Annotated in this window: 57 protein-coding genes (2 of these 57 running past the window's edge); 18 read left to right on the top strand and 39 right to left on the bottom strand. The window is 39.3% G+C overall.

Annotation, left to right across the window (positions count from 1 at the left end):
- Positions 1-1,544, top strand: partial view of a type IX secretion system anionic LPS delivery protein PorZ gene (gene porZ, locus EPI11_RS12275; RefSeq protein ID WP_128390271.1) — the 3' portion only. Its footprint begins 736 nt before the window's first position; the window shows 1,544 of its 2,280 coding nt (coding positions 737-2,280); the start codon falls outside the window, past its left edge; its stop codon occupies positions 1,542-1,544.
- Between the two features lie 17 nt (positions 1,545-1,561).
- Positions 1,562-2,275, top strand: coding sequence for a DNA repair protein RecO (recO, locus tag EPI11_RS12270; protein ID WP_128390270.1), 714 nt, complete (start codon positions 1,562-1,564; stop codon positions 2,273-2,275).
- A gap of 11 nt (positions 2,276-2,286) precedes the next feature.
- On the opposite strand, the gene EPI11_RS12265 is transcribed toward recO, so the two are convergent.
- The 10 genes from EPI11_RS12265 to EPI11_RS12220 form a co-directional block, all read right to left on the bottom strand.
- Positions 2,287-2,922: a DUF6549 family protein gene (locus EPI11_RS12265; protein WP_128390269.1), complete on the bottom strand. Its 636-nt coding sequence runs from the start codon at positions 2,920-2,922 to the stop codon at positions 2,287-2,289.
- Positions 2,922-3,296, bottom strand: coding sequence for a YcbK family protein (locus EPI11_RS12260; RefSeq protein WP_128390268.1), 375 nt, complete (start codon positions 3,294-3,296; stop codon positions 2,922-2,924). Before EPI11_RS12260 ends, EPI11_RS12265 begins: the two co-directional genes overlap by 1 nt.
- Positions 3,283-3,762: a phage holin family protein gene (locus tag EPI11_RS19265; protein ID WP_128390267.1), complete on the bottom strand. Its 480-nt coding sequence runs from the start codon at positions 3,760-3,762 to the stop codon at positions 3,283-3,285. The genes EPI11_RS12260 and EPI11_RS19265 overlap by 14 nt, the downstream gene beginning before the upstream one ends.
- A gap of 40 nt (positions 3,763-3,802) precedes the next feature.
- Complete coding sequence (locus tag EPI11_RS12250) at positions 3,803-7,078, bottom strand: beta strand repeat-containing protein (RefSeq protein ID WP_128390266.1); 3,276 nt, start codon at positions 7,076-7,078, stop codon at positions 3,803-3,805.
- Position 7,079: 1 nt separating this feature from the next.
- Positions 7,080-7,577, bottom strand: coding sequence for a DUF6712 family protein (locus EPI11_RS12245; protein WP_128390265.1), 498 nt, complete (start codon positions 7,575-7,577; stop codon positions 7,080-7,082).
- The gene (locus EPI11_RS12240) at positions 7,552-8,709 is read right to left on the bottom strand and encodes a hypothetical protein (RefSeq protein WP_128390264.1); all 1,158 of its coding nucleotides are present in this window, start codon (positions 8,707-8,709) and stop codon (positions 7,552-7,554) included. The genes EPI11_RS12245 and EPI11_RS12240 overlap by 26 nt, the downstream gene beginning before the upstream one ends.
- Positions 8,690-9,133, bottom strand: coding sequence for a hypothetical protein (locus tag EPI11_RS12235; protein WP_128390263.1), 444 nt, complete (start codon positions 9,131-9,133; stop codon positions 8,690-8,692). The genes EPI11_RS12240 and EPI11_RS12235 overlap by 20 nt, the downstream gene beginning before the upstream one ends.
- 4 nt (positions 9,134-9,137) lie before the next feature.
- Positions 9,138-9,737, bottom strand: coding sequence for a hypothetical protein (locus EPI11_RS12230; protein ID WP_128390262.1), 600 nt, complete (start codon positions 9,735-9,737; stop codon positions 9,138-9,140).
- Between the two features lie 369 nt (positions 9,738-10,106).
- Positions 10,107-11,165, bottom strand: a complete 1,059-nt coding sequence (locus EPI11_RS12225; protein WP_128390261.1) for a hypothetical protein — start codon at positions 11,163-11,165, stop codon at positions 10,107-10,109.
- Positions 11,165-12,187, bottom strand: coding sequence for a head maturation protease, ClpP-related (locus EPI11_RS12220; RefSeq protein ID WP_128390260.1), 1,023 nt, complete (start codon positions 12,185-12,187; stop codon positions 11,165-11,167). Before EPI11_RS12220 ends, EPI11_RS12225 begins: the two co-directional genes overlap by 1 nt.
- A 199-nt stretch (positions 12,188-12,386) precedes the next feature.
- Between EPI11_RS12220 and EPI11_RS12215 the strand changes: the two genes are divergently transcribed.
- Positions 12,387-13,532, top strand: coding sequence for a hypothetical protein (locus EPI11_RS12215; protein ID WP_128390259.1), 1,146 nt, complete (start codon positions 12,387-12,389; stop codon positions 13,530-13,532).
- A gap of 109 nt (positions 13,533-13,641) precedes the next feature.
- Positions 13,642-14,745: a transglutaminase-like domain-containing protein gene (locus tag EPI11_RS12210; RefSeq protein ID WP_128390258.1), complete on the top strand. Its 1,104-nt coding sequence runs from the start codon at positions 13,642-13,644 to the stop codon at positions 14,743-14,745.
- A 12-nt stretch (positions 14,746-14,757) separates the two neighbouring features.
- Here the strand turns inward: EPI11_RS12210 and EPI11_RS12205 are convergent, their stop codons facing one another.
- Entirely contained in the window at positions 14,758-15,003 is a 246-nt protein-coding gene (locus EPI11_RS12205) for a hypothetical protein (RefSeq protein WP_128390257.1), read from the bottom strand.
- A 68-nt stretch (positions 15,004-15,071) separates the two neighbouring features.
- On the opposite strand from EPI11_RS12205, the gene EPI11_RS12200 reads away from it, so the two are divergent.
- Both EPI11_RS12200 and EPI11_RS12195 read left to right on the top strand, forming a co-directional pair.
- A complete protein-coding gene (locus EPI11_RS12200; protein ID WP_128390256.1) occupies positions 15,072-15,392 on the top strand; it encodes a hypothetical protein in 321 nt (106 codons plus the stop codon).
- Positions 15,393-15,394: 2 nt separating this feature from the next.
- Positions 15,395-15,700 (top strand): hypothetical protein, encoded by a 306-nt coding sequence (locus tag EPI11_RS12195; protein ID WP_128390255.1) that lies wholly within the window; start codon positions 15,395-15,397, stop codon positions 15,698-15,700.
- Between the two features lie 18 nt (positions 15,701-15,718).
- On the opposite strand, the gene EPI11_RS12190 is transcribed toward EPI11_RS12195, so the two are convergent.
- Positions 15,719-15,964 carry a hypothetical protein gene (locus EPI11_RS12190; RefSeq protein WP_128390254.1) on the bottom strand — a complete coding sequence of 82 codons (246 nt, stop codon included), beginning with the start codon at positions 15,962-15,964 and terminating at the stop codon, positions 15,719-15,721.
- 97 nt (positions 15,965-16,061) lie between these two features.
- Between EPI11_RS12190 and EPI11_RS12185 the strand changes: the two genes are divergently transcribed.
- Together EPI11_RS12185 and EPI11_RS12180 are read left to right on the top strand one after the other, a co-directional pair.
- Positions 16,062-16,850 (top strand): hypothetical protein, encoded by a 789-nt coding sequence (locus tag EPI11_RS12185; protein ID WP_128390253.1) that lies wholly within the window; start codon positions 16,062-16,064, stop codon positions 16,848-16,850.
- A 334-nt stretch (positions 16,851-17,184) separates the two neighbouring features.
- Positions 17,185-17,991 (top strand): hypothetical protein, encoded by an 807-nt coding sequence (locus EPI11_RS12180; protein WP_128390252.1) that lies wholly within the window; start codon positions 17,185-17,187, stop codon positions 17,989-17,991.
- A 51-nt stretch (positions 17,992-18,042) separates the two neighbouring features.
- Here the strand turns inward: EPI11_RS12180 and EPI11_RS12175 are convergent, their stop codons facing one another.
- The 6 genes from EPI11_RS12175 to EPI11_RS12150 all read right to left on the bottom strand — a co-directional run bounded on the left by EPI11_RS12175 (position 18,043) and on the right by EPI11_RS12150 (position 25,925).
- Positions 18,043-20,784 (bottom strand): coiled-coil domain-containing protein, encoded by a 2,742-nt coding sequence (locus EPI11_RS12175; RefSeq protein WP_128390251.1) that lies wholly within the window; start codon positions 20,782-20,784, stop codon positions 18,043-18,045.
- A 46-nt stretch (positions 20,785-20,830) separates the two neighbouring features.
- Positions 20,831-23,068 carry a hypothetical protein gene (locus tag EPI11_RS12170; RefSeq protein ID WP_128390250.1) on the bottom strand — a complete coding sequence of 746 codons (2,238 nt, stop codon included), beginning with the start codon at positions 23,066-23,068 and terminating at the stop codon, positions 20,831-20,833.
- A gap of 47 nt (positions 23,069-23,115) precedes the next feature.
- Entirely contained in the window at positions 23,116-24,267 is a 1,152-nt protein-coding gene (locus EPI11_RS12165) for a hypothetical protein (protein WP_128390249.1), read from the bottom strand.
- On the bottom strand, positions 24,264-24,713 hold the full coding sequence (locus tag EPI11_RS12160) for a hypothetical protein (protein ID WP_128390248.1): 450 nt from the start codon (positions 24,711-24,713) through the stop codon (positions 24,264-24,266). Before EPI11_RS12160 ends, EPI11_RS12165 begins: the two co-directional genes overlap by 4 nt.
- Positions 24,706-25,155 carry a hypothetical protein gene (locus tag EPI11_RS12155; protein WP_128390247.1) on the bottom strand — a complete coding sequence of 150 codons (450 nt, stop codon included), beginning with the start codon at positions 25,153-25,155 and terminating at the stop codon, positions 24,706-24,708. Before EPI11_RS12155 ends, EPI11_RS12160 begins: the two co-directional genes overlap by 8 nt.
- Before the next feature lie 230 nt (positions 25,156-25,385).
- A complete protein-coding gene (locus EPI11_RS12150) occupies positions 25,386-25,925 on the bottom strand; it encodes a hypothetical protein (RefSeq protein ID WP_128390246.1) in 540 nt (179 codons plus the stop codon).
- Positions 25,926-26,025: 100 nt separating this feature from the next.
- Here EPI11_RS12150 and EPI11_RS12145 point away from each other — a divergent pair, with 100 nt between their 5' ends.
- Positions 26,026-26,382, top strand: coding sequence for a hypothetical protein (locus EPI11_RS12145; protein WP_128390245.1), 357 nt, complete (start codon positions 26,026-26,028; stop codon positions 26,380-26,382).
- A 238-nt stretch (positions 26,383-26,620) separates the two neighbouring features.
- Here EPI11_RS12145 and EPI11_RS12140 read toward each other — a convergent pair whose 3' ends face one another.
- Positions 26,621-27,949, bottom strand: coding sequence for a phage terminase large subunit (locus tag EPI11_RS12140; protein ID WP_128390244.1), 1,329 nt, complete (start codon positions 27,947-27,949; stop codon positions 26,621-26,623).
- Positions 27,933-28,481 (bottom strand): hypothetical protein, encoded by a 549-nt coding sequence (locus EPI11_RS12135; RefSeq protein ID WP_128390243.1) that lies wholly within the window; start codon positions 28,479-28,481, stop codon positions 27,933-27,935. Before EPI11_RS12135 ends, EPI11_RS12140 begins: the two co-directional genes overlap by 17 nt.
- A gap of 186 nt (positions 28,482-28,667) precedes the next feature.
- Between EPI11_RS12135 and EPI11_RS19100 the strand changes: the two genes are divergently transcribed.
- Both EPI11_RS19100 and EPI11_RS12130 read left to right on the top strand, forming a co-directional pair.
- Positions 28,668-29,108: a hypothetical protein gene (locus tag EPI11_RS19100; protein ID WP_206619117.1), complete on the top strand. Its 441-nt coding sequence runs from the start codon at positions 28,668-28,670 to the stop codon at positions 29,106-29,108.
- Positions 29,109-29,582: 474 nt separating this feature from the next.
- A complete protein-coding gene (locus tag EPI11_RS12130; protein ID WP_128390242.1) occupies positions 29,583-29,984 on the top strand; it encodes a hypothetical protein in 402 nt (133 codons plus the stop codon).
- A 484-nt stretch (positions 29,985-30,468) separates the two neighbouring features.
- Here EPI11_RS12130 and EPI11_RS12125 read toward each other — a convergent pair whose 3' ends face one another.
- From EPI11_RS12125 to EPI11_RS12095, 7 genes are all read right to left on the bottom strand, one after another.
- Positions 30,469-30,924, bottom strand: a complete 456-nt coding sequence (locus EPI11_RS12125) for a hypothetical protein (RefSeq protein ID WP_128390241.1) — start codon at positions 30,922-30,924, stop codon at positions 30,469-30,471.
- 4 nt (positions 30,925-30,928) lie between these two features.
- Positions 30,929-31,735 carry a DUF1376 domain-containing protein gene (locus EPI11_RS12120; protein ID WP_128390240.1) on the bottom strand — a complete coding sequence of 269 codons (807 nt, stop codon included), beginning with the start codon at positions 31,733-31,735 and terminating at the stop codon, positions 30,929-30,931.
- Complete coding sequence (locus tag EPI11_RS12115) at positions 31,735-31,983, bottom strand: hypothetical protein (protein ID WP_128390239.1); 249 nt, start codon at positions 31,981-31,983, stop codon at positions 31,735-31,737. The genes EPI11_RS12120 and EPI11_RS12115 overlap by 1 nt, the downstream gene beginning before the upstream one ends.
- 166 nt (positions 31,984-32,149) lie before the next feature.
- Positions 32,150-32,416: a hypothetical protein gene (locus tag EPI11_RS12110; RefSeq protein WP_128390238.1), complete on the bottom strand. Its 267-nt coding sequence runs from the start codon at positions 32,414-32,416 to the stop codon at positions 32,150-32,152.
- A gap of 179 nt (positions 32,417-32,595) precedes the next feature.
- Positions 32,596-32,850, bottom strand: coding sequence for a hypothetical protein (locus EPI11_RS12105; protein ID WP_128390237.1), 255 nt, complete (start codon positions 32,848-32,850; stop codon positions 32,596-32,598).
- Positions 32,851-32,971: 121 nt separating this feature from the next.
- Positions 32,972-33,217, bottom strand: coding sequence for a hypothetical protein (locus EPI11_RS12100; RefSeq protein ID WP_128390236.1), 246 nt, complete (start codon positions 33,215-33,217; stop codon positions 32,972-32,974).
- A gap of 1 nt (position 33,218) precedes the next feature.
- Positions 33,219-33,521, bottom strand: coding sequence for a hypothetical protein (locus tag EPI11_RS12095; protein ID WP_128390235.1), 303 nt, complete (start codon positions 33,519-33,521; stop codon positions 33,219-33,221).
- Positions 33,522-33,647: 126 nt separating this feature from the next.
- Here EPI11_RS12095 and EPI11_RS12090 point away from each other — a divergent pair, with 126 nt between their 5' ends.
- A complete protein-coding gene (locus tag EPI11_RS12090; RefSeq protein WP_128390234.1) occupies positions 33,648-34,382 on the top strand; it encodes a helix-turn-helix domain-containing protein in 735 nt (244 codons plus the stop codon).
- Between the two features lie 72 nt (positions 34,383-34,454).
- Here EPI11_RS12090 and EPI11_RS12085 read toward each other — a convergent pair whose 3' ends face one another.
- The 10 genes from EPI11_RS12085 to EPI11_RS12040 all read right to left on the bottom strand — a co-directional run bounded on the left by EPI11_RS12085 (position 34,455) and on the right by EPI11_RS12040 (position 45,745).
- The gene (locus EPI11_RS12085; RefSeq protein WP_128390233.1) at positions 34,455-35,096 is read right to left on the bottom strand and encodes a DsbA family oxidoreductase; all 642 of its coding nucleotides are present in this window, start codon (positions 35,094-35,096) and stop codon (positions 34,455-34,457) included.
- Between the two features lie 177 nt (positions 35,097-35,273).
- Positions 35,274-35,597, bottom strand: coding sequence for a hypothetical protein (locus EPI11_RS12080; RefSeq protein ID WP_128390232.1), 324 nt, complete (start codon positions 35,595-35,597; stop codon positions 35,274-35,276).
- Between the two features lie 400 nt (positions 35,598-35,997).
- Entirely contained in the window at positions 35,998-36,912 is a 915-nt protein-coding gene (locus tag EPI11_RS12075; RefSeq protein ID WP_128390231.1) for an alpha/beta hydrolase, read from the bottom strand.
- Positions 36,913-36,969: 57 nt separating this feature from the next.
- On the bottom strand, positions 36,970-38,502 hold the full coding sequence (locus tag EPI11_RS12070; protein WP_128390230.1) for a PAS domain-containing sensor histidine kinase: 1,533 nt from the start codon (positions 38,500-38,502) through the stop codon (positions 36,970-36,972).
- 81 nt (positions 38,503-38,583) lie between these two features.
- Complete coding sequence (locus EPI11_RS12065; protein ID WP_128390229.1) at positions 38,584-38,997, bottom strand: response regulator; 414 nt, start codon at positions 38,995-38,997, stop codon at positions 38,584-38,586.
- Between the two features lie 182 nt (positions 38,998-39,179).
- Complete coding sequence (locus EPI11_RS12060; RefSeq protein WP_128390228.1) at positions 39,180-40,667, bottom strand: serine hydrolase; 1,488 nt, start codon at positions 40,665-40,667, stop codon at positions 39,180-39,182.
- 86 nt (positions 40,668-40,753) lie between these two features.
- Complete coding sequence (locus EPI11_RS12055; protein WP_128390227.1) at positions 40,754-41,329, bottom strand: helix-turn-helix domain-containing protein; 576 nt, start codon at positions 41,327-41,329, stop codon at positions 40,754-40,756.
- Positions 41,330-41,431: 102 nt separating this feature from the next.
- Positions 41,432-42,796: an RCC1 domain-containing protein gene (locus EPI11_RS12050; RefSeq protein WP_128390226.1), complete on the bottom strand. Its 1,365-nt coding sequence runs from the start codon at positions 42,794-42,796 to the stop codon at positions 41,432-41,434.
- Between the two features lie 102 nt (positions 42,797-42,898).
- On the bottom strand, positions 42,899-44,257 hold the full coding sequence (locus EPI11_RS12045; RefSeq protein WP_128390225.1) for a T9SS type A sorting domain-containing protein: 1,359 nt from the start codon (positions 44,255-44,257) through the stop codon (positions 42,899-42,901).
- A gap of 123 nt (positions 44,258-44,380) precedes the next feature.
- Positions 44,381-45,745: an RCC1 domain-containing protein gene (locus EPI11_RS12040; protein WP_128390224.1), complete on the bottom strand. Its 1,365-nt coding sequence runs from the start codon at positions 45,743-45,745 to the stop codon at positions 44,381-44,383.
- Positions 45,746-45,921: 176 nt separating this feature from the next.
- Here EPI11_RS12040 and ileS point away from each other — a divergent pair, with 176 nt between their 5' ends.
- From ileS to EPI11_RS12025, 3 genes are all read left to right on the top strand, one after another.
- Complete coding sequence (gene ileS, locus EPI11_RS12035; RefSeq protein ID WP_128390223.1) at positions 45,922-49,323, top strand: isoleucine--tRNA ligase; 3,402 nt, start codon at positions 45,922-45,924, stop codon at positions 49,321-49,323.
- Positions 49,324-49,330: 7 nt separating this feature from the next.
- Positions 49,331-49,711, top strand: coding sequence for a TraR/DksA family transcriptional regulator (locus EPI11_RS12030; RefSeq protein ID WP_128390222.1), 381 nt, complete (start codon positions 49,331-49,333; stop codon positions 49,709-49,711).
- Between the two features lie 398 nt (positions 49,712-50,109).
- Entirely contained in the window at positions 50,110-50,706 is a 597-nt protein-coding gene (locus tag EPI11_RS12025) for a lipoprotein signal peptidase (protein WP_128390221.1), read from the top strand.
- 69 nt (positions 50,707-50,775) lie between these two features.
- Here the strand turns inward: EPI11_RS12025 and EPI11_RS12020 are convergent, their stop codons facing one another.
- On the bottom strand, positions 50,776-51,345 hold the full coding sequence (locus EPI11_RS12020; protein WP_128390220.1) for a 5-formyltetrahydrofolate cyclo-ligase: 570 nt from the start codon (positions 51,343-51,345) through the stop codon (positions 50,776-50,778).
- Positions 51,346-51,386: 41 nt separating this feature from the next.
- Positions 51,387-52,352, bottom strand: coding sequence for a succinylglutamate desuccinylase/aspartoacylase family protein (locus EPI11_RS12015; RefSeq protein ID WP_128390219.1), 966 nt, complete (start codon positions 52,350-52,352; stop codon positions 51,387-51,389).
- 502 nt (positions 52,353-52,854) lie between these two features.
- Between EPI11_RS12015 and uvrC the strand changes: the two genes are divergently transcribed.
- The 3 genes from uvrC to EPI11_RS12000 all read left to right on the top strand — a co-directional run.
- The gene (gene uvrC, locus EPI11_RS12010) at positions 52,855-54,651 is read left to right on the top strand and encodes an excinuclease ABC subunit UvrC (RefSeq protein ID WP_164879166.1); all 1,797 of its coding nucleotides are present in this window, start codon (positions 52,855-52,857) and stop codon (positions 54,649-54,651) included.
- Positions 54,652-54,654: 3 nt separating this feature from the next.
- The gene (locus tag EPI11_RS12005; RefSeq protein WP_128390217.1) at positions 54,655-56,853 is read left to right on the top strand and encodes a patatin-like phospholipase family protein; all 2,199 of its coding nucleotides are present in this window, start codon (positions 54,655-54,657) and stop codon (positions 56,851-56,853) included.
- A 267-nt stretch (positions 56,854-57,120) separates the two neighbouring features.
- A protein-coding gene (locus EPI11_RS12000; protein WP_128390216.1) for an amino acid permease crosses the window boundary here: on the top strand, positions 57,121-57,671 show its 5' end (the start). Its footprint extends 1,096 nt past the window's final position; 551 of the gene's 1,647 nt are visible here — the first part of the coding sequence; the start codon lies at positions 57,121-57,123; its stop codon lies off the right edge, out of view.

Genomic DNA, 57,671 nt, shown 5'->3' with positions numbered 1-57,671 from the left:
AAATTGTAGATCTTCGTGTTGCAAATGGTTACATGATAGTAACAAGCTCAAACGTTGTGCATGTATATAATCCGCAGTTAACGCTAGCAGCGAAGCTTGATTATTGGTCGCTGCCTGAAAATATGGCCAGTATTTTTACCTGCGCAACAGTAACATCTGAAACGTTATTTATTGGAACTCAATCTAAAGGAATGATTGCAGTAGGTTTTAATGGGTTCAATCCAGAGAATATAACTCCTAATGGACCGGAACGAAGCAATATCTTTTCCCTGGAAAAAACACCTAATGCTTTATGGGCGGTATTTGGCGGATATAGCTATACTTATGAGCCTGATTATTCAGAATATGGTGTTAGTAAATTTAATACAAAAGGCTGGACTACTATTCCGTATTCTAAACTAAATGGAACAAAATCCATATCGGATATTACTGTAAGTCCGGCAAATGAAAACCTTGTATACCTTAATTCATTTCACTCAGGGCTTCTAAAAGTAGAGAATGATGAGGCAGTATTGCTTTATAATCAAAGTAATAGTACGCTGGAATCGCAAATGTTTGTGCCGGGATTTACAAATGTGAGGGTAAATGCGGGAGTTTTTGATAAAGCAGGAAACCTTTGGGTTACTAATAGTATGACCGAAAAGGTACTTAAAGTACTAAAACCTAACAGTCAATGGGGAACGTCTTATTCATTTAAAAATCTTACCCAGAAGACAATTACAGACAATTACAGACAAATGGTAATTGATAAAAATGGTACAAAATGGATAGCATCACTATTAAATGGAGTAATAGGCTTTAATGAAACATTAAACAATAAACTTATAGTAATAACCGAAGGTCAAAATGGTAATTTACCATCTTATACGGCAACATGTGTTGCAATAGATAATAATAACCGTCTTTGGATTGGTACCAATAAAGGGTTAAGAGTATTGCCGGGGATAGATCGCTTTACTACAGAAAATGAATTGACTACAAATCCTATAATCATTATGGAAGATGGTCTTGCTCAGGAGCTAATGTACGAGCAGGGAATTATAGACATTGTTGTAGACGGAGCAAATAATAAATGGATAGGTACGGCTAATGCAGGTGCTTTCTTAGTCTCTCCGGATGGGCAGCAGACATTGTTTCATTTTACAAAAGAAAATTCTCCGTTACCCAGCAATTCGATTAATGATATAGAAATAGACCATGCAAGTGGGGAAGTTTTCTTTGCAACAGACAAAGGAATGGTATCTTACAAAGGTACATCTACAGAAGCAGCGACCGATCTTAGTAAGGTATATGTTTTTCCTAATCCTGTGCGTCCCGGTTTTGAAGGTGATGTCAATATTAGTGCACTTATAGATAAAGCGAATATTAAAATTACCGATATTGAAGGAAATCTGGTTTTTGAAACCACATCAGAAGGAGGAACGGTTTTATGGGATACACGGGCTTTTGGTAAATATAAGGTAGCATCGGGGGTTTACATGATCTTTATATCTTCAGAAGATGGTACACAAACTAAGGTTAAAAAAGTAATGATCATTAGATAAATTACGAATAACAAAAAATGCTCGTTAAAACAAAAGCCATAGTAATAAGTTCTTTACGATATCAGGAAAAAAGCCTTATTGTAAAATGCTTTACCGAATCTGACGGATTAAAATCATACTATGTTAGAGATGCCTTTTCTTCAAAAAAAAACAGCCAGAAAACAGTTTATTTCCGGCCGTTAAGTATTCTCGAAATAGAAGCATCACATAAAAATAAAGGCACACTTGAATATTTTAAAGAAGTGCGCCTGGCACATCCCTATTATTCTATCAATACAGATATAATAAAGACGTCTATTGCCATTTTTGTATCAGAGATGCTGCATCATTGTATCAAAGAAGAAGAAAAAAACCAAAGCTTATATTCTTTTTTAGAAACAGCATTGTTGTGGCTTGATAGTCATGATGAAGCAGCAAATTTCCATTTGATATTATTATTAGAGATAACTAAATTTCTTGGCTTTTATCCCGACGGATCGCAGCAGGAGCATTCTTTCTTTGAAATGACCGGTGGCATTTTTGCTCCTTATCAGTCAATAAGTTGCCTTTCGGCGGATGAAACTACGCTTTTGAGAAGGCTTATGGTGCTGAAATTTGATAATAGCACTAAAGCATTTCATGTTACCGAAAGGCACATATTATTAAAGATATTACTGGATTATTATGCTTTCCATCTGGATGGATTTAAACGTCCAAAATCGATCGATGTACTTAAAGAGGTTTTTGGTTAATATTCTTTTCATTATCGAGAAGAAAAAATCCCTGCAGAAATCCCCACGGCCAACCACACATACCATTTTTTATACCAGGGTTCAGGAACTAGAACCTCTGCTGATTTAATTTGTGTTACTTCAATATACGGATTTGAGTTTGTAATGTTTGTAGTTACTGATTCTCGACCCAAGAACCATTTCCGTTTAAATCCATTTATAATAGTTGTTTCAGTATGAGTACTCAAAGCATTAATTGTTATGCCTTTTTGATCTGAATTATAACTAAAGCTATACCAATTCTCTTTTACTTCGCCAGAACGCCTAAAAAGGCACGGAGTCGTGTCTTTGTAGGCAATTCTTATGGTGTCAAATTGCACTAGTGTTTTGTATTTTACAATGCTTTTTACTTTTGAGAATTCTTTTGCCAGTAATGCCAGTTCCTTGTCTTTGTTTAGAATTAAATCTTGGAGCTGTTCTTTATTTAATTGCAATGTTTTTATTTCGGCAGTTTTTGTACCCAGCTTGTTTTTAAAATGAGTTAAAGAGTCTGTAAGTGCGTTTAGGTTGGCAACATCTCTGTTATGAATATAACGACACTTTTCGATACTAAATAGTAGAGTTACAACTAAAGCTATACTTATAATATAAGTTATATAGTTTCTCATTACCATCTTGCTTTAGTTCCGCGAATATCATAGTGTACGAAGCCTGAATAAATACCGATCCCTCCCTGCTTCATCTTACCGTCATTAATTAGTTTTTCAATTATAGCAGCCAGTGCTTTCGGAGCATGACCTTTAGCATTGATATCTGCTGCTTTAGCAATTAAATGCTGACTGTTTGCGGCTCCCTTTACTTTTTTATTATGTGATGGTGTTCTGTATCCACTGCCGGTAATTTCAACAGAAACACCCAAATGATCTCTTAGTATCTGTAAGTTGTTTGCAAGTTCCTGTACATTGTCATAATATACCTTTGGTACAGGAGTTCCGTCTTTACAACCGAATTCTTTTAATGAGAAATTTTTAGTTAATTCCATTGTTTTCGTTTTTTATGGTTTTGTATAGTTTCCAGCTTTCGGATGAAATTTTTTGTATCTTTAAAAGAATATCAAATCCCATTCGTTTTATGTTCTCGAAAAAAATGGAGTAGAATTCAATAGCACAAAAAAAGGCAATTACGACTGTTGTAAACGTTAGATTTTGAGTTGAAATAGATCCTGAAGGGATTTTTTTAATGACAAATACTATTTCTATTCCCCAGGCACATAAGATGCCCAGAGCATAACAAATAAATTTAACAGCTGATAGCCTAAGTTTAGAAGATTGAATTAGGTATCTTTTTTCAGAAGCAGAATTAGTTTTCTTAAATTCGATCCAGCTAGCCAGTATTCCGGTAATAAAATCCAATATAAAAAATAAACCGAGTAAGATTACGGCCTTTTGGGAAGTAGTTAGAACTAGAATAGGAATGCAAGGAAATAAGATTAAAGGTTTATTTAGCATTTTTTTTGAGGTAAAGTATTGTTTATGTATATTATTGGCCCTATTTAAGGATTTTTATTTTTATAATGCGAGTTCCGGAGGCTTGTTCTGTTATTGATCCATTGAGTATTCCGATAAATACCGTGTTTTCTGCAGTTGATCTAGCATAAACGATTTGACCACCGTCTATAGGATCGGATGTAGTGGCTAGAATAAAATCACCTGCAGTTACTCCATTCACGGTAACAACTATGCCTCTTGTTTGCCCAGGAGGAATAGCTAGAAATATTAAAGAAAGTGTTGCTTCTATTGTTTTATCTATAGTTACTGCGTTTAACTGCCCTAATGTAACAGCATTATTAGGCAATGTAGCAGGAGCGATCTGAACTTCTCCCGAAAATTTCCCTGTACCTCCTACCTCTAATGTTGCTGTTGGTGTTGCTGCTATACCAATACCGACACTTCCCCCATGTTTTTGCATTATTATTGGTTTAACACCAGTTCCAGCATAATTAGTTCCTTGTATATTAGGTAATGAGAATCCAGGTTGTAATTTAATTGATGAATCATTAGCTAAATCTTTACTAATAATAAGACCATTAATGTCTGCATTACCGGTTAATTGGAATTTTTCTCCACTATCATCTGGTGAACCTATTAGTATATTTTTAGCATATATAGCTAGATTTTGACTAATATTTATATCTCTGGATTGTATGAATGAAGTAGTGGGATTCAAAGTTCCCCCATACAATCTGGCTTTTCCTTTAGTCCCTATTGCAAATGCACCTTCAACCTGAAACTTATATCCGGATTCGAAATCATTACTACCAACAATTATACTAGAGGCAATAATATTCTCGTTAAAATTCTGGTCACCACTAAATGTATTACCTCCGTTTAGATTTGCTTTTAGATCTAGCTGGCTTTTATTTACGGCACTTCCTAAGGCAGTTCCATTAGGAATAGTTACTTCTCCAGAAAACTTCCCTTTCCCATTAACATCTAATTTTGTGCCTGGCGTTAACGTACCAACACCAACATTTCCTTCTTTACTTAGTTTTAATGCAAGTGTAGAACTTCCGGCATTATATGTCCTAAATTCAAGACTGCCTGAATGTGCTCCTGATGTACTTGAATCGATATTGGCTGATATACTACCATAACTCACCTCTGACTCCAATGTGTTATGTCCCAGAAATGATTGTGATATCGCATCATTGGCAGTTTTTGCATCAGAAGAAATTATCCCTACTGTTGCTAAACCTCCACCGTTTACACCAGTTCTTTTGAATCTTCCTATGCCGTTTACATCTAATGAATACAAAGGATCAACCTTATTAATACCAATGTTTTTTTGATGTGTAATATATAAGGCAGTGTCCTCTCCTGATGGATAGAATCCGATTCCGCTTCCATTTGCTGCAATGGTTGGATTACCTGATTCATATGTTCCTCCCCAGGAAAGATTGTTACCGCTTGCTATATTAATGTTTCCATTAACATCTAGTTTTGCACCAGGTGTCTTCGTTCCAAAACCAATATTACCACCATTTATCCAGCTGTCGCCGGTCGAGTACAACCTAATTACATCGTCTCCGGGAGTGCCGTATAATTGTAAAATACCATTAAGATCTGCATTATTTGAACCTGATCCTATAGAACTTACGGCCTGACCATTCCTGTATGTTTTTTGGGTAAGTGCTCCGTTAGGAACATCGGAGAGTATTTGTCCATATACCCCAAAATCACCGTTTATTGTTTGGCTTCCAGAGAACGAATTACCACCGGTTAAATTAGCTTTACCCACCAGTGAAGTAGCAATGTCTGCTAAAGTAGTAAAGAGACCGGCAATGTCAGTTATTGTTATTGAGAGCCATGACTTAAAAGTTGAAGCGGTATACCTTTTTGCAGTGTTAGAAGCGTCTAAACCTACAGCTTTTGTTAATACTGAACCATCAGTACTGAAATCAGCAACAGCACCACCCCAATTTGTAGTGCTCACAGAAGTTCCAGTAACGTTGATTGGCCATGTACCGGCAGCATTACTTCCGTTATTATTTGCTTTTGCATTCAAAGCTGCTTGTAAACCGGCAATATTGTTGATTGTAAAGGTCGCCGAATCGACTACATTACCTGCTGCATCCTTAAATTCTAAGATAGATGGATTGGCTCCATTGAAATCAACCGTCTGCATTAGATTAGATACAAATGCACTTACCGATACTTCGCTTAAAATTATCCCGGCATCGTTTTTTAATTCTAATTTTTGTGTAGTTTGATTATAAAAGAACGTAGTTCCTTCATTATTCAGAAAAGCAAGATTTACCGTGGCAAGCGTAGTTCCTTCACTATTTTTAAGATACATTTCGGCAGCAGCCTGGTTAACAGTAATGGTCAGTCCGTTTAGTTTAGCAACAGTGGTGTAAGGGGAAACTCCATCACCATTATTGGTGAGTTGTGATATATTTTTATTACCTCCTTGTGCTAAGATCTGTTCTAAGGTAGGGGTGGGGCTAATACCGCTATTTGTAGTCGCTACAAAATCTTCCTCTTCAAAAGGGGTATTATTTAGTCCATAGATACCTGGAATGCCTTTAAATTGTGCAAAATATAAAACATCGTTTACAGAATAACTAAAGTAATAGGTCTTTATACTATCATCTTCATTTATATACCCGGAATCGCTAAAATCCCAAAGCGAAGTATTTGCTTTTAATAAATAATCACCATTCGTAACCGGATCAATATTATAAATAATCGCACCGGGATCATTCTGTATGTCATCCTGAGTAAGATTTAATGTGGCCAGCTGAGTGATCATTGTGGTAGTAACTGTTGTCCCTCCTATACCATAAGTTCCTGCTCCCGGCCTGAACAGGTATAAGTATTTTTTATTATTGAATGAGGACTGACCAATTTCTGCAGATGTGAAAATAGAATTTAGTGATAGAACAACCGGAGTATCAGTAGCTGATATCACTGTAGTTCTATTGTTCATTTTTGCGACAATTGCAGTAACACTGGAATCACCAAGATAGAGACCAAGATTAATGCTTCTGCCAATATTGTTTTGAGCAAACGTACTCCCGTCACCCATATTTATTCGGGAATAAATTATAGGAAGCAAAGCTTCCTGTAGCAGTGCCGCCGATGTATATACAGTTCCATCAACAGAGAACTGATTGTAATGTGTCAATTCTACCAGCACATCTTTTCGTTCATAGCAGTTAAATATTTCTATTTTATTACCACGAACCACCGAAACGTAATTTTTGAAATATTGTATCCCGTTAAGGATAAACCGCTTGTCGTTAAAGGTGTTTATAATGTTCATGCTATACTATTTTTTTGAATTTTAAACCTCTAGATGTGAGTTTGTTACAATGAGTAAAATCGGGGTGATGGGTTCTGGCAAGGTATTTTTTTACGTTTTCCCAAATTTGAAATGCCGCATCGCGATTCAGTCCATAAATGGTTTTTTTTGCCGATGCATCTACCGGACGACTGTTGTCACCTAATTTTTCGACGATAGAATAGGGCGTATCTGTAATCGATGAAAACATAATATGACGGGCATAAGCAAAATAAGCTAACACCATTTTTAGTCCGTAATTGGTATAGCTAATGCCGTCAATCTCATAAACACCTCCTGTTAATAGCTCTTCATGCTCTGTGGGGTTTGCCAGGACTTTATTATATAGGCTTTCGCCCAATAAAGGCTGCAGGTCGAGTATTTGTGCATCGAGTATCATTTCGTTAAGCTTGTCATCATTTGGGGTCTTAGATACCTGTCTGTACTTCGCTATGTCATTCCGTGTTATTAGTTTCTGCATTATTTATCAGTTTTAAAGGTTCTATTTTCAATGTCGAATAATCCTGTGAGCGTTCCAATAATCCGTTAATCACAGCTGTAAGCAGATATCGTTCTTTGGTTGTGTTTTCCCAATAGGTGCGTTTCATTTCGCGAATGGCTTCACCCGAATTACCAAAAAGAGAAGCCTCATTGGTCTTTAGCAGCCCGGCCGGAAGGTTATTAAAAGCAACCAGAATGTTTTCGCGAACACTGGTTTCGGTATAATTAAAAAGCTTGTCGTCTATTTTGCTTTCAATTTGTTTGATCAGGATGGCATCTTCCAGTTTTTCTCCTGCAAAATCCATTTCCAGGCATAGTACACCTCCCGTATTCTGCGCGCCAAGGCTGTCTTTAATAGCTTGTTGAAAACGCTCTCTTTCGCTTTCGGCATCCATAAGTGCAGTACTACCGGGTTCAAGGCCATCGCCCACAAGCGGACGAGTTACTACCAATGTATTACCAAAGAACCCTTTGCGAAGCAACCTGTTTTTGTATATCGATGCTTGTGCTTCACTATCACAATCTTCGGCAACCGAGTCAATTCGCGACAGCGGATACAGCAATTTGGTATCCATATTTACAAATAGTACCTGACCCTTGTAGTGCTCCCAGCCTCCAGCTTTTTCTACCTGTGCATCGATCACTTTTTTACGCGGATTAAAAACATCGATAAGCTGAATGTCTGATTTTTTAGGTTTGAGCCATTCTTTGCAAACAGCAATTTTTCCGGTATAGTCATTACTGTCAGTTTTACCTATGCGGCACCATTCGAACGGAATGACACTAAAATCAGATATCTGGTAAAGGGCATTCCAGTTTACATGAATGAATACACCACGTTGTTTTACCAGATCGTCGGCTACATCATCGGCAAAGTCAATTAGCTTTAGGTTTTGTTCTTTGTTAATGATAAGGGGGTCTACCTCTGTTCCATATCCTTTACCTATTAAGTACTGCACCATTATAGTAGCAGCAGATTTTGCTGTAACACTATTGTTTATCAACCTGTCCATTCGTTCAGGGTAGGCATTGTCAGTATCGTTTGCATATACATCTGCCGATTTATTCCAGGGTGTGAGCCTTTTCCATACCTCAATCAGCAGTGTTTTCATTGGTAATTTCGTTGACAGAAATATCAGGGGTATTGGTTAACGGTTTGTCTTTTTTTTTATCCTGTTTTGCCTTTTTGACCGGAGGTGTTGGTATTTGCGCAAAATACCGTTCGCCATTTTTGTGAAGCAGCAATTGCTGGGCATATTCATTGGTAATATTACCGTTGTTAACCAGTATGGGGGAGCCAAATTCCAGCGGAATGTTTTCGTATTTGGCATGGAGCCTGTAATGTGATGTATTTGCCATGGCTTTGTAATGGTTTTTATACCGTGTTAGGTATTCGGTTAAACATTTTGGACAGGCAGGGTTTACCTTTTCCTTGAAAATGGAGGTGTATTCCTGAAGAAACAACTCCAGGTACCGCACACCGCTACCCGTAATGGAATGGGTAACGGTGGCAATATCCATAGAGATAAAATCCATAGATTTATCCTGCAGCCTGTAAAAACTTGTTGGTAAAGGCCGTTTTAGTAGCTGCGTAGCTTACGTCAAGTAATGTTCTTGGCATCGTAGTTTCCTCATACCCGTCTGAGCTGGAAAGTTCGAACATGATCATGTTGTCGTTTTCTTTAGAGTTATTTGTCATGGTCATTAATTCAAGACCTGATGTTAATCCTAAGATCTCGAATGCATCTTCGCTGTTAGTACCTTTCCATACCTGCTCAATAACAGCGACATATTTAGAACCTTTAGAAAGACCATCGGCCTGTTGCTTGTTTGCTGCACTTGGGTTAAAGATCACTCCGGAGAAAGTATGCTTGAATTTATCAGGTGCGTTTTCTTTTTTAACCAATTCCCATGCTTTACCATTACTTTGCTTTACACCGCTTAGTAAATAGCCTGTTTTACCCGGTTTTAACTGAAGGTTAGTTACTAATACTCTGTTTGTAACATCGGTAGTGGTGCTTACCACATCAATGTCGTCTTTATTAATTAGGATTACGTTTTGTTCTATACCACCCACTGGTGCATTAGAGCAATTAAATAATATATCTGCGGTTAAGTTTCCTGTGCAATCTACTGGCATGTTGTTTTTGTTTTTTATTGAAAAATTGAGGTTTGTAACACAGATTCGCAAAGGAGACGCAGTGATACACAAAGATTTTTATTTGCGCTTCGACAACCTCATCGTGACTACACTCGAACGCAGACAGTGTTTGTAGCACTTCGACAGGCTCAGTGTGCCTACATTTAGAATCAAAAAAAATTTTGAGAGTTGAAATGTAGTTTTATAAGACTGGAACGTTAATGACACGGATCGAACTGATATAAAGGATTTTTTAATTATCGCTGATTAGCGGTTATCTGTTTAATCGGTGTTATCGATATTCCTTTTTGAAATCCTTTACTTGCCCTTCGACAAGCTCAGGGTGACAACGTTACTTTCGTATTTCGACTAATATGCCGCTACAGTCATGTAAGCTTCAAGGTGTTTGGCATCCAGTGTATAGGCTGCATCCATGATGTTTGTTTTAAGGGTTTTATCATAAAACACATCAAGTTTTGTAAGGTCTTCTTCGCTTAATGTGCCTACAGGGATGTTCGATTTTGTGGTAAATACTGCTCTGTGTGGCAGGTTCCATTTTGTTCCGTTGTCCTGGTAGGTTTTAATGTAACGATCCCAGTCGTAGCGCACTTTTACCTCAAATCCGTCAAAGTACAGTTTTGGGCGGCCTTCCTCTACCACTTCAAGGAATCCAGATCCCAGGTTTTTGTTGCGCAAGGTTGCACGGTAGTTGTCGGCTAATGACCTTGTTGCAAGGATAAAGCTGTCTTCGGCAGAAACCAAACGTTCATCGGCAGCAGTAACCATTTTTTCGAAGATGGCAAGTGCAGCATCTTCTGCCAGTGCCTGACCTGCATAATTGGCTCCGGCATTTGCCGTAATGGCAACACGGTTTGCAGCATTGCTAGGCAGTTCGACAAAAATTTGTTTGAACAATCCGTCAAAAGAGTTAAAGTAACCTAAGTCGGTACCGTTTGTAAACACTCCGCTGTCGGCAATGGTTTTAGCTGTAGTATCGTTAAACCATATTTTGCGGTGCATGTTTTCTAACATGGCAACTTCTACTGCCGAGATAATTACGCCAAATTCCTGTGTGCCTACAGCATCAAAAAAGTCGGGGTTAATGCGCTGCGATTTTCGAAACAGCTTAAGTAGTGCCGGCATATCTGCCTGGCAGTGTTTTAGTCGGAAATCTTCCAGTACGGGTGTCCAGTATTTTTCTGTAAGCTCAAAACCGCCTGCTTCGTTTGGAGTACAGCCTGTAGTTTTTTTACCAAGCAAACCTAATCTTCCGGCAAAGGCAATTTGAGTTTTTACATCAATGCCTGTTTCCATTTCGTGGTATTCGGCAAGGTCTGAATCGTTATATATCCTTTTAAAGATTACCTCGCTTACCGTTTCGGCTTCGCGTGGATTAAGTGTTAAGCTGTCTGCGTTTATAAGTGCCATTATTTTGCTTTTTTAGATTTTAGATATTCTCTCATTCCTGCCATTTTATCGGCTTCGCCCGGTTTCCTGTAGGCTGCTTTTTTGCCATTTACGCTATAGCTTGACGTTACCTGTCTTTTTAATGCAAGCACTTCGCTTTTTATGGTAGTAAGCTGGCGTTTAAGGTTTTTGTTCTCGTTGCGCAGTGTTGCTGCTTCGGTATCTTCTTCGGGTTCAATAATCTCTGTAAGTTCGCCGGCAGTGAACACATACGTAAATCCGTCGGGTAAAAAAAATTCGCCTTCGGCAGGTTTACCGTCTACGGTTGCAATGGCTCCCAGTTCTATAACCGCATCATCGGGCAAATCTGTAAAGTCAATTTCGGCACCTGTGGCATCCTGTATTACTTTGTTAAACATGGCGTTGTGCTTGAATTTGCCCAACACTTTTTCGAACAGGCTTTCCATCCAGTGCCTGTCTTTTTCGGTAAATGTTCCGTTCATAGGTAAATTTGGTTTTAAGAATGCTTTAGCTGCGGCTTTTACCTGCCGCGAGGTTGTAAAGCCCAGAGCACTTAACTGTTTGCCTGTGAGCCACGTTTCGTTCTTTAAGAGGGGAAGCAGTGCCTGTTCCTCGAGGTTGAGTGCTTTTTTGTAAAAGCCCACCATTTTTTTCTCTATAGCACGAAGCTGGTCGGCAAACTGCTCGAGTTCGTCGGCGGTGCCCATTGAGCCTCCCCAGGGTAAGTGAATCATAAAAGGGGTGTTTTCACGAATCTGCCTTTCGTTGCCTGCCATAAAGATTACAGTGGCGATCGAGGCAACAATTCCGCTCCCAATGGTGGTAATGGGTTTGCCTAATGCTTTGAGGTAATGGTAGATGTCGAAACCCACATCTACCAGGCCGCCTTCAGAATTGATGTGCACATTAAAGGCGGAAGCTTGAGGCTGCTTTTTTACCTGGCCTATTACATCGATAAGCTCTACACCGGGAACACCGTCAAAAGTGCCTATCTGGCCGGAGATATAAATGTTTCCTGTCATCCATCAGATGTAGTGATTGAAAGATTGAGTGAAGGATCGGATTGAAGAATTTAAAGGAGAAACTGTAGCGCTAAAGTTCCTTTGTTTTGATAGTACAAAGATACGGCGACTATTGAGGCAAAGTACTGCAAGGGGTTTTGCAGTGAATTATTAACACATAACAGAAAGTTTGGTATATTTGATTTAGAACCAATTTTAAATGAAACACTTCTTAATTATATTTCTTTTTATACCTCTGCATTTTTATGGACAAGGCTTAGGTTTCGATGCTTATTACCATAAAGGCTATATTATAAATAGACAAGGATGTTTGTTTTTTTATGAGATTGAGAAGAATATATTAAAAGCTCCGTTGCTTGTGGAATTTGATTCTTCAGTGAATGTTGCTAAAATTGATTCGCTTACAACGTATCATGATCCAAGGGGTTTTACAGAGCAAGTACTTGTTAGAATATCAGGTAAAAAAAGCGATAAGAATAATTTTGAATGTAATGATTTAGCTTATGGAAAAGTAGTAGTTAGCGAAATTACATCAGCTAGCTATACCCTGACGGATTTTGTTAGTACTACAGGACATATAAGACAGGAGATCGAAGAAGATTTTGTTGAGGAAGGTTTTTATAGTAAGGGTTTAGAACATTCTGCCTTTATGGTATTAAAAAATGGTTCACTAGAGAATTTGAGAGGCTGGGTATTTTTTGATGAAGATGTAGCGAATATAGATTCAATTAGAACGATAACACAACATAGATCTCCTGAGATGAGACGTGGCGTATATATGAAAGTAAAAGGCAAAAAGAAATATGGCGCTCATTACGGATACGGACATTTTGGAGGAAGCAATTATGAATTATATGTTTCACAAATTCTTGCAATAGATACAACAAGAACTTACTTTGATTATATTAATAACAAGTTGAAAACAGATGGATATTATATTGCTCGAAATGATACGCTTACTGCTCCTAGGTTATTAAAAGAAGATAAGGAATATTTATTTAAGGCTCGTTCTGGCAAATATGATATTGTACTTACAGCAAAAAGAATTAATAAAGTAGATATAACATATACTCTTACATATCATAAAGGGAAGAGGCAAATTAAAAAGGTAAATGGATTATTAAGTACTGATTTGTTTAGAAACAAGATGCATTATTCGGAAAGTGGGGGAGAGTTAACTTACGTATATGAGAGTAATGATGATAAATACCAGTATGGACAATCTTTGATTACTTTTTTTATTTATGATATCCCAAACAATACAAAATTTACTATTGAAGACAATTATAATAATATTGTTGAGGGTGGATATATTGAAATGACTGAAATAATAGAAAAACAATAATCTTTCTATTAACTCTCCTGTAAAGAGGGCAATGAATTTAGTTTTGTAGGCTTTTTTGAGGTTTGGCGAAAATTATTACATTTGGCTATCAATCAAAAATCAATCAATCATGAAAAAACTACTATTGGCATTACTACTGCCGGGGCTTGCCTTTTGCCAAATGAAAACGATTACTGCTACGTCTAACCTTGTGGATATTAAAGATGGGGATGACTTTAAAAAAGGACAATGGAGCATTATGCCCGATGTAAACCCCGACGTATTTACCACCAATAACGAAAAGGTTACTTTTATTACCGATAAGGAATCGGTTAGTGTGAAACTTAAAGCGGGTGAAAAGTATGATTTTATCGTGCTTTTAAACGGTAAAGAAGCACACACGCGCATTGAACGAATGCCGGATTATATAGACAGGCTTAAAAAAGGTTCTAAATATAATACGTCCGATAACCGTTCTGTTCCTGCGTTTACCTATCAGGATATGAATGATCCTAACCTCGTGAAACTAAGAAAGGATTATAAGCTGGACTCTATTGCCGGACAGGGAAATGAGGTTTCTAAAATAATCAACCTTATGAACTGGGTGCATAACACGATAAGGCATGATGGAAGCAGCAATAACCCGGATGGCAGGAATGCCGATAACATTATTAAGGTCTGCAAGAGTGAAGACCGTGGCGTAAACTGCCGTATGATGGCTACCGTGCTAAACGAATGCTACCTGGCTATGGGCTTTAAGTCGAGATATATTACCTGCATGCCTAAAGACCTGAAGTTTGATGATTGCCACGTTATAAACATTGTATACTCTAACGAACTTAACAAATGGCTGTGGATGGACCCTACTTTTGATGCTTATGTAATGGACGAAAAAGGCACATTGCTTAGCGTAGAAGAGGTAAGGGAAAGACTTGTAAAGAACAAACCGCTTATTCTTAACCCAAATGCCAACTGGAACAGAAGGAGCAGCCAAACCAAAGATTATTACCTGGATTACTATATGGCCAAGAACCTTTACAGGATACAAGCCGTTGCTTATAGCTGCTATGACAGTGAAACAGAGAATAGTACTAAAGAAATTGCTATGATAGAGCTTTTACCGCTGGACGGTTTAAACCAGTCACCGCAAAAAAAGGAAATTGCTCTTGGCAGCGGAACAAGATTTATTCAATACATAACGAACAATTCTGCAACATTTTGGGCAAAGCCGTAAAGATGACGATCTTTAGCTCCCTTCCATAAAAGATATAATATAGAACATATTGCGTTCGCTAATCTTGTAATCGTCTGCAACGATACCGGCGGCCCGGGTTTTCTTGGGTCTGCCGTATTTTTTGCAGAGTATTTCGGCTTCTTTTAAATAAGCTTCATAATATACCTTCCAGTCCAGTACATGAACGGGGATGAGGTTTTTACCCATTAGTTTTATAAAATCGTCTCCAAGGTTAAGTATGGTTTCATATCGGGTCATTTATGAGTTGTAATTGAGGCAAATATTGTAAGAATGGATTACTTTGTTATATTTGAAAAAAGAACTTAATGAATTTAATCGCTTTTACTTTTCAGGCTATTATCCCGTTAGCAGCAGTGCCTAAAAAAGGTTTTACAATGGAGCCTTTTATGTATTTAGGAGGCGGATTAGTTACTGTAGTCGTTGCGGCAGTTTTGATGCATTTTTTTATTTACAATCCGGTACACAAAAAACTCAAAGATGTAAAGCAGGATAAACCAACTCCCTTTCAGGAAAATGAGCAGTTTTATACCCAATACCTTATTTGGGTTTCTCAAAATGGGCTAAACCTCCATTTCGAGAAAAGAGATGTAGATGTTAATGCGGTTTATGACGAAGACGACGAATAATTATGAAATATTTTATCAATAACGTAACTCTTATACTTATAGGGATTGTATTTTTATTAATGTGCCTTGGTTTTTTAACCACTTACATTGGTAACAAGCAAAACCCTAAAGCTAAAAAGAAAAAAAATACCGATCCTTACCGTGAAAATCCTTATGTGCATGCTCATAAACAAATGGTTAAGAACTTAAAAAATTATGAGGATGATCTTGCAGACCTTGAAGCAGATGAGGTTGAAGATTATAAAAAGAGACATCCAAAACCAAATACCAGCACAAATTTTGATGTATGGCGGAATTCAGATAAATAGCTTTTTTCTGGGGATAATCTACCATTTATTTTCAGGGCAAATATCGTTCGAGCGTATTTTTGCCGATAACGGGCAACTGCATTTACCGCAATAATTTCCTTCTACTTCTTTAAGGGTATCTTTTACAAAAGCGAGCAATTTGCCGTGTTTGATATGTGGGCAGGCTATACAAATTGCAGCTCTCTGCTTTGCAGCGGCTTCGGTTATTTCGCTTTTATCGAGGTAGTTTTTCCAGCCGGTTAAAATGTCCTGTAAATGGTTCATTATAGTGTATTTAAAAAATATTGGAGTATATATCTTCCTATAAGATTTTTATTATATTTGGCCTTCAAATTATTTATTAATCAAATTATTATAAGCCATGAAAAAAATTATTGTAGTATTCGCCTTATTGTTGAGTTTAAGCGCTATTGCGCAGGATTTCCCAGGTAAAAGACCTGAATTACTTCTTGGAAAAGAAGTTAAAGTAAAAGCATTATCGGGGATTGCCTCATCCCTTGGTTATGTAGGTTTTTATACTGATCCAAAATTGAAAAATATTTATGAGCAAACTAGCTTTGAAACCAAGGCTGAAGCTATTTTTGGGCGTCAGTTTAAAGTAGAAAATGTCGAAAAAACAGAAAGTGCGGAGTTATCAAAACTAACACTTAAGGATGATAAAGACGAGATATTATATTTTAAGTATAATAGTTCTTCAGAGTATTATTACCCATTTACAGTTGTCGGAGGAATAAAGTATCCTGCAGATTTTTATTGTGATTATATTGATGAAAAAACCGATAAATTTAGCGGTAAAAGTACATTTACTACATCCAATACCGAAGGTGTCTTTTTTTATAAAGTTAAAAATGGTGCAGCTGCCAAATATTATATGCAAGTTAAAGCACTCGGTAAAGAACAGGTTGCTGGCAAAGGGGCAATAGTATTGCTAAAAAACAATAAACGTATTGATAAGCCTGAGTCTGTTGTAGAAGTAACTACAAATCGTGCAGGGAGTTTTATATATACATCAACATTTGAATTATCATTGAAAGAAATTAATGTATTAATTGATAGTGAAATAACAGATGTTAGGGTAATTAAGTTTGATAGTGAAATTAAACTTAGCGGAATGCTTAAAGGAATGCTTGACTGCCTTATCACGAAATAATAACAGTTTACAATTTTATAAAGGCTCAGCAATTGCTGAGCCTTTTTGGTTTGAAAATTAGCAGTCTCTCCCACTTTTACATAACTGTTGCCCTGGTTAATAATATCCTGTACCGCTACAACGGGGGCAGGGATAGCACGGTTGGCTTCGGTTATTTTTAGGGCAAGCTCGTCCATGTTCATGCCCTGTTGTGCAATTTCACGCGAAACGATACCATCGCTTGCAAAATAGTTTGGTGCTGACGATCCGCCTGCCGGGAAAGCATTATTAAATGCCATAAAATAGTTATGGTATTTTTTATATTTTTGACTTATTAATCAATTAATTATACACCATGAAAAAAATTATTGTAGTATTCGCCTTATTGTTGAGTTTAAGTGCTATTGCGCAGAATTTCCCAGAGAAAAGACCTGAACTACTTCTTGGAAAAGAACTTAAAGTGAAACCTTTGAAGGAGAATAAAAAGGGGGAAGGTTATGAGTATTTTTATTCTGATCCCAAAATGCGTGATAGCTATTTAAGAGAGAAAGTGTACTTTAGTGTAACTCCTGCAGGAGGATTAGTAGGACGAGTATTTAAGGTAACTGCTGTTGACGCTGATCCTGAACGTAAGGGCAAAGCAAGGCTAACACTCGTAGACGAAACTAAAGGAGAAACTATATATTACAGCTATCTTAGTTATTTAAAACATGATTTTTATTTTGAGGTTATTGGAGGGCTTAAACTTCCTACCGATTTGTATTGCGATTTCATAACGGAGAAAAAAGATAAGTTTACCGGTGAAACTATTTACACTACAGAATTACTTTATTTAAAGACATTTACAAAAATAAAAAAAGGTGCCGGTGCAAAATACTATATGAGTATTAGCGATTATAATAAGGAAGAATATTTAGGAAAAAAAGGTGTTATTATTTTACTGGAAAACAACAAACGTATTGATAAACCAGAAGTGGTTATTGAAGTTTCTCCTGATGGTGATCGTGGGTTTCGTTATACTGCCACATTTGAACTTACTTTAAAAGATGTTAATTTGTTGATTGATAATAAAATGACAGATACACGCATTTATATTTTTGACAATGTAGTAAGCGATAATGACTGTTTTTATGGAATGTTTGGCTGTTTAGTTACTAAATAAGACTAGCTTATAATTTTATATAAGGCTCAGCAATTGCTGAGCCTTTTTGTTTTAAAAATTAGCGGCCTCTCTCACTTTTACATAGCTGTTGCCCTGGTTAATAATATCCTGTACTGCAACTACAGGTGCAGGGATAGCACGGTTGGCTTCGGCTATTTTTAGGGCAAGTTCGTCCATATTCATACCTTGCTGTGCAATTTCGCGTGATACGATACCACCGCTTGCAAAATAGTTTGGTGCAGACGATCCTCCTGCCGGGAAAGCATTATTAAACGCCATGAAATGACTTGCCGCGTTTCGGTTCATAACCCCTATAAGTTCGCCGCGTTCGGCTTCAAACTGGGTACCGTCGGCTCCGGTAAACAGGGTGCCTCCTGCGCTGTGCCTGTTACCGCCTATGTTAAATAATGCTCCTTTTTCAGCCTTAGGTGGTTTAGTAGCCGTTATCTTTTTTACGTTGGCAATACCCGCGGCTACAGCGGCTGCGGCTGCCACAGCTCCCAGTGCAGGCCCTACAACGGGAATTGCAGACATGGCAGAATAAGCAGATACCGCCGACTTATACGTATCTATCGTTGCCTGTGCTACTGCCATTGCTTTGCCTGCAGCACTTTCTTTCCCCATAATAGTGGCAAGACTACCAAAGGTAGAAGAGGCAAGATCGAGCTTGTTGTTCATTACTGCCGTTTGGGCATCTTTTTCCAGTTTGTTGTACTTTTCGTTGATAAGGTTTTTATCGGCACCCGTTTTATCGGCATCGGCAAGTTCCTGTGCCCGTCTTAAATCAAGCGCCTGTTGTTGGAACTCAAGGTCATACTCCATATTGGCCGTATCGGCGGCTCTTTTGTTTTCGAGGTCTATAGCCTGTCTTGCCATGTCTGACTCATCTCTTGCTGCGGTTAACTGTTTTTGAGCTTCCAGATTGGCAGCATCAATATTTTTCTTTTTAGAGTCAAATTCTTCTTGTGTTAAATCGTGAGTAATTAATAATTTTCGCTGTATTTCTATCTCCTCTGCCGCAATCTTATTAAGTCTTTCTTTTTCCTGTTTATATAATGCATCCGATAAAAACTGGCCCTCTTTTAGTTTGCTTTGGTTTGCAGCAATAAAAGCTTTTAGTTCTTTCTCGGCATTTGCAACGGCGGCATTTGCATTGGCTTGTGCCAGTTCGTTTGCTATTGCCTGGTTGGCTATATCGAGTGTTAATTTATCGTTAGCTGTTTTTTTAGTGGCATTGTATTCTGCGAGGGCAATGGCCTTTTTCCTTTCTGCCAATTTTTCTGCCAGTTCCAGTTCTTCCTGCATCGATCTTGCCTTAATGCCCTGCTGTTCTATAAAAAGGCTCAGCTGCAGTTTTTGCTTCTCTATGGCATCCTGCATTATCTGCTGTTCTTTTTGCCTTCTTTGTTCTTCTCTTTCCTTTCTTTTTTCTTCTGCGGCATCGCGTTTGTCTTTTTCGGCCTGAAGCTTTGCAGCGGTATCTTTCTGTATTTTCTCTAATGCCTGGGTTTGTTTTTCGACCATCCCTTTTTCTTCATTGGTAATTTTAGAACGTTCCAGCTGAGTTTTCTTGAGCATTTCTAATTCTTCTTTGCTAATGCTCTTTCTTTCTGCCAGTTGCTGTGCATAAGCAAAACCCTTTTCTGACAGGTCTTCAAGTTCTTTTTTTGTAAGGTTCTTTCCGGTCGCTATTTGCTTAACCGCATTGGCATACTCTTTATCGGCTATGGCTTTTCGCTGGTTATAGTTTTCTTTTTCAATTTTATTGGCTTCCTCTAGCACAGTAATTCTTTCTTTTTCAGACAGGGTTTGGTCATTTACTTTATCCATATACCCCTCAATACTTTTTGCGGCTTCATCGTTTTTTATTTCCTGTAGCTCCATTTCTTTTGCAAGTTCCTGTAGCGATTTTTTAAGATCCATAGCAGCATTTGCCGCTTCTGCTGCGCCTGTTGTAATGCTGGAAAAGAAACTGCCTCCATCGCCGTTAAACAAGCCTATAAAGGCATTTGTAACGGTTTCTACCACTGCACCTACAGCGGCCATTACCTGTTCCACTTTTTCTACTACTGGTGCAAAATTTTTAAATACTGCCATTCCTATTTCTACAGCCTTTACTAAAGCCGTAATTATTGCTCCAATAGGGTTAGCAACAAAGCCCCAGGCAGCTTTAGTCATGCCGCCAATACCACCTGCTATACCGCCAAAACCATTTTTTACCACAGCACCCAGGCCTCCGGCTTCTTTAATATTCGCAGTTAGCCCGCTAAAGCCTCCGCCAAAAACATTAAGGGTATCTATACCATCTTTGATTTGATTTTTAAAATCGCTCATGGTAGCGGTAAGCTTTACATGCTCTGTTCCATTTTCCTGTAGCCAATTGTTGTTTTCGAGCAGCTTGCTGTTTATGGCTGCCAGCCTTTTTTCATAATCTTTATCATTGCTGTTCAGGTCTTTTTTAAGAGCAATTAATTGCTGATTGTTTTTTATATAATCGTTCTCGCTATTGTTTACTTCTTTTACAGCTTCTTTCACGGCCTTTTTTACCGATATAAGTTTGCCGTCTTCGCTTATTTGTGATGCTATTGCTGCGATTTGCGATCGATGGGCTGTTTCGAGCTGTTTGAGTCCGGCAGCATTTGCAACAAACTGGTCTGTGGCTTCTTTGCCCTTTCTAACAAGTTTTTCCTGTTGTTCTTTTAAGTTTTCTATTGCTTTAGCTGTTTCGGCGGCACTTTTTACTAAAGATGAAGTGTTAAGGTCGAGATTTGCAATTACTATGTTTTTTGCCATTGTATTAGCTTTTAAATTTTGAAGTCTTTATGGCTTTGGTAGTGTGTTACGAAAATAAGAGGGTCTGTGTAGAAGGTATTGTTATGGTTACCTTATTCGATACTTCATTTGCCGCGAGTCTTAGTTGTATAGAATACTCTCCTTCGGTAAATTGCTGTGTCCAGGGGTTTGTTGCAGCAGGTATGGGCAGGGCAGTCCAGGCGTCATTTTTTCCGTACTCAAAAATAACAACGTTTGCCGGGTTACTGAGCTCAAAAAACACCCTGACGGTGAACAGGCTAACAATAACTTTTTTAATTTTTATACCCGTTGCTATTTGCGGAACCTGATTCTGAACCCTAATCATTTCGCATTTTACAGGTTTACCGGGAATATAATTGTTTATTTTATTCATTATAAAATTGCCTCCCAGCTGTTCTATATAATACCGTTTCTTAAAGTCGAAATTTATAACGTCGGTATCTTTTAAAAACAGATCGGCAGAAACTACACAGGCTTTGTTGAGTATTTTTTGTATGGGCGTGTAGTAACTGTTTATAATGTCCTTAAAGGACAGTCCTGCAAACGATTCAGAAAAATAAGAGTTATACGGCACGGCTTCGTTCAAAAGGTCAGATTTAAGCATGATAATGCCTTCCCTTTTTTCTTCCCGTATAAAATAGTACCTCTTGTCCAGTGCTTTATAGCTTATGGTCTGCTCGTTGGTCTCTGGATCTACATCTGTTTCTTTATTCCAAAACTTGTATACATTAGTTTTTCGGTTAAGATAATCTACCTGTTGTTTTTCGGGGCTGTATATTTTAGACTTAATGATGTCACGGCTCAGGCCAAGGTTTATGTTGCCAACAGGTATAAACGCATCGTTGTGGGTACTCTCTTTTTCGTTGTAGTTATAGCGCAGCCAGTTTTGCTGGGCGTAGTTGCCATACAAATAGTTTTCGGAGGTTCTTTTTGCAAATTTATCGCTCCAGTTCACGATCTCCGATTCTTCAAGCAATTCCCTGAGCGTTAAAAACGTGTAACTGTTGGTATAAGGGTCTTTGTACATGGTCAGCCCAAAACGATGTATAATTTCGTTTAAAAAGTCGCGCATGCTAAAATCGCTGAAAGCCATATCAAAGTCGAACACTCCAGTCTCTACTTTTGAGAGCTTAACGGTTAATGTACTCCCCGAATCTATGTTAAACATTTGACGGGAATTTTCCTCTTCTGCAGCTATAACCAGGCAGATGGAGTCGTTTTTGTTAAGTGTAAGAAAAACAGATTTGCTGAAAGATGTATTTGATGCCTGTCCGGTTACAAGGGTTTCTGTTGCAATAACGGTTAAAGGCGATTTAGACTGGGCGTTTTTGCCTACAATGATGCTGCATGATGTAGGTATGGTACCCGGAGAATTACCCTGATTGTCATATAAATATTTTCGTGTATTTAGTTTTCCGGAAATTTCGAGCCTGTATTTTGCGGTTTCGGGTACAATAAGGTGGATATTGCTGCTGTTTCCTATCCCACCACTATATTCGTCTGTTTCAATGTACTTTGCAAAAAACTTACGTACATAAGGATAGGGCTGTTTAGACTCCCCTATAAAGCTGTATTTCGAGCTTTCAAACAGCAGGTCTTCGTTTTCTATAGTTTTTATACCTACAGGGTAGGTCATCCAGAGGTTCTTAAAATCCTGCGATTCAAAAACTTTCCCGGAATAATAAGCGTTATTAGAACTGAATATTTTGCTAAACAGCCAGGGCACCTTAACCGCCGGAATCAGGTAATCGATATTTATAGAAGGGAGTGTGCCTTCAACATATCCGCTTTTCCCATTAAAATCGGCCAGGATATATTTATAGGGGTAAATACCTCCGTTTATCCATGTTTTTATTATTTCGTTTATATTTTTCTCGTGCTTAAGTTCATTCAGGCCAAGATCGGCCAGTGTTTTGTTTTCGATAGTTTTATACAGGTTTATGATGCCATCGTATACCACTACCTCATAATCGTCACCGCCATCGGTCACTACTGCCCATCCGTTATACACAAAACATTCACCTGTATCACTATACAAACTGCATTCGTTTTTTTGATAGGGTATGTTTGAGGTATTTCCGGTAAGGGTAAGAAAATCCATTATCCTTATGTTATTTGCCGTTTTGGGCAATTTGAATTTATTGGTATAACTGGCCTGCCTGTTCTCCAGGCTGTTCAGGTCGTTTACCTGTTTGGTTTGGGCAATAACCTGTCCGGCATCCAGATCGGTTAGCTGCCCGTTTATGTAGAGTAGTAATGCCATTTGTAGGTTTTGAAGAAATATTTTAAGGAATACCCAGAATCCAAAGACTATAAAGTTTGAGTATAGCGCAGTGGCAGCTCAATATCAAAAGTAAAGTTTGTTAAAGGCTGTTTTGGGTTTTTAATGCGGGTGCCCGAAGTTTTAAGAACAACTTCTACCCAGTCGTTAGCACTGTTGCGCGATAGAGGTTTACCGGTAAAGAGATAGATCTTCGGGCTGTCTATAATGCCTTCTACAATGCGCCTTTCGTCTTCGGTAAGCAGTTCGGCTATAATTTTCATGGTATCCTGAGACTCTTTGCCAATTTGAATAGTACGCCCAAAAGTGGTTTCTACATTCTCGTTATCGCGTTCCAGCTCGCCCAGTTGTTTTATGTTTCTGTCTATGGAGTAGGTGTCTTCAAAAAGCCAGTAGCTGTAGCCTCCGTAACGGTTAAGCCATTTTAAGTATACACCGCATTTGTAAGGAATCTTTTCCAATACAATATCTTTTTGAAGTGCTCCTGTGCCCAATCGCAGTTTGTTAAAACCTTCTACCAGTGGCAGGAATGATTCCAGAGTTTCATCGGTACGCCCGTCAGAAAAAAATAAACGGTTTACAACACTCAGGCCGCTCAATTGCTGTCCAAGTCCGTTCGTTTCATTGTGAAGCGTGATAAAGTTTATGCTTCCGGTATAAAAAGCCATGTCAAAGGGATAGCCCTGCCAATATTTTAAATAATGGTGGTTTGCTGTATCTCTTCTAAAAGGCGAGAGCACAATAGCCTGATTGGCTGCCAAACGGGTATAATCATCCGGCTGTTCTACACCTGCAAGCCATGAAAGGCTGTAGGCAGCATCGGCATACGTTCCGTCGGCATGCATAACTGTGAAGTGTAAGATCTTATTGAGATAAGTGCCTAGGCTAAAACTATATAAAAATGAGGAAAAGGCCTGCCTTCGCAGATTTGTTTCCAACTTGTCTTCAAAGTTCCGGGTATTTATAATGGACGTAATGTAAGGTTTAAGGTTAACAAAGAATCGACCCTGAGGGTTAGGATAGAGGCGCACATTGAAAAGGTCTTCCTGTGCCCCGGCTGTTCTAAGGGCTACCTCTGCCCATACGGCAGGTGCTGTGCTGTTGTTGTAAAACCGGATTATGTCGTTATTATAGGCCATTCGCAGCCTATCTGCATCAATAGCATTTACAAATTGTATCATAGGGCTGTGGTTTTAAAATAAGTTAAGATGGTTGCGGTAAAATCGTTTAACTGGTCTTCGCTGATTTTGTCTATTATCTGCTGTATGCGCTCCGGGGTTACTACACTCCTTACCAGTGGTGTGCCTTGTCTTTTCCAACCCTCGCGGCCAATTTTTCGGGCAATAAGATAAGCAAGACTGGTTATGGATATTTCTTTTTCCAATCGGGAGGCGATACCCTTGTCCTTTAGCCACTGCTCAATAGCTTCGCTGGGCGGTTGTTTGCCTGGTTTACGTCCGTCAGGAGAATAAGGTCCCCATAATGTTACACTATCCTTTGATGCTTCTACCTCCAGATTTTCTGCCCAGTTGCCCGATACCCTAATGTTTATTTCGTCATATTTGGTGACCAGCTCGTTTTTAAGGGCTTCAAACTCGAATGCAAGCAGTTTGGACAGCTTACTCATGGTTTATCGGTATACGAAGCTTATAAGAGCATAAAAGCCCGTCCATGTTAGCATCGAGCGCATCGGTAACATCGATGTTATCCCATTGCGAAACTTCGAGTCCAAGGCAGGCTAGACTATTGCCAATACTTTGGAATACCTGCAGCAGCGGCTCAATGTTCACGGTATATTTTGACGTTTCAGGTGTGCCGGTCTCGGAAAAATACTGCTGATCGAGGTCACTGTGTTTTACAAGGAAGAACTTGCCTTCATAATTTGCAGCGATAATCATGGTGCCGCTGTCGTTGTATTCGCTTTTGCGGTTGGTAAACTCGTGCAGTAAAAATATTTTATCGGGATCGAGAGAGCCGTCCAGTAAGTTGAGTGCGGCTTTTTTGCCGTAGTGGTAGGTAATGCCTTTATCTAAGGCAATGTCCTGTAATATGCGTACGATGTCTTTCATTTTTTGTTGATTTTTTGTCATTTCGACCGGAATGAAATGGAGAAATCTCTGGTCCAAAGGCGGAACGCGGATGACGCGGATTAGAAATTTCAGTAGGCGCTTCGACAAGCTCAGCGTGACATAACTGAAAAATCCGCGTCATCCGCGTTTCAATTTATTTGATTGCTTTTAATAGTGTGGCGCTTCGACGGGCTCAGCGTGACTACACTCAAACCCTTCATTTGGAATAGTTACTTTGAAACCAGTTTTTGGTATTCGGTTTCTACTTCGTTTTGGGTTTTGGTCTGTGCCAGCAGGCTGAATATTTCACCATAAGGCTTACGGCCAAGATCGAACGGGTATTGCCCGAAGAGCTTGCCCAACTGCAATAGCGGAAGCGTGTCGCTGTAAGGCTTTAGCTTATCGGCGCCTGCCATCTGCCATAAATGACCGTCGGTATATTGTGTGGCGAGTAGCTTATTCTCGGTTTCAATGATGCGTTCAAACTCGGTAATCACAAATTTTTTAGCAGCAAAGAACTCCGTTACCGGAGCCTTCCAAAAATCTGCTTCTTTTACATCAAAACAAATTTCAAACAGTTGCTGTATGCCCTGCCAATTATCGATTTTTGGCAGCAGCTTTATGCAGTATTTTATATTGGCATAAGGCATCTGGGCACTGTTCATCTGTTGATTCCTAAAGCTGTTGCAGGGGTTGAGGTGCTCCAGGATACTGTCATATTCCAGCGTGCTGGGCAGGGTGGTGTAGCGCCTTAGTGTTATGTTTTTCATTTTAGTTGATGGTTAAAGTCTTATGGTTAAAAAAAACATATTGGAATAGGAAAACTGATTACATAATAAATCTTATTTTAGCATATAATACTTTCTTAATATGGCATTTTTACAACTAAAGAAGCATTTTTTTTATAAAGGGCTCTTATTACTCATTGCAAATGTTTGTAATGTGTTATTTATCTATGTCAATGCAGAATACATTTGTGATCGCTTTAATCCTTATATTTTGTTCGAATATCTTATGGCTGGATTTTCATTAAACGCATCACTTTTCTCAGGATTTGCAGCTGATAATGCGAAAAGAGGTTCATTTTTGTATGTGGCGCTATTGGTCGCTCTTCTATTTACATTTGTAGGAGAAGGAACCTTTCAAATTAGATTTGTCTGGTTTTTGATTCAAATAGTTTCCATAGCTGTGGGTGTACTGCTTATAGGTTATAAACGATTTTTATAATTATTCTTTTGTCTTGAAACAAAAGAACCAAAAGTTCAAGGCTTAACTTCTTAGGCTACAAATCCAGACTTTCGACTAAAACATTTGAACTTGCTTCGCTTCAAACAGCAAATCTTTTTTAACGTCTCAAGTTCAGATTTGCTTACGCCACAAAGTTTAAGGCCTTAGCTTCCATGTGGCGCTTCGACAAGTTCAGCGTGACAAGACGGTAGTGATGGTGTGGCCGATGTGACATAAACTAACTTCCAACCCTGATTCGGGTATTGAATGTTTTCCTGAGGGCAAACCAGTAGCGCATCATGATGCTGTCCCATTCATCGGGGGAGCGGCCAATCATTTCTTTTACCCTGTCTTTTGGGATTATGCCCTGCCTGCCGTCTTTGTCGATATCCTTTAGTTTTACCTGTTCCATTTCTTCGGCAGTACCTTGCTGTACGGCAGCGTTGTCGCAAATTTCGCCTGTTTGGCGGTTCACGATCATCTCGGCCATTTTTATGGAACACTGGCTTTTAAGATTGTCGTAATTGGGTTTTACAAACGCTGACCCTTCACGCATTTCGAGGGGGGAGGAGTTGTTTACAAAGCCTTTGCATTTAAGGAAGTCGACAACCCCGCCACCCACACCGTCTTCATCGGCTACAATGTTCGATAGTGCGATACCGTGTTTTGCCTGAAGCACTTTTGCCCTTGCCACAACTTCATCCAATCCCGATTTTGAAATGTCTTCCCGCTTTATGCACAGCCATCCGTGCCAGATCCTGAACACTGTTTTGTCCTTTCCTTTTCGGGCTACATCGATGGTCATGTATTTTATGCCTTCCGGCGAAAGGTGGGTAGGGTTGAAATAGTCGGCTATACTGTCGTTGTCAATCAGTGTTGCCGGATCATCGTCATACTCCCAATTCCCAAAGTACAAACGCTCCCGGCTGTTTTTGTCCAATCGAAGCAGCGACTGTAAGTAACTGGGGTGCAGGTGCGGATTATCGGTCGGCAATGACTGTATGAAACGTCTGTAAGGCTGTAACTTGCCATCCCGGCTGGGTTTGTAGAATTCTTTGTACGTCCAGTTTTTAGACGGATTGCAGCTCCCCAGCATTTTAGGAAGAATGCCAAATTCGGTCAGCTTGTAACGGATACGCGATTTTACGATCTGCCAGGCGGCATAGGCAACCTGATTGCATTCGTCTATAAAAGCGCCGCTTATTTCGAGGGAGCCAAGGCTGTCGAAATTAGGATCTGAAGGATATAAGAACAGGTCTTTGAGGATGATCTCACTGCCATTCTTCCAGTAGATAATATGCTCGGTCGCTTTGTAGTTGAACTGACCGCCCAGCTTTAAAATCGTTGCCAGCTCAAAGAAGGTGTTGAGCGTGGTTTCCCGAAGCGTTTTAAGCTTACTCCGTCCCATAAGCCAGCGTGTTCCCGGGTGTTTCTGGCACATTTCCATAAGCCATAAACAGCCCAAGGCACTTTTGCCGCCGCCTGCCGCTCCGCCATATAATATCTCTTCGGTTACGTTGTCTTTGAGAAAGTAAATGGCGTGTTCCTGCTTAATCAGCAGCTTCATAAGGGTCGAGGCCGGAGCCCAGGTTTAGGGTTACGCCTTTTGGGGCAGTATCATCGTCATCGTCGTACTTGTCGCTCCACATTTTGGGGTTGCGGTTCTTGAGCCAGAATTGCTGACTGCGAAAGTCGGCCGGAATGTGTTTGTCTACCTCCACGATCTCCACGCGTTCCTTCTCTACGCGCTTGCCTTTTTCGTCATAGTAAATTTCTTTGCATTTTATGGCCTGTCGGGTGGTAATAACCCTGTCCAGCGTTGCCTGATAGAGTGATGCCGCCACCTCCATATCTGCTGCTTTTTTACCGCGCAGTACTGCATCCCTAAAATCAGGATGGTTTTTCTTCCAGTTGATGATGGTTTCCCGGCATACGCCAAAAAAGGTAGCCAGATCACGGTCGAGTGCGCCAAGCAGACACATTTTGTGCGCCTGAACAGGGAAGTCGTCGCGATACTCGGTTTTTACACCGCGTTTGGTTTTTGGAGTAACAGGTAAATGCAAAGAAGCGCCCTTAGCGGGTGATGCTTCGGTTTTCATTTTTTAGGGTTTGATGGAAATATTGGGGAAGAGAGATGTAGAAGTGCTACGTCTCTACGGTTGGGGATTTGAAATGAATTAGGTATTGATTCTCTAATGAGAAATTTTCTGATTGTGTTTTTTAATGATACCGAAATATGATTTCTACGGGATTGTCAAATAAGTTAGATTGCTATATTTGCCAATATGAAGGAATTTATAGTTAGTCACAGAAATTTTATTTTGGGGATTTTGTTTGCGCTTTTGTCTTATTGTTTACATTTAGCTTTCAGATATAAAAACGAAACAAATTATTCCGATTCTCTCAAATTCCAAAGAAGTATTAATTATTGGTTCTTTATTATTTTGATGGCTGTTTTGGCATTAGGTTTTTTTATTATTGCTTTACCTGATTCAAATGTTTTAAGATCATTAGTGTATAATAATCGTTTTTTTATTCTGTTTGTTTTGTCTTTGTTTACCATGATTAATGCTTTAATAACGCGTAAATACTGGCTTTACGTAAATGAAAGGCAGTATAATGATGAATGGTACAAATTTTATAAATCGAAAAAGAAGCGGCAGTATTGGGGGTTAGTGATAATGACGGGTATGGCTATAATATTTCTTTTGTCTTTATTACTTTGAAATTTTCTTCTTTAATCGGTTTTTGATTTTGCATTTTAGTCGAAATGACAATCGCTTTGCGAGCTTCGACAAGCAGCGTGACATACGATAGCGAATAATTGGTATATTGTTATATTTGGGCAATTAAATAGTAATATGGATCTTCAAATTTTTCTTCTTAGTGTGCTTTTTGCATTGGCGGCTTTCTTTATGTACCTTGCTCATAGGTTCTGGCTTGATAAAATGCAAAATGACACATCATATAGTAATTTTTCAAAGAAGATACGTATTTTTCAAAATTGGTTAGCAATTGCTTTCCTTACTTTTTTTGCAATAATTTGTTTTTTTCAGTCCTTTTAAAGAAACTAAAAGATTTCTTAGCTTCGGTTGAAATGACAATCGCTTTGCGCGCTTCGACAGGCTCAGCGTGACTCTAGGTTAATATTGATTATGAGTGATATAATTTACTATATTAGATTTGATAATCATTGCTCTATGAGGAAAATACTTTATTTATTTGTCGTTGTATTACTGCTTTCTTTTAAAGGAAAAACAAACGATTGTGATAATCTTGCTAAGGTCATCAACTCTCCAGAGTTTAGTAAACATTTTAATTTGAGTAATAAATCGAATAATGTAATTACTATTTATAGCGATTTGGATCAATCGAAATTATGTGATAAACTTAAAATCTCTAATGGTAAAACTATTGTTTTTGCAAAACTTAATTTTCAGGTTAAACTTAATGATAATTCAAGGGGGAAAGTAACAAGTCCTCGAATAGTAGTATCGAAGCAAAATAATGAATATCATTTTTTTGAAACGGAAACCAATTTAAAATTCCAGGCTTCCGTGAAAAAAGGTAAAGTAGTGAATATCAGCTACGGTGTTTTTTGATGAGCACCCCGATTTTAGTCTCAAGTCTACCCTTTGCTGTACTTCGGTCGAGATGACAATCGTTGTGCGCTTCGACAGGCTCAGCGTGACAACATTCGAACTCTAAACTCGTAACTCAAAACCATAAAGGTTATAATTTTCCCATGGGGGAATAACTTTTGTTTTTTTATGATTCACTATGTCAAAGAACGATTGTTGTTTTTTACTCTTGTGACGCTTCGACAGGCTCAGCGTGACATACTGTTATGAATATCGTTGTGCGCGCTTCGACAGGCTCAGCGTGACTACACGTTACACTTAAACCTGCAACACTTAACTCGTAACCAAGAGGATTATAATTTTCCCATGGGGGAATAACTTTTGTTTTTTTATGATTCACGATGTCAAAGAACGATTGTTGTTTTTTACTCTTGTGACGCTTCGACAGGCTCAGCGTGACTACACTCAAACTCTAAACTCGTAACGCGAAATCCAGAACTCGCAATCAGTATTTATTGCTTTTTCCGTTGAAGGTGCGGCGCAAGTTGCCCGAATAATTAAAGGTTTCGTCGCTGGCAAAATCGGCATGCGAACGGATGGTTTGCTGTTCGGCATGGTCACAGCGTTCATCAAAATAATCCCGGAAGAACGTGAGAACTTTTGGAATTGTCAGGCTTTCGTAGAACTCGCCGTAGTGTCCGCCAATGATCTTCTTGAATAAAAATGTCAGGTCGCTCATCTTCAGGCTGTAAAATGTGTCGGTTACTTCTATCGCACACAACTCGATCTGGTCTTCGGTCATGGGTTTGTTCAGGTTCAGAATGTCGTTGAGGTACACCAGCCATCCCATGAGTAGTCCAATGGTGAAATCGGTTCCCTTTTCACGCTTTAATGTGCCCAGGGTAGGAGCAGCGGTGTTCATCGCCTTTTCGATAGTACTCAATTTCCCTGCGTGGCGCATGCAGTTAGCCGGACCGTAAACGCTCAGCAATCTTTCGTTTGAAATCGTCGCTATACTGAACTTTGCCTTTTCCGGCAGGTGGTTTTGTGGTTCCATGATCGTTTTTCAGTTCAAAAAATCCTTTCCAGCCTTTGGCAATGCTTTGGTGCATGATGGCTATGGCGTTGGTTTCGCTGCCGTTTGCCAATGTGCCCAGTTCGGCTAATGCTGCCTGTTCGCTCATAACTGACCTGAACCTGAACTTGTGTTCTTTTGCCCGGTACTGCTTCCAGATGCTCCACTGCCCGCTAAAGGCTTCCGACTCGAAAGGGTAAACCGCAATTGGTTTTTCTCCCGTACCCTCTTTTCCTTTTTCAACTGCATTTACATTTTCATATTCACTCTCATTTTCATATTCTAAAGGCTTTTTTTGGTTTTGTTTTGGGTTTATAATTGGGTTTTGGTTTTTATTGATGTTTAATGATTCTAATTCAGAATTAAATGACTGATCATTAGTAGTATTAGCTTTTGGTCGACCTCCTTTTTTACCATTTTCGGTTTGTTTTTGTTTGAATTGTGCTCTTTTTTCGCGTTCAATTTCTAGCCTCTCATTATAAAATACATTTTCTTTTTCGATGAATTTATCTGAAATGGATTGCCAGATGCTTTCCCAACCCGAACCCAAAACAGACCCAATTCGGTTTTTAGGAATACCCAGATTTACCCATTGGTAAGCCAATAGTTTTATATAAGCACCTATTTCTTCGAAGGTCATGTGCATGGTGCCTACCAGGAAATCCTGAGCGTAAAATGGGAATGCAGGGTCTTTCATTATATGCGTACCAGGTTGTCTATTATTACATTGTTGTAGGTGCCTTTTGAGCCGGAAATATGGAATTCGAGTTCGGCGACATCGCCCGGAAGGAAATCTGACAGGATTTCAATCCTGGTACCTAATGCCGAAGGGTAGAATATCTTTCCGGTTTCCTGCTCAAAATGAAGCTGCTGCACTGCGGTGCCTAATTTGGTGGTTTTTATTTCGCCTATGGCGGTGATAATGCCTTTGATTTTGTAACACATGATCTTGTCATTTAAAGATTTGAAATTGGATTATTGTTGACTGTTCTTTTGTCTTGAAAGAAAAGAACCAAAAATTCAAAGCCTTGGCTTCACTCGGACACTCTTATCTTGGTGAACTACCCCGACCTTTGGGCACCCCTCCAGAGGAGGGGAAGGCTCAGGATGATTAGTCTTGTTTTATAACTACGTTTTGAAAACACAGTTTGTTGGCCAGCTGGTTAAAGTCGAGCGAGCCTATTTCTCTTTGGGTGAGTTTTGAGTAAACCACAGCAGGGGCAAGGTTTGCCAGGGCATGGAAGAAATCGGAAGCATTGTTGTTTTCTTTTAGTTCGTCGATTTGAATACAGTTTTCGTTTTCGTCTTCAAACAGGTTTTGCAGCTGCTCCAGTATTTTTAAAGTGTATTCTTCCTGTTTTGTTTTGTTGTTTTCCATAATGATTGATTTAAAATTTAAAAAATTCAATTATTGAAAGATTGGGGAGGGGGAAGTTTGGTGGTCTGATGTCCAAAGTTTGTCATTTCGATCAGAGGGAGAAATCTCAAATGTAACGAGGAGATTCTTCGACTTCACTGCGTTTCGCTCAGAATGACAGACCGTGAAGCACTTGATGTTTAATTTGGCAGGATCACTTCCTGGGCTACAAGGTTGTTGTACTGTATGCCGCTGCTTTTGGATATTTTGCCTTCAAGGGTTACGGCTACCTGTATTTCGTCGTTTTCTTTGTAACGGTCAAGGTCAGCCATGCGGCGGCCCCTGAATTCTACAAAGGCACGCTGGCGGTGATCGGGTACCAGGGTTACTACTTTTTTCTCGTGACCTGCTGTGTTGCGGTACTCAATTGTTTCGATTGTTCCTGTAATTGTCATTTTATTTATGATTTAAGATTGAAAGATTCTGGTTTTGTTATTTATCTATTTAGTGTGGACAACCCCGGCTTTTTGCCATCCCTCCAAAGGAGGGTAAGTGGTAATCCTATTGCTTTTTTGTTTACGCTGCCTGTTTGTTTATCGTATGCTGTGCGTTTACTATTTTTTGTTTTAGCTTTTCTAAAAGGGCTGCTCTTTTAGCGAGTAGCTCCTGTATGGTTGCGTTTAGCGATTCTTCATCGCTTTTGCGCTGTGTTTCCTGCTTAAAGAGGTTATAAAAAGGCAGCTGTCTGATGTTTTGCAACTCTTTACTGCATTTTTTGAGGCTTTTATTGACCTGCCTGAGCTTTTGAAAGGTTTTTTCCATGTTACTCGGTTATTGTAAATCGTTTATCGCGGTTAAAGTGCAGTATTGCATTTCTTTCTAACGCACTGTATTCTACTGTTTTTATTGCTGGCTGTGCTTTTAAAGCCGAAACTGCTTTGCCTGACTGCTCTAACTCGACATAGAGCACACGTAGGGCTGCTGTTATGATCTTTTTGTTGTGTTGTACCTGTGTGGTATTTTCAACTTCAGTTAAACCTCTGTGTGAGCCTAAATAGTGGTTGTATGCTGATCTTATTTCACTTAGTTCCACAATTTCTTTGGCTATTATACCTTTATTTCGCATTTTTGTGTATCTTTGTTGAAGTATGATGCAAATATATGTGGAATATTCCACATTTCAAAATGAATCATTGTTAAATTTTGCACTTTTGAGTGAAATTTATTTTGTTGAACACCTAAAGTTTTGATTATGGACGGATTAGAGATTAAGCAGAAGCGCGAACAGTTTGGCCTTACTCAAAAGGAGTTGGGAGATCTTATTGGGTCGAGTAGGGAGACGATTATTAACTATGAGAAGGGAAAACCGATTCCGAAATCTAAAAGTGAAATATTGCACAAGGTGTTAGCGCCTGAGAGTCCTTATCTTAAGCCTGTGAGCCAGGAACATTTGGTTAAGGTGAGCGAAGATTTTGAAAATAAGAACGGAAATAAGTTTATTGAGCTGCCTAACGGGCAATATTATATGCTTATGCCTTTAGCCGAATTTAATATTCAGGCGGGCTTCCTGAGCACCTATCAGGATGCTGATTTTTTGATGGACCTTAGTCAGCATGGTATCTTGGTAGATAAGCCGGTACAGGGACGCTATGTGGCGTTTAGGGTTAATGGCGATAGTATGGACGATGGCAGCAGTAATGCTATTACCCGCAACAGTGTTGTGTCTACCCGTGAGCTGCAGCGCCATCACTGGAAGGACAAACTGCGTTTTCGCGATTTCCCGTATTGGGTTATTTATACGACACAAAATAAAATGCCTCTGCTAAAAGAGATCATTCATCACGATGTTGAAGACGGTACTATTGTTTGCCACTCGCTTAACGACAGCCCTGAGTTTACCGATTTTACGCTGCACATGAATGATATTCAGGCGTTGTTCTATGTTATTGATGTAAACAGGACTGTGAGCAAGAAGAGTTTTTATTAAATAAATCTAGTATGTAAAATAAAAAACCCGCCTCAAATTGGGGCGGGTTTATTTTATAAAATAGCTTGAATATTATTTTGCTTCTTCGGCGAATGCCTTTTGCAGTGTGTCTAAGAACACGGCAGTTTCCTGTGCGCCCGAGATGGCATATTTTCTGTTCAGTACAAAGAAAGGAACGCCGCGTATACCCAGCTCCTGTGCTTCGTCTATATCGGCCATAACGTCTTTTGCATAAGCACCGCTGCCCATAACATTAGCAAGTTTGGTAACGTCCAGCTCAAGCTCTGCAGCCATTGCCATAAGCGTTTCGGCGTCGTCTATGTTTTTGCCTTCGGTAAAATAGGCGGCAAATAGTTTTTCTTCGGCTTCGTTTTGCTTACCATACTGTTTTGCGAAGTGGCTAAAACGGTGTGCGTTAAAGCTGTTTGCTACTATTGCTTTATTAAAATCGTAGGTTAAACCTGCCTGTGCAGCCATATCGGTTACATAGTTGTTCATTCCTGTAGCTTCTTCAAGGCTTATACCTTTGTGTTCGGCAAGAAACTGATTGTTATTTTTAGAAGGATCGGTTTTTAGATCGGGCGAAAGCATAAAGCTTTTCCATTCGATCTCTACCTCGTCTTTGTGCTCAAACTGAGCTAATGCGTCATCAAATCTTTTTTTGCCAATGTAGCAAAACGGACACATGATGTCACTCCATATCTCTATTTTCATGATGTGTTTTTATTGAATGCAGTCGCTTTGAATCTTATGGCAACTGCTAATTTACTGCTGCAAAGTTAAGGGTATTTATGCAAACAGGTGCTATCATTGAGTATAGTCCTAAAAAGCAATTGCCACCCGGTTATGGATGGCAATTGTATATCGTATTCTGGGGGCAGGGTACGATTGTTATTCTACTGCTATGGCTGCTTCTTCAGTAATTTCTGCCTGCTCGTCTGCAAGTAGTACTTTTTCTGCCATTTCATATAATGTTTCTACCTGATCATCGGTTAAGAAACGGATGTATTTAGAGTCGATCTCTACAAGGTTACCTGTATTCGCATCTTCAATTAGTCCGAAGAATTTTTCGTTACCTTTTTTATCTGCATTGGTTCCCCAGATGTGGAAGTAACCGATCGCTTTTATTTTTTTTGATGTAGATTTTTTACTTTTTTTTGATTTTACTTTTTTGGTAACAGAAAATTCTACCAGTCTTAAGTCTGCTCTGTTCATGGTTAACGGGGTTTGATTTACAATTTGATAACGCAAAATTAACATTTGAAAAAGAGAAAAGGCAGGTTTCAATGTTAAGTCTTTCGTTGTGGGATAAAACTTAACATTGGAAGGTTTTGAAAATATTGATTTAGAACCGGTATTATTCTGTTCTTTTGTCTTGAAACAAAAGAACCAAAAATTCAAGGCTGAACTTCTTAGGCTGCAAATCCCAACTTTTGCCTAAAAGATTTGAACTCGCTTCGCTTCAGACAGCAAATCTTTCTTAACGCCTCAAGTTTTGATTTGCTTTACGCCACGAAGTTTGAGGCCTTAGCTTCATTCTTGCCCCAGTCTTTTGTTGGTTCTGAGTATCGATTTTAGATGTCCTCTATCCTGCGAGTTCACGAATTACACACGCTTAATCACAAAAATTATACATATTATTCTCTTTGTTCTTCCCGGTCGCTATAATGGTATGCGACTGTTGCTTTTCTTTATTGAGTACGCTATTTGTAAAATCGATAACCATTTGCGGAGTTTTAGAGAAAACTTTGTCGCTGTATTCGTGTGCGCCGCCACAGTAGGTAATTAGTTTGGTGCTGCCGTTAAGTGCTATAATGTGATTGTAAATGGAATAGGAGCCAAAAAGCATGAGCCAGCCTGACGAATTAGGCGGGCAGCTGTGGTGGGCCGCTGTGGCATAAGGAACTGTCGTGTCGGCACTGCCATGAAATAAAAGTACCGGTACCAGGTTGTTTTTGTTGATAAGGTTTAGATCCATAATGGCACCCGCTCCCGATATTACTCCTGCATACTTAAAACCATCGGGTAATCGGTCACGGTAAATTTTCATCATTTTATCGTCCCAAAAAGCAGCGTGAAGTACGGCTTCTGCTCCCGCACTACTGCCTGAAAGGAATATCTTAGTTGTATCGATGTTAAATACATCTTTATTCTTGTTGAAAAAAATTACTGCCTGCTGTAACTGATTGGCTGCAATTTGTATTGCTTTTATTTTTTCAGGCAAACTGCCATCACAGCTAAAGTTTTTATCTTTCATATATAATGAATAGCTTATCGATGCGGCTGCATAATCCTTAGTGGCTGCATATTCTGAGATATGGTGTCCCCATTCGCGCGTGCCTATGGCAAAACCTCCGCCGTGAACATGAATGATAAGCGGTAGTTTTTCTTTACTTTTTGTTTTGGGTAAAAACAAATCGAGCTGCAGTTCTATGGTATCGTTTATAAAGTAAGTTAGGGTTTTAAAATCCTGTGCTTGTGTGGTTGAAAAAGAGATAAGGGCGAGTAGTAAAAAGACGTGTTTTTTCATTCGTATAAAGTAATTATACAAACTTAAGAATTATTAATCTGACGAACGTCATCAGTATTAAACCAATGGTATAAAAAGGCAAAAGGCAGTGCCAATGCCGGGTTCGCTGGTAACAGTTATTGTGCCGTGGTGGTTTTCTACTATTTTTTTGCAGAGAGCAAGTCCTATGCCCGTGCCGGAGGTATTGCTAAGGCGTTTAAACATTTTAAAGACCTGATCGCCATATTGCTGCTCAAAGCCCAGTCCGTTGTCTTTAAAGATGATTTTTGTGTAAGGCACCCCTTTATTTAATATCTGGTGCATTTCGATGTCTTCAGCAGATGGTTTTTGGGTAAAAATCTCTATTACGGGTTTTGGACTTCTAAATTTTATGGCATTGCTTATAAGGTTAGAAAACAATTGGTGTAACTGTATGGGTATGCCTTTTATAGTAGGCAGTGGAGTGCCTACTATGGTTACATTTTGCTGTTCTATAAGCAGGTCGAAATCTTCCAGTACATTTTGAAGTATTACATTAAGGTTTGTAACTTCAAAAAGATCCTCTGTGCGCGATAACTGTGAGTATTTAAGCACGTCTTTTATAAGGGTGGTCATTCGGCGGGCTGAAGAGTTTATTTTTTCTGTGTAATGGAGCATTGCTTCTCTATTGTCCAGGTTGTTTTCCAGCATTTCGCCAAAAATCTGGATTTTTCTTAGAGGTTCCTGCAAATCGTGTGAAGCGATATAGGCATATTCTTCGAGCTGTTTGTTGCGAAATTCAATATCCAGGGCGTAATTTTTAAGTTGGTCTTCGGCAATTTTTCTTTCGGTAAGATCACGTGATACTTTAGAGAAGCCTATTATACCGCTTTCGTCATCACGCAGAGGGGTTATTACTATCGAACTCCAAAACTTTGTACCGTCTTTGCGCACCTGCCATCCTTCGTGCATGGAGCGACCGTGTTTAATTGCCGTTTTAATAAGTGATTCGGGTACTTTATTACTGCGGTCTTCTTCGGGGTAAAAAATCCTTATGTTCCTTCCTATAATTTCTTTTTCGGTATAGCCTTTAATGCTTTCGGCTCCTTTATTCCAGTTGAGTACATGACCTTCACGGTCCAGTAGTAATATAGCATAGTCGTGTACTTCGCCTACCATGCTGTAGTAGCGGTCTTCTACCTTTTTTTCAAGCTGTTGTGAGAGCAGTTCGTTTTTGCGTTTTTCGGTAATATCAACCAATACATTTACAATTCCGGTTATAGTGCCCTCATTGTTTGTAATAGGCGCAGGGCGTGACTCTACTGTAACCCGCGAACCATCCAGGCGTTCTATTATAATTTCTTTATTGATGTAGGATAGATCTTTATTTAAAGACAATGCCGTTGGATATTCTTCCGGCTGCAATAAAGCTCCTTGTGTATTATAAATTTTCCATGATCCGCACCAAAGGTCTTTGTCTGTTTGTGGCTCGCGTCCCCATAATGCTGTAGCTGCCGGGTTGTAAAAGGTTATTTCTCCTTTTGGACTGCAGCTATAAATAGCAATGGGAAGATCTTTTATAAGATCCTTATTAAAGCTGTCTTTACAGGTGGCGTTTTGGGCGCTATTCATTATACAGAATGAGTTGATTAACGTAAAGATAATCAATTTAAAATGCTAAAATATACAGCAATGTAATTTAATAGCAGGCTCTTACACTTCTGTGTACAGGTAGTAGGGCAGGGTAATTCCACTAAATATGTCAGACAAAATACCGGTTAATGCGGTTACGCTTGTAGGTTTTACAAGATAATGTGCTGCGCCAAGTTTTTTGGTTTCTTCGACGTCTTTACAGTTGGATGAGGTCGTGTAAACAATAACAGGAACGCTGGACAGGCGGCTCTTTTTTAAGGCGAGAAGGCATTCTTTACCAGACATTAAAGGCATGTTTAAGTCTATAAAAATGTAGGTGGGTATAAAATCGGCTTCATTAACTATTTTAACAGCATCTACGCCGTTTTTTGCCATAATGCAGCGGCTTACGCCGTGGGCGTTTTCTAAAGCAAGGGCAAATATTTCGCGATCATCATCATCGTCGTCTATAAGAAAACAAGACCGTATGCTCATAAATTTGGGGATTCAGTTGCATTGGCAGGTGCCATAAAACTAATGTTAAAAACAAATATAGATAATTACTAAAGTATTTTGATGTAACTTCCTGTAAAACCGTTGAAATGCTCTAGATATTGGATGTTAAAAAAAAGCAATAAAAAAATCCCCGCAATTTGGGGGATTTTAATTTACAGAACCTACTGTGTTATTTTTCTTTCAATCTCAACAATTTTCTTGCCCTTTTTGCCTAAATAATGAACAAGCAGCTTATTGTAAGTTTTGTAACCTACATCAGAATTGGTAAAGATTAAAATGCCTTGTTTGGTTTTGGGAAACAGGACCGTGAGACAGTTCGTTCCGGAATCTGCACCACCATGTGAAATGGCATATTCTCCCTCTCCCAGATCATAGATCACGAAGCCTAAGCCAAAGTATTTGTTTTTTCCGGTTTGTACCTGTTTTTTGATCATTTCCTGATAAACACTATCGCTTAAATTTGCGCCATTCAGGATATTGACAAGAAAATTTCCATAATCCTGAATCGTGGTGTGCAAATCATCTGCTGCATTTGCTGTTTTGTTCTTAATGGTCTCGTAAGGTTTTGCGTTTTTATCGTAACCAATTGCAAACCTTGTTTCGTCTGTATTCTTATTCCAGATGTAGTCTGTATCTTCCATTTTTAAAGGCTCAAAAATCAGTTCTGATGCAAGTTGCTGCAACGGTTTTTTAAATTTATTTTCGAGTGCTTTACGCAAGTACTCAAAACCTTCTCCTGAATATTGAAATTTTGTTCCGGGTTCAAATTCAAAGTTGAGTTTTTTATTTTCATTCATCCATCTCCAGTTAGGAAAACCGGTTTGATGGCTCAAAATTATTCGCGTTGTTAGTTTTTTGTTCCTTGGATCATTTGCCACATCGGGGTCTGTCCAGTACTTGTAAAGAGGCTCGTTAAGATCCCATTTCCCTAAACTTATCAAGCGTAAAGCCACGAGGGTAGTAACTGGTTTGGTAAGGGATGCTACATTAAAAATGGTATTATAAGGTGCGGTATTACCTTTTTTTATTTCGCCAAAAACTTTAATTTCTTTTAATTTTCCGCCGTCAATTATACCAAGTCCCAGTGTTTGGATGTTATTTTCTGTTAGCCAGCTTTCAATTTCGGTGTCATTGTCAAAAATTGAGTTTTCTTCTTTTTGTGCCTGGTTGGCCTTGTGGTCGAAACTTAGCGATGTTGTAAGTTTCCATTCGCCTTTTTCCAGCATCCAAACGTTTGTAAATTTTGCAGCACCGGGTTTGCTTTCCGGATTTTCATAAAATAAATGCTCTCCGTTTTGAATTGCTCCATAGAGGGCATTGTTTTTATAAAGCGGAAAAATTTCTGTGCTTTCTTTTACTAAAACTCTTTTTACCTGACGGGTTTCGGGACTCTTGCATAGTCCGTTTTTTAGATCATGAAGAAATTTTGTTCTGTCGGATATTCCGTCTTTATCGTGGTAAAACTTTAAATCAGTACTTAATAATGCTTCATACTGCTTAATGTCGCAGGTATTGAACCCTACCGAAAAGAGTAAACTGTCTTTGGCTAAAATAGTTTTATAAAGCGGGTCTGTTGTTGCCACTTGTGCGCAACTGTACTGTAAAGAAAGGAGCAGGGAAAAAAATAAGAAACAGCTGTTTTTTGTCATCACTAAAGTTTTTAGCAAAGATTTGACTTTTGGGGTTTTGATTCCAAAAATCATCCCGACAATAACCCGCCAATTTTGCGACAGGTTTATATGATGCTGAAATTCAGCTTTATGAGTAGGTTTTTTTTGCTGTCGATTCCTGCAGCGTTGATAAGAATAATTACGATGTTTGATAAAACAATTGTGATCATCAGTACTAAAGTGAAGGATGATTCTAGTTTTAAAAAGATACCCAGCATAAAAACAATAGGCGCTAAAATAGTCCAGAGTATTTGAACCGAAATAATTTGCTTTGTTATTTCATTCTTTTGTTTGAAAAGAGAGCTCAATAGAATCGGAGCCAAAATATTTAGCGGCGGAAGCACCACGAATAAAACGGAAGACAGATTAATTAACTTGATCTTTGAAAAGTCTGCAGTAACGATGTCTGCAGTAATTGCATTATCGTTTTCAGTCATTGTTTTAGTTTCAACTATCCCATCTTTAGCCTGTAGGGCGCTCTGCTGAATTTCTAAAGATCTGGAAAGCATTTTAAGCGTATGTCCTTTTGGCAGCGTTCCTGCTTCGATCCTTTGAATGGTTCTTACAGAAATTCCTGATTTTTCAGACAGTTCTTCTTGTGTTAGGTTTTGCTGCTCTCTTATTTGTTTTAGTCTGGACATACGGATAGTGTAAAATTGCCTGGAATGCTAAACTTCTAAGCTAAGATAAAACAAAAAATCCCTGCAATTGCAGGGATTTTTCTCTTATTGTGAGTCAACAACCTATTCTTTTATAAATTTAATATGCTGTTTTGTTTCGCCTGTAGTAATTTCTAAAAAGTACATACCGGCAGGCAGGTGCTGTACATCAATTTGTGATGTATTGTTTCTTTGCTCTAAAAGGGTTTTACCTGTAACATCTATAACTGTTAGCTTTTCTATGTTGAGGTTATTGGCATTCGCCAGATTTAGTAGACCTGAGGTTGGATTAGGGTAAACACTTATAGTACTTAGTGTGTTTTCGTTAAGGCTTGCAGTACTATCGCACATCGTGCCAAATAACGTTTGATTTGGGTGAATATTAGTGTCTCCCAGTCCTAATTCTCCATATTTATTATCTCCCCAAACAAATATGTTGTTATTTGTTTTTGTAATAAAAACAGAGTTGTCTTTTACAACTTGAATTTGTTTCCAATTTGTGTCTTGTCCTACTTTTGTAGGAGCTAAAAGTGAATTTATAGGCTCATGGTTTTCTGAAAATTCTCCTGTTCCCCATTTCCATAATGTTCCGTCAGACTTTATTCCATAATTACTCATGAAATCGGCATAAACATTTATCCAGTTGTCTGTACTTATGTTTACAGGAGAATATCTATAAGTAGCACCTGAATTGTCTCCGAGTCGTCCATAGGTATGGTCTCCCCACGCCCATAGGGAGCCATTATTTTTTACACCAAGAGCATGATAATAACCTGCCGACATGGTTTTCCAATCATTGTCAGTGCCAATTTGAGTAAATGTAGTTACAAATAATTCTTGTGTATTGATTCCTAATCCGCCATCATTAGCCCCACATGACCATAGTGTTCCATTTTGTTTTAGTGCAAGTGTAAAGTATGCACCTCCGGAAATTTCTTTCCAATCTGTTGCTGTGCCTACTTGTGTAGGGGTGTTTGTTGTTTCTGTAGTGTTGAGTCCCAATTGTCCATATGCATTGTAGCCCCATGTCCATAACGTACCGTTATTTTTAATGGCAAGTATGTGTCTTCCAGGGCATTCAACAGTCTTCCAGTTGTTGTCAGTACCAATTTGGGCAGGGATATTTTGATATGTTTGACCACCTGAAATTTGACCATCAAGATTTATGCCCCATGCCCATAAAGTTCCGTTGGCCTTTATTGCTGCATTAGTTTTAAATCCTGAAGAAATAATTACCCAATCGGTATCTGTACCTATTTGTACGGGGATGTTTTTATTTTCCAGAGTTCCGTTTCCTAATTGTCCGGAGTTATTTAGTCCCCATGCCCATAAAGTCCCATCGTCTTTTATGGCAATAGTATGGGTACCACCTCCGGATATTTTTTTCCAGCATTGTGCCTGGAGTTGTAATGATAAAAGTGTAAGTAAAGTAAGTAATAGTTTTTTCATTTAATTTGTTTATAATTTTCGGCAAAGATATTGTTTTAAATGGTAAGAAAAATAACAAAAAAGCCCTGCAATTGCAGGGCTTTTTTGTTATTGAGAGGCAACCTATTCTTTTATAAATTTAGTATGTTGTTTAGTGCCATTTGTTGTAATTTCTAAAAAGTACATACCGACAGGTAGCTGCTGTACATCAATTTGTGATGTATTGTTTCTTTGCTCTAAAAGGGTTTTACCTGTAACATCTATAACTGTTAGCTTTTCTATGTTTAGGTCATTGGCATTCGCCAGATTTAGCATGCCAGAAGTTGGATTAGGGTAAACGCTTATAATGTTTAGTGTGTTTTCTTGAAGGCTGGCAGTACTGCATATTACTGTGGTAGGTGTAGCTACCGAAAATATATCTGGATTATATCCAATTCCTAGATGCGGGCCATTATCTCCACACATCTTTAAACTCCCATTGGTATTAATAAATGCCGTGAAATAATGCCCTACACTACTTACGGCTTTCCATCCGGATTCACTAAAAATTTGTACAGGTGTAAGTATCTTTTCAGGTTCTGCAGGGGTATTTTCTCCCATACCGATTTGTCCGAATAAGTTATATCCCCATCCCCATAATGACCCATTTGTTTTTGTGCCATGCATATCGCCCATTCCTGCTTCAACTAATTGCCATGTATCTGTTCCAACCTGAACAGGGTTTTCCTGACCAATTTGATTTCCTATTCCCAGTTGTCCTGCACCATTATCTCCCCATGTCCACAAAGTACCGTTGGTTTTAATTGCAGCATTAGAGTCTTGTCCGGCAGATGCAATTTCCCAATCGGTATCCGTTCCTATTTGTATAGGAGACAGAATATTTTGGAATGCTCCATTTATAGAGATTCTACCCCATACCCATAAAGTTCCGTCAGTTTTTACCGCTACGCTATGCATAACTCCGGCATCTACACATTTCCATGTATCTGTGCCTATTTGTTTTGGATATGACTCAGCACCTCCTAAGTAACCAGCGCCTGCTTGCCCGAAAGAATTATCTCCCCATCCCCATAAGGTTCCATCATTTTTAATTAGTATAGCAAAATGAGGGCCGCACGAAAATGATTTCCAATCGGTATCTGTATTTATTTGGTATAACGTTTTGATTCCGGTAGAGAATATTAACATACCAGATCCAATACCACATGTCCATAGGGTTCCGTCATTTTTTTGGATAAGATTATACCATTTCCCTGCACTTATTTTCTTCCAATCATTATTGGTTCCTACTTGTTTTGGGGTGTAGTGGAAATTATTAGTAGAATAGCCTAACTGATTTTGCGTTCCTGCTCCCCAGGACCATAAAGTTCCGTTGTTTGCAATAGCCATAGTATGTTGTTCACCTACTACAACCTCTTTCCAGCATTGCGCCTGTAGTTGTAATGATAGGAGTGTAAGTAAAGTAAATAATAGTTTTTTCATTTAGTGTGTTTGTGATTTTGTTAGCGCAAAGATATACTGTTTCTTGTAAGAAAAACACTTGTTTTAAATAAGAGAAGAAGCCCTCCAATTGGAGGGCTTCTTCTCTTATTATGAGTCAACAACTTACTCTTTTATAAATTTAATATGCTGTTTTGTTTCGCCTGTATTAATTTCTAAAAAGTACATACCGGCAGGCAGTTGCTGTACATCAAGTTGTGATGTATTGTTTCTTTGCTCTAAAAGGGTTTTACCTGTAACATCTATAACTGTTAGCTTTTCTATGTTGAGGTCATTGGTATTCGCCAGATTTAGTATACCTGAGGTTGGGTTGGGGTAAACGCTAAGTTGTGTATAGGTGTTTTCTTGAAGGTTTGCTGTACTGCATATTACTGTGGTAGGTGTTGGGACATTACCGGTGATGCTTGAAGCCAAACAACCTGAGGCGCTCCTTCCGCACATTTTTAAAATATTTTCATTATTTATAAAACCGGTATAGTTTCTAATTCCTTTAGCTATTTTAATAACACCCTGTTGAGATATTGCTGTAGGGCTGTAAAATGATGATGTTGAATCATTACCAAAGGATCCTTCGGTGTTTGTTCCCCAAGCCCACAGGCTTCCATCGCTTTTAATTGCATGAGAAGAGTATAAGCCAGCATGGGCAGTTAACCATGTGTCTGTTCCTACTTGTTTAGGACGAGAGAAAAGAAAATCTCCATTATTAGTTCCATTCCCCAGCTGTCCTTCTGAGTTACGGCCCCATGACCAAAGTGTTCCGTTTTCTCTTATTGCCAATGCATAATAATAGCCACATGAAATGTATTTCCAGTCGGTGTAAAATTCAACTTGTAAAGGAATATTAGATCCTGGAATATCTTCGAACTGATATGTGTTTAGAAGTACTCCCCATGACCACAAAGTTCCATTGCTCTTTATTGCTAGGCCCGAATTTTGACCGGCACTAACAGTCTTCCAAGTAGAATCTGTACCTATATGTACTGGTGTATTGCTGCTGTTTGCTGTAGAGCCATTACCTAGTTGATCATTTTCATCGCTTCCCCAAGCCCACATAGTTCCGTCATTTTTTAATGCAATAATGTGAAATTCACCACATGAAAATTCTTTCCAGTCGGTTCCAGGAACAATTTGTATAGGTGTTTTTATAATTCCAGAGCTAACCCCCAATTGGCCAAAGCTATTATTTCCCCATCCCCATAAGGTGCCGTCATTTTTTTGAGCAATTACAAAGTCTGAACCCGCACTTATTTTTTTCCAGTCTAACGCTGTTCCAACCTGAACGGGAGACTCATATTTTTGTAAATCACTGCCTGTACCGGCCTGTCCTTCTGAGTTTCGACCCCATGACCATAGCGATCCGTTTTCCTGAATGGCAACAGTGTGAAAATTACCAATAGCGACCTCTTTCCAGCATTGCGCCTGTAGTTGTAATGATAAGAGTGTAAGTAAAGTAAATAATAGTTTTTTCATTTAGTGTGTTTGTGATTTTGTTAGCGCAAAGATATACTGTTTCTTGTAAGAAAAATGCTTGTTCGCTTCGATTTGGTTTTTACGAAATCGTTATCTGTTTCACATAATCGGCTATAATTACCATTGCACAAAAAAAATCCTTACTTTCGCAAATTGATTTTTACAAGGCATACAAAATGAGTAAGGAATTTACTGTATATAAGGGGCTTGACCTGCCCACTGTAGCAAGCGAAGTGCTTGATTTCTGGAAAAAGGAAAATATATTCGAAAAAAGTGTAACCACACGTGAAGGGAAACCGCAATATGTGTTTTATGAAGGGCCTCCTTCGGCAAACGGACTACCTGGTATTCACCACGTTATGGCACGTGCTATTAAAGATATTTTTTGCCGTTACCAAACTCAAAAAGGGTTTCAGGTAAAACGTAAAGCAGGATGGGATACCCATGGTCTTCCGGTAGAGCTTGGTACCGAAAAAGAACTTGGTATTACTAAAGAAGATATTGGAACAAAAATATCGGTAGAAGAGTATAACGAAGCGTGCAAACGCACCGTAATGCGCTATACTGATGTTTGGAACGACCTTACCGAAAAAATGGGCTACTGGGTAGATATGGAAGATCCATATATTACTTACAAGCCTAAGTACATGGAATCGGTTTGGTGGCTGCTAAAACAAATTTACGATAAAGACTTACTATACAAAGGATACACGATACAGCCGTATTCGCCAAAAGCGGGTACAGGGTTAAGTTCGCACGAGGTAAACCAGCCTGGAACCTACCGTGATATTACCGATACTACCATTGTAGCGCAGTTCAAGACCATTGCCGATACACTCCCGCAGGCCTTTACAGGTTTTGGCGATGTAGATATCATGGCATGGACTACAACTCCGTGGACACTTCCAAGTAACACCGCATTAACCGTTGGCCCAAACATCGACTATGTTTTGGTGCAAACGTTCAATCAATATACGTTCCGCCCTATCAATGTGGTGCTGGCTAAGAACTTAGTAGGCAAACAATTTGGTAAAGGCTATTTTGAAAGCAGCGAAGAAACCGACTTTGAGAACTTTAAAGAAGGCGATAAAAACATACCATTCAGGATTTTGGCTGAAACCAAAGGAAGCGATATGGTAGGCATCCGTTATGAGCAGTTATTGAAATATGTGCTGCCGTACCAAACACCGGAGAATGCTTTCCGTGTTATAGCGGGCGATTTCGTTACAACTGAAGATGGTACAGGTATCGTGCATACCGCGCCAACTTTTGGTGCAGACGATGCCAAGGCTGCAAAAGAAGCTACACCGGAAGTACCGCCAATGCTTGTACTGGATGCCAATGGCTTCCCAGTGCCACTGGTAGATCTTCAGGGACGCTTTATTGACGGATTGGGCGACCTTTCGGGTAAATATGTAAAGAACGAATATTACAACGATGGTGAAGCTCCGGATCGTTCTGTAGACGTGGAGATCGCTATTCGATTAAAAGAAGAGAACAAGGCGTTTAAAGTAGAAAAGTATGTGCACAGTTATCCGCACTGCTGGAGAACAGACAAGCCTTTATTATACTACCCGCTAGACAGCTGGTTCATTAAAATAACCGATGTTAAAGACCGTATGTTCGACCTTAACGAAACCATTAACTGGAAGCCTAAGGCTACCGGAGAAGGCCGTTTTGGCAACTGGCTTAAAAACGCAAACGACTGGAACCTGTCGCGCTCGCGCTACTGGGGTATCCCGTTACCGTTATGGGTTACAGAGGATAAAGCTGAGGTTAAGGTTGTTGGTTCTGTAGAAGAGCTGTATAACGAAATAGAAAAAGCAATTGCTGCAGGTGTTCAGGCAGAGAATCCGTTTAAAGGATTCGAGCCGGGTAACATGAGCGAGGCTAATTATGATCTTATCGACCTTCATAAAAATGTGGTAGATAAAATCGTTCTGCTTTCGCCGAATGGCAAACCAATGAAACGTGAAAGCGATCTTATCGACGTTTGGTTTGATAGTGGCTCTATGCCTTATGCACAATGGCACTATCCGTTCGAGAACAAAGAAATGATCGATAATAATGAGGCATTCCCTGCCGACTTTATTGCCGAAGGGGTAGACCAGACACGCGGATGGTTCTATACGCTGCATGCTATAGGTACACTTGTTTTTGACAAGGTGGCTTATAAGAATGTGGTTTCTAACGGATTGGTACTGGACAAAAACGGACAGAAAATGTCGAAAAGGCTGGGTAATGCGGTAGATCCGTTTACTACACTTGCCGAATATGGCCCTGATGCTACCCGTTGGTACATGATAAGCAATGCTAACCCATGGGATAACCTTAAGTTTGATATTGAAGGTATTGCTGAGGTGCGCAGGAAATTCTTCGGTACGCTGTACAACACGTACTCTTTCTTTGCCTTATATGCAAACATTGATAAGTTTAGCTATGCCGAGCCTGAGGTTCCGCTTGCCGATCGTCCTGAAATTGACCGTTGGATTCTAAGCGAACTAAATACGCTTATAAAAGATGTAGATACATTCTATGCCGAATATGAGCCTACAAGAGCTGCAAGAGCAATATCAGATTTCGTTCAGGAAAACCTGAGCAACTGGTATGTTCGTTTGTGCAGAAGACGTTTCTGGAAAGGTGAGTATGCACAGGATAAGATTGCAGCTTACCAAACACTATATACCTGCCTTGTTACCGTAGCCAAACTAAGTGCGCCAATAGCACCGTTTTTTATGGACAGGCTTTATAAAGATTTAACACAGACTTCACAGTCAGAGAAATTTGACAGCGTACATTTGGCCGAGTTTCCGCAATATGCTGATAACTTTGTTGATAAATCGCTGGAAAGCAGGATGCAGAAGGCGCAGACCATTTCGTCACTTGTACTTTCGTTAAGGAAAAAAGAGATGATCAAGGTACGCCAGCCTTTGCAAAAGGTAATGATACCAGTACTTGACGCGAATCAGAAGGCAGAGATAGAAGCTGTAGCAGAACTGATTATGGCTGAGGTTAATGTGAAAGAAATAGAGCTGATGGATGATGCAAGCGGTGTGCTTGTAAAGCAGATTAAGCCTAATTTTAAAGCACTTGGACCACGTTTTGGTAAAGATATGGGATTGATTTCCAAAGAGATACAAAATTTGTCGCAAGAACAGATAGCGCAACTGGACAAGACGGGAGAGCTGAATGTAGAAGTGTCAGGAAAAAGTATTACTTTAACATCTGAAGATGTAGAGATCTCATCGCAGGATATACCTGGGTGGTTAGTAGCAAATGCAGGCGGTATCACGGTGGCATTAGACATCACATTAACAGATGAGCTTACAAAAGAAGGTATTGCCAGAGAGCTGGTAAACAGGATTCAGAACATTCGTAAAGACTCTGGTTTTGAAGTAACTGACAGGATAAAAGTCTTTATAAAAGATAATAAAATCTTACAGGATGCCGTTATGGCAAATGAAAGTTACATTAAAAGCGAAACGCTTACCGATGAACTGATATTCAAGGAAGAAATTGCCGAAGGAATAGAAATAGAATTTGACGACATAAAAACTTTATTATTAATCTCAAAATAGATTGACAATGGTAGATGAGCAAATAAGATACTCTGATGCAGACCTTGCAGAGTTTAAGGAACTAATTATTAAGAAGATTGATAAAGCTAAAGCAGATCTTGACCTGATAAGAAGCGCCTATATGAACGACCTTAATAACGGTACCGACGATACGTCGCCAACGTTTAAAGCGTTTGAAGAAGGCAGCGAAACCATGTCTAAAGAAGCTAACTCTCAGCTGGCTATCCGTCAGGAGAAGTTTATTCGTGACCTTAAAAATGCCCTTATAAGAATTGAAAACAAGACTTATGGTGTTTGTAAAGTAACAGGAAAGCTTATCAATAAAGAAAGATTAAAGCTGGTGCCACACGCTACTATGAGTATCGAGGCAAAAAACATGCAGCGCTAATCAATCCCTTACGTAAAAAAACAATCAGGGCTGTCTTTAATTAGACAGCCTTTTTTTATTCTGTCATTTTGAGCGAAGTGCAACGCAGTCGAAAAATCTCAGATAATTGTAGGTTCTTTTTTAAACCTGCAAGGTTCAAAAAAACCTTGCAGGTTAGTATCGCGTACCATATTACTTCGTCGTTCCTCCTCGTAATGACTGCGCATGAAATCTGTGTTAATCAGCTTAAATCAGCGTTATCCGCGTTCCATTTTACAGAAATTTTTGTTTCTGTTGAAATGATACGGTGCTTTGATTCTCAATAGAGTGAAGCATAATGTGAAAATTACTGTAATTAGTAGGGGTAAAAAACATTTCTTTAATAAATTCCATTATTTTTGCGGGTAAAATGTAATAGAATGTCCTTAAAGAAAGCTTACCTTATCGTTATCCTTGTATTGTTGATAGACCAAATATCTAAGATCTATATCAAGACGCACTTCATGCTTGAAGAAAGGGTAAGGGTTTTTAGCTGGTTCCAGATCTATTTTATAGAGAACGAAGGCATGGCATGGGGCGCAGAACTGCCTTCATGGCTTGGCGGCAAGCTTGCGCTTACTGTTTTTAGGATTTTTGCTGTAGTAGGAATTGGCTGGTGGCTTAATGATGCAATTAAAAAAGGGCAGTCTAAGTACTTAATCGTTTCTATATCACTTATACTGGCGGGTGCTTTTGGTAATATTATCGACTCTGTTTTTTACGGACTTATATTTGACCACAGCCACGGGCAGGTAGCTACTTTATTCTCTGATAATCCTTACGGTACTATGTTTCACGGTAAAGTGGTAGATATGCTTTATTTCCCATTGTTTGACGGTAATTTTCCCTCATGGTTCCCAATTTGGGGAGGTCAGCATTTTTCTTTCTTTAATGCTATCTTTAATGTTGCCGATGCTGCTATCTCTATAGCTGTAGGTATCCTTATTGTATTCAACAAAAAGGCATTCGCTAAATAGGTTTTATTATTCCTTTAATCATCGATTTATCGTGATCTTGTCACACTGGGCTTGTCGAAGCGCAATTTGTTATTTAAAACGATATACCCTGGTAGGCGTAACGCAATAATCCAACGGTACATCGGTGTCCTGAACTTCAATGAGCTCTTCTTCGGCTTCAAAGAAAGATAATCCTATCTTTATAACATCGGGTTTGCATTCTTTTAGGAAACGGTCGTAAAACCCTTTTCCATAACCTACGCGTTGCCCGTTCTCATCAAAAGCAAGTAAGGGTACAAACACCACATCAATGCGCTGAGAAGGTACTTCTATGCCATCTATAGGTTCAGGAATACCATACAGGTTTTTTTTAAGTTTTGTATTGTCGGTAAGCAGGTAGTGAATCATCTTGAAATGCTCAAAATCAGATCTCGATACAATAACTTCTTTGTCTTTACCGGCAAGAATATTCAGGATATGGCTTGTTTGCACTTCGTGCTGTTCTTCCATTGTTAAGTACAGATGGAAATAGGTGTTTTTCTTCCAGATGTCCAGATCCAGTACATTGTTAGCAATATCGATGCTTTTATCTTCTATCTCTGTAAGAGGAAGTGCTTCTCTAAGGATCTTGTATTTAAGGCGTAGTTCTTTTTTGGTCATAGTTAAGGTGTGTTGATAGCAAAACTTCTAAATAACTCTAATTAAACAGTAGACAGTGAGATGTGAAATATCGCATCGCCCTGGTATACAATAGGTGAGTCGTTTGCATTGATAATATAACCGCTGCTTGGTGCTTTTACCTTTTGCTCGAATTTGCCAAACGGATCAGTTATACAGGCAATTACCTCGCCTTTATGTACAAATTGCCCTGTCTGTGCCTTGTGCTGAAACAAACCGGAATGCCTGGCGCGTATCCATGTCGACTTATCGATATAAAGGGTTGGAGCAGCAGCATCTACAGGTTTTTTGCGTGGTGTAAGCATATCAAAGTGCTGTAGGAAACGCTTAACGCCCTGCACGCCTTCGTGCGTAATATCATGGTTGATGTCGAGCGACTTACCGCCTTCAAACAACAGCATTTTTACACCCAGTTTGGTACAGGAGTTCCTGAACGAACCGGTAATGTTTTTAGAGTAAAGTGTAAATGGTGCATTAAAAACATCCGCGAGGCTTTTAAGCTCTTCGTTACCCGGTACAATGCGTATCTGAGCAGCGTTGAAACGGCTGGCGCCACCGGCATGAAAATCGACACAGTAATCGACATTAGGGATGATCTCTTTTAAAAGGAAATAAGCAAAGCGGCTGGCTAATGACCCATTTTTGCTTCCGGGAAAAACGCGGTTAAGATCGCGGCCATCGGGAAATTCGCGGCTTTTATTTACGAATCCGAACATATTGATAACGGGAATACAGATAATAGTGCCGCACTTGGGTTTGTTTATCTTCCGGACGATGAGCTGACGTACAATTTCGATTCCGTTAATCTCGTCACCATGCAGTCCGGCACTAAAAAGCACTACGGGACCATCTATTTTAGACCGCTCCACAATAATGGGGATCTTTAGTTTTGTCATGGTGTGAAGGCGGGCAATTTCCATGGTAATGGTCTTGCTTTCGCCGGGTAAAACCTGCTCTTTGAGTATTGTGATGTTTCTATGTTGTGTCATACGCTTTTGCGAAAGTATAAAAATAGCAAAATTTTAGTTGTGTAGGAAGTTGGAAGCAGGAAGTAGGGTGGAATAGTTGATGAAGATGAAGTTTCTATGGGCGTCCTGTCACACTGAGCTTGTCGAAGTGCAGTCTGCATTCCATTTAATTCTGTTCTTTTGTCTTGAAACAAAAGAACCATCCGCCGCGAACAAGGCAGTAACTTTTTAGGCAGCAAATAATGAGCTTCGGCTAAAAGATTTGAACTCGCTTTACTCAAACAGCAAATCTTTCTTAACGCCTCATCTCAATTATTTGTTTATGCCACGAAGCTGAAGGCCATAGCTTCACTCATACGTATCAATCGGTAAGTACATAAATAGATGTTTCCTAAAGTGACAAAGAAAGATAAATCTTACTGCGCAACATTTTCATATTCACAAGCGTTAATGAATAAAGATTAACCCAATAATCAAATGGTTTTGTGACCCAAGATTGCCGATTTGTTTTTAACTTTGCATTATGCGTACCCCTCTAGAACTCCAAATACAAACCTTACCTGATAATCCGGGTGTATACCAGTATTTTGATAAAGACGACAAGCTCCTTTATGTAGGTAAGGCAAAGAACCTTAAAAAAAGGGTGATGTCTTACTTTAACAAGGTACACGACAACGGTAAAACCAATGTACTGGTTAAAAAGATCGCGTCTATAAAGCACATTGTTGTGCTTACCGAAAGCGAAGCGCTGCTGCTGGAAAACAACCTGATTAAAAAACTTCAGCCGAGATACAACATCCTGCTCAAGGATGATAAAACCTATCCTTGGATATGTATTAAAAGGGAGCCTTTTCCGCGTATATTCTCTACACGAAGAATTGTAAAAGACGGTTCGGAATATTTTGGACCTTATACGAGTTTTAAAACGGTGCATACGCTTTTGGATCTTATCAAAGAGCTGTATCCGTTACGAACGTGCAATTATGACCTTAGCGAGGCAAATATCCGGTCAGGCAAATTCAAAGTGTGTTTGGAATTCCATTTGGGCAACTGTAAAGGTCCGTGTGAAGGGCATGAGCCTATGAACGTGTATATGGACCATGTGCATGCCATTCGTGAAATACTAAAAGGGAATTTTAAAGAAAGCCTTAAAGACTTTAAAAAGCACATGCAGGAACTTGCAGCCGACATGCGTTTTGAAGAAGCCCAAAATATAAAAGAAAAAATAGAGGTACTGGAAAATTACCAGGCACGCAGTACGGTATTTAATCCGCGTATCTCTAATCTTGATGCGTTTACCATTATTTCTGACGAAAGTATGGCTTATGTGAACTTTATTCAGGTGTCGCATGGGGCAATTATTCGCAGCCATACAATGGAGATCAAGAAGAAACTGGATGAATCTGACGAAGAACTGCTGGAGCTTGCAGTGGTAGAACTGCGAGAGCGTTTTCAGTTAAAATCGAAAGAAGTACTGGTTCCTTTTCCTCTTAATCTGGGTGAAAATGTAAACGTTACCGTGCCTAAACTGGGCGATAAGAAACTGATACTCGACCTTTCTGAGCGAAATGCCCGTTTTTACAGGATGGACCAGCTCAAGCAGGAAAAGATCGTTGACCCCGACAGGCATACGAACCGCATCATGGCGCAGATGAAAAAAGACCTTCGCCTGCCCGAAGAACCACGCCATATTGAGTGTTTTGATAACTCGAATATTCAGGGTGCAAATCCTGTTGCAGCTTGTGTAGTGTTTAAAGACGGAAAACCTAGTAAAAAAGACTACCGCCATTTTAATATAAAAACCGTAGAAGGGCCTAACGACTTTGCTTCTATGGAAGAAGTCGTTTTTAGGCGCTATAAACGACTGCTCGATGAAAACGAACCGTTGCCGCAGCTTATAATTATAGATGGTGGCAAGGGGCAATTATCCTCGGCATTAAAAAGCCTGGACATCTTGGGGTTGCGTGGTAAAATTACTATCTTAGGCATTGCTAAAAGGCTTGAAGAAATATTCTATCCCGGCGACTCTGTACCACTGTATCTGGACAAGAAATCGGAGACATTAAAGATCATTCAGCAGCTGCGAAATGAGGCACACCGTTTTGGTATCACCTTTCACCGTGACAAGAGGAGTAAGAGTGCGCTGCAAACATCGGTAGAGACCATACCGGGCATTGGCGAGAAAACAATGGTAACGTTGTTACAGCACTTTAAATCGGTTAAGCGGATGACTGCTGCCCCCGAGGAAGAGATCGCTAAGGTAGTGGGGCCAAGTAAAGCGAAGAAGATCACTGAATTTTACCAAGCAAAGAACAAATAATCAATGAAAAAAATAATTCTCCTGTTATGCATTATCGCTTTTGGCTCTGTTATGGGACAGGAGAAAAAGGATAAGCCTAAAGTTGGAGTGGTGCTGAGTGGCGGTGGGGCAAAAGGCCTGGCACACATTGGCGTACTTAGGGTTTTAGAAGAGGCGGGTGTTGAGGTATCTTACATTGGCGGTACCAGTATGGGTGCTATAATAGGTGGTTTATATGCAGCGGGATACTCTGCAAACGAGCTGGATTCTATCTTTAATTCGCTCGATCCAGATGCCATGCTGCGCGACTTTACACCGCGTGGGTCTAAAAACTTTTTCGAAAAAAGAAACGACGAACTTTATGCGCTTTCTTTACCCTTTAAAAAATTCAAGATAGGCTTTCCAACAGCTTTTTCTAAAGGATTATACAATTATACTACCGTAAACAGGCTTACAGACCATGTGCGCTATGTGCGTAATTTTGATGATCTGCCCATACCGTTTGTATGTATCGCTACCGATATTGAAACGGGTACCGAAGTGGTATTGCGCAAAGGTGTACTGCCCGATGCCATACTGGCAAGTAGTGCTTTCCCGTCATTGTACTCTCCGGTAGAGATAGACGGCAGGCTGCTGATAGATGGAGGTGTAACCAATAACTATCCTATTGAAGAGGTACGCGCTATGGGTGCTGATATTATTATTGGGGTCGATGTGCAGGATCCGCTCAAGACCCGTGACCAGATCAAGGGGGCAACCGGTGTTTTGATCCAGATCAACAACTACCAGATGATCCAGAAGATGGAAGGCAAGCGTGAGGCTACAGATATTTATATTAAGCCTGATATTGCCGGATTTACCGTTATCTCTTTTGAAGAAGGCCGTGAGATCATAGCAAAAGGAGAAGAATCCGGAAGGAAAATTTTAGATCAGTTACAAAAACTAGGCATAGGGCACCCAATAGTAAGAAAACATATTACTGTACAGGACTCTATTTGTGTAGACCAGATCAAGATCGAGGGACTTAAGAACTATACCAGATCGTATGTAATAGGTAAGCTTAGTTTTAAGCCCGGAACACGAATTAGTTATGAAAAGCTAAATAACGGAATAACCAGCCTTAATGCTACCCAAAACTTTACATCCCTGTCATACAGTTTTGAAAGGGATGAAGACGGTGAAGTACTTAAGCTAAGGGTAAGAGAAAACCCTATGGATCGTTATATAAAATTCGGACTGCATTATGACGGACTTTATAAAAGTGGTTTACTGGTAAATTATACCCATAAGAACCTGATTTGGCGAAATGACGTGGCTTCACTTGATGTTATTCTGGGCGATAATTTTAGGTATAACTTTGATTATTATATTGATAATGGTTTTTATCTGAGTTATGGGCTTCGTTCTTACTTTAGCAGCTTTAATAAGAACATCGCTGCCAGTTATGGCGTAGAGAAGTTTGATGGCATAGGGAATGTAAAATCTGTAAATATTGATTTTACTGATTTTACCAATCAGGTGTATATACAAACCATATTTGCACAGCGTTTCCTTTTAGGCGGAGGTTTGGAATACAAGCATTTAAAAATAAAGTCGGAAACTGTAACGGATGCTGAGCCGGTGTTTGATGATAGCGATTATGTTTCGGCCTATGGCTATCTGAAATACGATTCTTATGATAATAAATATTTCCCAAGTAAAGGATACTTTTTCTCGGGTGAGGCAAAAACCTACGTGTATTCATCAGATTACACCGATAGTTTTGAGCGTTTTACTATTATAAAAGGAGAAATTGGGGCTGCAAGAAAACTGGGCTGTAATTTCACGCTTAGTGCAGAGGCCGAAACTGGCTTTACACTAGGGGAGCAAAGAGTGGGTTCGTTTGACTTTTTCCTTGGCGGATATGGGTATTATATGACCAATGGTTTCCGTCAGTTCTATGGATATGATTTTTTAAGTGTTTCGGGTAACAGCTACATAAAAGGTGCCATTACATTGGATTATAAACTGCTAAAAAGCCATCACTTTAATATAACAGCAAACTATGCTAACATTGGAGATGATCTTTATAAAGAAGGTGAAGTATTCTCGATACCCGAGTTTAGCGGATATGCCGTAGGGTATGGTATGGAAACCGTTATTGGCCCTGTACAGCTAAAGCACAGCTGGTCTCCGGAAACAAATAAGCATTTTACCTGGGTTAGCGTAGGTTTCTGGTTTTAATGCGGGGCTTTATTGTTACAAAATCATTCTGGTCACTTCAAAACAGAATGTTATATCCTTCAATCAAATAAACATAAATGAGTAGTTCCTGATGCAAATTTTTTTTGTGTCCGAATAGGCCAAATTGCACAGTAAACTATTTGTTTTTAGGAAGAAAGAGCCTACCATAAATGCATATAAAAAATCAATTTCTTGAGATAAATTAGTTAAAACCGTCGTGATTTTATTAAAAAAGCTATATTTGGCACTTTAAAACAAATTACTACTATGTCTATCTGGAAAAGAAAACCATTACACTTATTGCTGGATGAAGCAACCGAATCTGAAAAAGGGCTCAAAAAGACCCTTACTGCAAGCGGCCTTACAGCCTTAGGAGTAGGTGCTATTATTGGGGCGGGTCTGTTTTCTATAACAGGTCTTGCTGCTGCATCAAATGCAGGTCCGGCTATTACCATTTCATTTCTTGTGGCTGCACTTGGCTGTATTTTTGCAGGCCTTTGCTACGCCGAATTCTCATCAATGATACCTGTTGCAGGTAGTGCTTATACCTATTCGTTTGCTACAATGGGCGAATTTGTAGCATGGATCATCGGTTGGGATTTAGTTCTTGAATATGCTGTAGGAGCAGCGACCGTATCCATAAGTTGGTCGCGGTATCTCGGTAAGTTCCTCGGTAATTATGGTATCCATTTAGATACAGATTTTATGCTTTCGCCTTTTGAGGGCGGTATAATTAATCTTCCGGCAGTATTTATTGTCATGGTAATGTCGTTTGTGTTAATGAGAGGTACAAAAGAATCGGCTTTTGTAAACGGAAT

The sequence above is a fragment of the Flavobacterium cerinum genome (genome assembly GCF_004028155.1).
In the GTDB taxonomy this organism is placed as follows: domain Bacteria; phylum Bacteroidota; class Bacteroidia; order Flavobacteriales; family Flavobacteriaceae; genus Flavobacterium; species Flavobacterium cerinum.
This window is presented reverse-complemented; position numbering and strand designations above follow the sequence as displayed.

Coding starts and splice junctions, on each gene's coding strand:
- recO (WP_128390270.1), top strand. CDS start 1,562: ATGCTCGTTAAAACAAAAGCCATAGTAATAAGTTCTTTACGATATCAG.
- EPI11_RS12265 (WP_128390269.1), bottom strand. CDS start 2,922: ATGAGAAACTATATAACTTATATTATAAGTATAGCTTTAGTTGTAACT.
- EPI11_RS12260 (WP_128390268.1), bottom strand. CDS start 3,296: ATGGAATTAACTAAAAATTTCTCATTAAAAGAATTCGGTTGTAAAGAC.
- EPI11_RS19265 (WP_128390267.1), bottom strand. CDS start 3,762: ATGCTAAATAAACCTTTAATCTTATTTCCTTGCATTCCTATTCTAGTT.
- EPI11_RS12250 (WP_128390266.1), bottom strand. CDS start 7,078: ATGAACATTATAAACACCTTTAACGACAAGCGGTTTATCCTTAACGGG.
- EPI11_RS12245 (WP_128390265.1), bottom strand. CDS start 7,577: ATGCAGAAACTAATAACACGGAATGACATAGCGAAGTACAGACAGGTA.
- EPI11_RS12240 (WP_128390264.1), bottom strand. CDS start 8,709: ATGAAAACACTGCTGATTGAGGTATGGAAAAGGCTCACACCCTGGAAT.
- EPI11_RS12235 (WP_128390263.1), bottom strand. CDS start 9,133: ATGGATTTTATCTCTATGGATATTGCCACCGTTACCCATTCCATTACG.
- EPI11_RS12230 (WP_128390262.1), bottom strand. CDS start 9,737: ATGCCAGTAGATTGCACAGGAAACTTAACCGCAGATATATTATTTAAT.
- EPI11_RS12225 (WP_128390261.1), bottom strand. CDS start 11,165: ATGGCACTTATAAACGCAGACAGCTTAACACTTAATCCACGCGAAGCC.
- EPI11_RS12220 (WP_128390260.1), bottom strand. CDS start 12,187: ATGACAGGAAACATTTATATCTCCGGCCAGATAGGCACTTTTGACGGT.
- EPI11_RS12215 (WP_128390259.1), top strand. CDS start 12,387: ATGAAACACTTCTTAATTATATTTCTTTTTATACCTCTGCATTTTTAT.
- EPI11_RS12210 (WP_128390258.1), top strand. CDS start 13,642: ATGAAAAAACTACTATTGGCATTACTACTGCCGGGGCTTGCCTTTTGC.
- EPI11_RS12205 (WP_128390257.1), bottom strand. CDS start 15,003: ATGACCCGATATGAAACCATACTTAACCTTGGAGACGATTTTATAAAA.
- EPI11_RS12200 (WP_128390256.1), top strand. CDS start 15,072: ATGAATTTAATCGCTTTTACTTTTCAGGCTATTATCCCGTTAGCAGCA.
- EPI11_RS12195 (WP_128390255.1), top strand. CDS start 15,395: ATGAAATATTTTATCAATAACGTAACTCTTATACTTATAGGGATTGTA.
- EPI11_RS12190 (WP_128390254.1), bottom strand. CDS start 15,964: ATGAACCATTTACAGGACATTTTAACCGGCTGGAAAAACTACCTCGAT.
- EPI11_RS12185 (WP_128390253.1), top strand. CDS start 16,062: ATGAAAAAAATTATTGTAGTATTCGCCTTATTGTTGAGTTTAAGCGCT.
- EPI11_RS12180 (WP_128390252.1), top strand. CDS start 17,185: ATGAAAAAAATTATTGTAGTATTCGCCTTATTGTTGAGTTTAAGTGCT.
- EPI11_RS12175 (WP_128390251.1), bottom strand. CDS start 20,784: ATGGCAAAAAACATAGTAATTGCAAATCTCGACCTTAACACTTCATCT.
- EPI11_RS12170 (WP_128390250.1), bottom strand. CDS start 23,068: ATGGCATTACTACTCTACATAAACGGGCAGCTAACCGATCTGGATGCC.
- EPI11_RS12165 (WP_128390249.1), bottom strand. CDS start 24,267: ATGATACAATTTGTAAATGCTATTGATGCAGATAGGCTGCGAATGGCC.
- EPI11_RS12160 (WP_128390248.1), bottom strand. CDS start 24,713: ATGAGTAAGCTGTCCAAACTGCTTGCATTCGAGTTTGAAGCCCTTAAA.
- EPI11_RS12155 (WP_128390247.1), bottom strand. CDS start 25,155: ATGAAAGACATCGTACGCATATTACAGGACATTGCCTTAGATAAAGGC.
- EPI11_RS12150 (WP_128390246.1), bottom strand. CDS start 25,925: ATGAAAAACATAACACTAAGGCGCTACACCACCCTGCCCAGCACGCTG.
- EPI11_RS12145 (WP_128390245.1), top strand. CDS start 26,026: ATGGCATTTTTACAACTAAAGAAGCATTTTTTTTATAAAGGGCTCTTA.
- EPI11_RS12140 (WP_128390244.1), bottom strand. CDS start 27,949: ATGAAGCTGCTGATTAAGCAGGAACACGCCATTTACTTTCTCAAAGAC.
- EPI11_RS12135 (WP_128390243.1), bottom strand. CDS start 28,481: ATGAAAACCGAAGCATCACCCGCTAAGGGCGCTTCTTTGCATTTACCT.
- EPI11_RS19100 (WP_206619117.1), top strand. CDS start 28,668: ATGAAGGAATTTATAGTTAGTCACAGAAATTTTATTTTGGGGATTTTG.
- EPI11_RS12130 (WP_128390242.1), top strand. CDS start 29,583: ATGAGGAAAATACTTTATTTATTTGTCGTTGTATTACTGCTTTCTTTT.
- EPI11_RS12125 (WP_128390241.1), bottom strand. CDS start 30,924: ATGCGCCACGCAGGGAAATTGAGTACTATCGAAAAGGCGATGAACACC.
- EPI11_RS12120 (WP_128390240.1), bottom strand. CDS start 31,735: ATGAAAGACCCTGCATTCCCATTTTACGCTCAGGATTTCCTGGTAGGC.
- EPI11_RS12115 (WP_128390239.1), bottom strand. CDS start 31,983: ATGTGTTACAAAATCAAAGGCATTATCACCGCCATAGGCGAAATAAAA.
- EPI11_RS12110 (WP_128390238.1), bottom strand. CDS start 32,416: ATGGAAAACAACAAAACAAAACAGGAAGAATACACTTTAAAAATACTG.
- EPI11_RS12105 (WP_128390237.1), bottom strand. CDS start 32,850: ATGACAATTACAGGAACAATCGAAACAATTGAGTACCGCAACACAGCA.
- EPI11_RS12100 (WP_128390236.1), bottom strand. CDS start 33,217: ATGGAAAAAACCTTTCAAAAGCTCAGGCAGGTCAATAAAAGCCTCAAA.
- EPI11_RS12095 (WP_128390235.1), bottom strand. CDS start 33,521: ATGCGAAATAAAGGTATAATAGCCAAAGAAATTGTGGAACTAAGTGAA.
- EPI11_RS12090 (WP_128390234.1), top strand. CDS start 33,648: ATGGACGGATTAGAGATTAAGCAGAAGCGCGAACAGTTTGGCCTTACT.
- EPI11_RS12085 (WP_128390233.1), bottom strand. CDS start 35,096: ATGAAAATAGAGATATGGAGTGACATCATGTGTCCGTTTTGCTACATT.
- EPI11_RS12080 (WP_128390232.1), bottom strand. CDS start 35,597: ATGAACAGAGCAGACTTAAGACTGGTAGAATTTTCTGTTACCAAAAAA.
- EPI11_RS12075 (WP_128390231.1), bottom strand. CDS start 36,912: ATGAAAAAACACGTCTTTTTACTACTCGCCCTTATCTCTTTTTCAACC.
- EPI11_RS12070 (WP_128390230.1), bottom strand. CDS start 38,502: ATGAATAGCGCCCAAAACGCCACCTGTAAAGACAGCTTTAATAAGGAT.
- EPI11_RS12065 (WP_128390229.1), bottom strand. CDS start 38,997: ATGAGCATACGGTCTTGTTTTCTTATAGACGACGATGATGATGATCGC.
- EPI11_RS12060 (WP_128390228.1), bottom strand. CDS start 40,667: ATGACAAAAAACAGCTGTTTCTTATTTTTTTCCCTGCTCCTTTCTTTA.
- EPI11_RS12055 (WP_128390227.1), bottom strand. CDS start 41,329: ATGTCCAGACTAAAACAAATAAGAGAGCAGCAAAACCTAACACAAGAA.
- EPI11_RS12050 (WP_128390226.1), bottom strand. CDS start 42,796: ATGAAAAAACTATTACTTACTTTACTTACACTTTTATCATTACAACTC.
- EPI11_RS12045 (WP_128390225.1), bottom strand. CDS start 44,257: ATGAAAAAACTATTATTTACTTTACTTACACTCCTATCATTACAACTA.
- EPI11_RS12040 (WP_128390224.1), bottom strand. CDS start 45,745: ATGAAAAAACTATTATTTACTTTACTTACACTCTTATCATTACAACTA.
- ileS (WP_128390223.1), top strand. CDS start 45,922: ATGAGTAAGGAATTTACTGTATATAAGGGGCTTGACCTGCCCACTGTA.
- EPI11_RS12030 (WP_128390222.1), top strand. CDS start 49,331: ATGGTAGATGAGCAAATAAGATACTCTGATGCAGACCTTGCAGAGTTT.
- EPI11_RS12025 (WP_128390221.1), top strand. CDS start 50,110: ATGTCCTTAAAGAAAGCTTACCTTATCGTTATCCTTGTATTGTTGATA.
- EPI11_RS12020 (WP_128390220.1), bottom strand. CDS start 51,345: ATGACCAAAAAAGAACTACGCCTTAAATACAAGATCCTTAGAGAAGCA.
- EPI11_RS12015 (WP_128390219.1), bottom strand. CDS start 52,352: ATGACACAACATAGAAACATCACAATACTCAAAGAGCAGGTTTTACCC.
- uvrC (WP_164879166.1), top strand. CDS start 52,855: ATGCGTACCCCTCTAGAACTCCAAATACAAACCTTACCTGATAATCCG.
- EPI11_RS12005 (WP_128390217.1), top strand. CDS start 54,655: ATGAAAAAAATAATTCTCCTGTTATGCATTATCGCTTTTGGCTCTGTT.